The organism is Hydrogenophaga sp. Root209 (assembly GCF_001428625.1).
Classification (GTDB): Bacteria; Pseudomonadota; Gammaproteobacteria; order Burkholderiales; family Burkholderiaceae_C; genus Hydrogenophaga.
This window is the reverse complement of record NZ_LMIE01000006.1, coordinates 105,745-161,085: the sequence shown is the minus strand read 5'-3', so window position 1 is coordinate 161,085 and position 55,341 is coordinate 105,745. Positions and strand designations below refer to the sequence as shown.

Below are 55,341 nucleotides of genomic sequence, written 5' to 3'. Positions count from 1 at the left end.
GCCGGCCATGGCCAGGCGCAGTTCAAACGGCAACTGTGCACCCGGGCGGTTGAGCTGGCGGCGCGCCAGGCCACGCAGCAGGCGCGTCACGCCTTCGAGCACGACCAGCAGCAGCACCGTGGCCACCACGAAGGCCAGGCCAAAACGGGCATCGGGCACGCTGGCCACCACCAGCGTGCCCACCACCGCGGCCACGCCGCCGGTGAGCCACCACACGCGCCTGGGCGTTTTCAGCGTGTTGCCGTCGATGCCGCGAAACAGCGCGGCTGGCGAGACCGACAGCGCGCGGCCCAGCGCGGGCAGCGCGAAGGTGAGCGCGGTGAGCACGCCGAAGCACAGCCCCACCAGCGAGGGCAGCCACAGCCCCATGAGCAGCGGCGCCAGCGGCAGCTGCTGCGCCGCGGCCAGCGTGCCGCCCAGGGCGAGTGCGTTGCCGATCACAACGCCGCCCAGACTGGAGAGCAGCGCCAGTATCAGGATCTGCAGCAGCACCAGCGCGGCCAGGTGGCCATCGCGCAGGCCCACGGCGCGCAGCGTGGCCAGCGTGCCGAGCTTGCCTTGCAGGTAGGCCTGCACGCTGTTGAACACCCCCAGCCCGCCAATGAACAGGGCCGAGAAACCGATGAGCAACAAGCCCGAGCCGATCTGGCCCAGCACCTCGGCCATGCGGTCGCTGCGCTCGTCAAAGGTGGTGACTTCGGCCGCCAGATTCGGGAACGCCGCGATGAAGGCGTCGCGCCAATCGGCGGGCTGCGCGGTGCGCACGCGGTAGTGGTACTCCACGCGGCTGAGCGGCTGCACCAGTCCGGTGGCGGCGAGGGCACCGTCGGCCACCAGCACCGGGGCGCCGCCCCAGTCGGCGCGCAGGCTGCGGTCGGGCTGGCGCACCACCAGGGCGCGCACCTCCAGGCTGAGGTTGCCCACCTCCACGGTGTCGCCGGGTTGGAGGTCCAGACGCTGGGCCAGCGTGGCGTCCAGCGCCGCACCCCACACGCCGTTGTTGTGGGCCAGGGTGGCGGCCAGTGGCCCGGCCGGTGCGAGTTCCACCGTGCCGTACAGCGGGTAGTGCTCGTCGGCGCTTTGCAGTTCGATCAGTTGCGCCCGACCGTCGGGCGCTCGCAGCATGGTGCGCAGCTCCACCAGCCGAGAGACCGCGCCGCGCTCGTTCATCCAGGCCAGCACCTCGGGCGCCAGCGCCTCGGACTGCTCCACTTCGAGGTCGCCGCCGAACAGCAGGCGCGCGTCGCTCTTGAGCGCGTCGGCCACCTGGCGGTACAGCCCGCCGCCGGCCGTGACCAGGGCCACGCCCAGCACCAGGCAGGCGCAGAAGATCCACAGGTGCCGGCCACTGGCGCGCAGGTCTCGCCAGGCCAGGCTAAACAGGAACCGCATCGACTGCCTGTCCGGTGGTCTTGATGGCGCTCAGGTGGCCGTCGTGCAGCCGCAGCACGCGGTCGCAGCGGGCGGCAAAGTCGGGATCGTGCGTCACCAGCACCAGCGTGGTGCCGGCCTCCCGATTGAGTTCGAACAGCAGGTCGCGGATGGCCTCGCCGGTGTGGTCGTCCAGATTGCCGGTGGGCTCGTCGGCCAGCAGCAGGCGCGGGCGGTGCACCAGCGCCCGCGCAATCGCCACGCGCTGCTGTTCGCCTCCCGAGAGCTGGCTGGGGTAGTGGTCTTGCCGCGCGCCCAGGCCGACGCGTTGCAGCAGGGCAGCGGCGCGGCTGTGGGCGTCGCGTTGGCCGGCCATCTGCAGCGGCAGGGCCACGTTGTCCAGCGCGCTCAGGCTGGGCAACAGGTGAAACGACTGGAACACGATGCCGATGCGATCGCGCCGCAGGTCGGCCAGCGCGTCGGCGTCCATGGCCCCGAGTTCGGTGCCGTCGATGGTGATGCGCCCACCGGCCGGGCGCTCCAGCCCCGAGAGCAGCAGCAACAGGGAAGTCTTGCCCGAGCCCGAGGGCCCGGTGATGGCGATGCGCTGGCCCGCGGCCACCGAGAGGTTCACCGAGCGCAACACGTCGATGCGTGCCGAGCCCAGCTGGTAGTGCATGGACACCTCTGAAATTTTGATCATGCGGGGTGAGTTCTCGTTCAGGGGCAAAGGTTCAGTATGCCGAGCGGGGCCGGGAGCCGTGTTGGAACAGGACTTTTTGCGCGCCGCGGGCCAGGGGTGTTGCGCCTTCGTGACGCGAACGCGACCCCGGCCCCCCTACACTGGGCAGGGTAGGTGCAACAGAATGTTGTGCGTGATCCTGTGGTTTCCCGATGGACTGACAACACGTTCCTATGACACATGGCGCAAGCCCACCGATGGCCGGCGAACAGGGGAGAGGTGATCTGCGAAGCGGATGGCGAGGCCGTGCGTGGCGCTGTGCCGCTGCCGTGGTGGTGTTGGCGCTGGCCGCCTGTGGGGACCCGGTCATGCCGCCGCTCACCGTGGGCATGAATCCCTGGGTAGGTTACGACCCGCTGGTGCTCGCGCGCGACCGCGGCCTGGCCGACCCGCGCCGGCTGCGCGTGGTGGAGCTGCCGTCCGGATCGGAGACGCTGCGCCACTTGCGCAACGGTCTGCTCGATGCAGCCACGCTCACGCTCGACGAAGTCTTGCGGCTCGCCGACAGCGGCGTGGAGGTGCGCATCGTGGCCATGCTCGATGCGTCCAACGGTGGCGATGTCGTGATGGTCGCACCGCGCATCGGCTCGCTGGCGCAACTCAAGGGCGAGTTCATCGCGGTGGAAGACTCGGCCGTGGGGTCCTTGCTGCTGCACCGCATGTTGAAGAAGGCGGGTCTGAGCCGGGCCGACGTGAAGGTGGTCAACCTGGAGGTGACGGAGCACCTGGGGGCCTTGCGCAACGCCCGGGTCGGCGCGGCCGTGACCTACGAGCCCCTGGCCGGCGCCATGGGGCAAGCCGGCTACCGGCGCATCTTTGACAGCAGCGAGATGCCCGGCGAAATCCTGGACGTGCTGGTGGTGCGCAAGGACGTGCTGAAGCAACGCCCCGCCGACGTCGATGCACTGCTGGGGGCCTGGTACGCCGGCCTGCACGTGTTCCAGCTCGACACGCCCGGCGCTGCCGAGTCGCTGGCCCAAGGCACCGATCTCTCACCGTCGGACTACCTGGCGGTGCTGGGCGGTTTGCTTTTTTATTCCCGGGAGGCGTCCGAGCGCGAACTCTCGGGCAACCCGCCAGCGCTGGCGGCGCAGGCACAGAACGTGGTGGACACACTGACCGAGGTCGGACTGCTGCGCCAGCCACCGCGTTGGGACCAACTGATCGATGGTGCACCCATGCGCCGCTTTCAGGCCAGCAGGCAGGCCTCGCAGTGATGAGGCTGTCGTCCCGCCTGGCCCTGCCGGGTCGCTGGCTCATGCCCTTGATGCTGGTGTTGTTTGCGCTCACGGCGTCCACCATCAACTACGTCGTGCAGGCGCGCCAGGTGGGCGCGCAGGTGCTGGATCAGGAGACCCGGCGGCTGCGCGAGCGCCTGAGTGTGGAGCAGAGCCGCCTGAGCGTTCAGTCGGGCATGGACAACCAGGTCCTGGTGCGCCGGCTGGTGGGCGGCATGGGGCTCTACAGCGGTATGCAGCACACCTGGCTGCTGCAGCCCAACGGTCTGGTGCAGGCTTCGCTGGTGCGCTCCGACATCGGGCAACCGTTCGGCGAACTGCTGCGGCGGCGCGCCGACCTCGCCGGCGTGAGTGGCGTGGTGTTCAACGGGCCATCGGAGGTGGCCATCACCGTGGTTCACCTGGCGGCCACGCGGCAACTGGTGGGTGTGGTGCCGTTCACCACGGGTCGGCGCCTGATCGCGGTGGTCGATCTGGGCCTGCCCCAGGCCATGCGGTTTGCCGGCATGCAGCAGGAAGCCCTGCGCGAAGGCCTGTTGTTGCTGGGCCTGACCATCCTGCTGGCGCTGGTGGTGCATCTGGTGTGGTTTCGCCGGGCCCGGCGCCTGGCCCTGGCCCTCAAGCGCATGGGCGAAGGGGAGTTACAGGCCCGCGCCGGGCTGCAGGGGCACGACGAACTGGCCATGATCGGCAGCGAAGCCGACCGCATGGCCGAGCGCTTGCTGAGCGGGCAGACACGGCTGCGGCACCTGGTCGATCTGGTCGACCGTTCGCCCGTGGTGGTGGTCGAGTGGCGCGACGAGCCCGGTTGGCCCATGAGTTATGTCAGCCAGTCGGTGGCGCAGTGGGGCTACCAGCCCGGGGAGCTGTTGCACGGCGAATTGACCTACGCGCAGCTCATCCACCCGCAAGACATCGAACGCGTGACGATCGAGGCCGCCCGCTACTTCAAGGATGGGCCAGACGAACACCGCCAGGAATACCGGCTGCGCTGCGCCGACGGAGGCTGGGTCTGGGTTGACGACCGCACCACACTGACCCGTGACGAGCACGGCGTCATCACCGACATCAGCGGGATCCTGCTCGACATCACGGTGCAGAAAGAAGCCCAGCTCGCGCAGCAGGAGCAGGCCGAGTTCCTGCGCCTGTTCTACGAACTGCCCTTCATCGGCATGGCGATCTCCGCACCCGGCTCCACGCGTTGGCTGCAGGTCAACAGCCAGCTGTGCGTGATCCTGGGTTATTCGCGCGAAGAGCTCACGCGCATGACCTGGGCCGAAATGACACCCCAGCCCGATCTGGACCAGAACCTGGCCTTGCGCGACCAGATGCTGGCCAACCGCACCGACAACTACTCGATGCGCAAGCGCTTCGTGCGCAAGAACGGCAGCTTCGTGCACACCGAGATCGACGTGCGCGCGGTGCGCCACCCCGACGGCACGCTCAAGCACCTGTTCGCCACCATCAAGGACATCACCGAGCGGCTGCAGGCCGAAGCGGCCATCGGCAAGCAGAGGGACCTGCTGGAACTGGCCGAGTCCATGGCCGGGCTGGGCAGCTGGGTATACGACACCCAAAGTCAGAGCGTCTGGTGGTCGCGCCAGATGTACCGCGGCATCGGGCGCGACGAAGCACTGGGTCCACCGCCCGATCTGGTGGCCTATCTCGACTGCATCCACCCCGACGATCGCGCGCTGGCCGATCGTTTCATGCGCTCGGTCCCCGGCAGCGAGGAGATGATCACCGCCGAGTTTCGCCGCCATCCCGACCTGGGTGCGTTGCGCTGGTTCCGGGGCAGCGTGCAGAGCAAGCCCACCGCTACCGGGCACCACACCTACAGCGGCACCCTGCTCGACATCACGCAGCTCAAACTGGCCCAGGCCACGCTGGAGCAGAGCAATGCCGCGCTGGAGCAACGCGTGACTGAACGCACCGCCCAGCTGCGAGGCCTCAACGAGGAACTGGAGGCCTTCTCGTACACCGTCTCGCACGATCTCAAGGCCCCTTTGCGGGGGATCGACGGCTACAGCCAGTTGCTCGAAGAGGAGCACGGCGCTCAGCTCAACGAAGAGGGGCGCCAGTTCCTGGTTCGCATCCGCCGCGGCGTGCTGCAGATGGGCGACCTGATCTCCGGCCTGCTGGACTACTCGCGCATGGAGCGGCGCACCATGGAACATCAGCGGGTGGATGTGCCGGCCCTGGTGACGCAGGTGATCGAAGGCCATGCCGCCGACATCGAGAGCACCGATGTGCGGCTGAGCCTGAACCTGGAGCCCATGGTGCTGAAGCTTGATCGGGAAGGCATGGCGGTGGTGCTGCGCAACCTCGTGGGCAATGCCATCAAGTTCAGCCGCACCAGGGACCAGCCTGTGGTCGAGATTGGCGCCCGCACCGAGGGCGCGCATCGTATCCTCTGGGTGCGTGACAACGGGGTGGGCTTCGACATGAAATACCACGACCGCATCTTCGGCATCTTTCAGCGTTTGCAACGCGCCGAGGACTACCAGGGCACCGGCCTGGGCCTGGCGCTGGTGGCCAAAGCCGTGCAACGCATGGGCGGTCGCGTCTGGGCCGAGAGCCAGCCGGGACAGGGCGCCACTTTCTTTTTGGAGTTTCCGTCATGAGCAAGCCTGCCTCCCTGCCGCCCATCCTGCTGGTCGAGGACAACCCGATGGACCTCGACCTCACGCTGCGCGCCTTCAACAAGAAGAAGTTCTCCAACACGATCCAGATCGCGCGAGATGGGGAAGAGGCGCTGGCTTTCATGGCGCGCTGGGAAGCGGGCGAGCCCGTGCCGGCGGTCATACTGCTCGACATCAACCTGCCCAAGGTCAATGGTCTGGAGGTGCTGCAGAAACTCAAGGCTCACCCCGAGTTTCGGCGCATCCCGGTGGTGGTGCTCACCTCGTCGCGAGAGAACTCCGATCTCAAGACCGCCTACGATCTGGGCGTGAATTCCTATATCGAGAAGCCGGTGAGTTTCAGCAAGTTCATTGAAGTCGCCGAGCACATCGAACTCTACTGGTGCCTGCTCAACGAGCGGGTCTAACCCTGGAAACATCCATGATCAAGTACCTCATTCCCGTCGATGGCTCTGCCCAGTCCATGCACGCCGCCTACCATGCCATGCGCCTGGTCAGCTCGGGTCTGAAAGCCCGTTTCGTGGTGGCCAACGTGCAGGAAGCGCCCAACCTCTACGAACTCGTGGTGGCGCACGATCCCGACGTGCTGCACGAGGTGAGCGACGCCGCCGGGCACGATCTGGTCCGTCCTGCTGTGGCGCTGCTCACTTCTGCCAGCCAGCTGGTGGAGGAAGTGGTGGCCAGCGGTGACCCGGCCCACGCGCTGGCCGAGCTGGTGGAGAGCCACGAGTGCGACGCGGTGATCATGAGCGCCCACGGCAGCGGCGAGAGCGAGCGTGGCCTGGGTTCGGTGGCGCAACACATGGTGCAGAACTGCCTCGTGCCGGTCACCATCGTGCGGCCAGCGCCCACCGAAGCGTCAGAAGCGTCCTGAACGGGCGGCGGATTCAACCGGTCGACGCAATGCCGTACGTACCCCGAGAGCAGCGCTTCCTTGCCGGGAAAGTAGTCGTACAGCGTGCCGACCGCAATGCCGGTTTCCAGCGCCACGGCGCGCGTGGTCACGTCCTCCCAGCCCTGCGCGTTCCAAATCCGAACAACGGGGCCATCGCTTTTTGCATGCGCAGGCGGTGATCGCGGACCTGCATGCGGGCAAGGTCGATCCCCAAGAGGCGCATGTGGTGCAGCTGGGAGATCGATTGGCCGAGTGACGATCTGCGCTCGGCCAGCGGAAGGTCAGGCCTGCAGGGTGAAGCAAAAGGTCGAGCCTTCGCCGGGCACCGAGGTGGCCCAGACGCGGCCGCCGTGGCGTGAAACGATGCGCTTGACGATGCTCAGGCCAATGCCCGAACCGCTGAACTCGGTCTGGTTGTGCAGTCGGTTGAACGGGGCGAACAGCCGTTCGGCGAACTTCATGTCGAAGCCACAGCCTTCGTCCCTCACGAAGAAGACCGTGCCCTCCTCATTCACGAAGCTGTCCACCAGGATGCGGGTGGTGTCCTTCTTCGCGCTGTACTTCCAGGCGTTGCGCATCAGGTTGTCGATCACGCAGCGCAGCAGGGTGTCATCCGCGAGCGCCTTCATGCCTGGGGCCACCGTGATCACGGCCCGCCGGCCCGGCTCGGAGGCCATGAGCGCTTCGCCCGATTCGCTGGCGATCTGGCTGATGTCGACCTCGGTGAGGTTCATCGCCGAGCGCGACAGGCGCGACATTTCCAGCAAGGCATCGATCAGGTCGCTCATGCGCGACGCCGAAGACCCCATGGTCTGCAGCAGCTTGGTGCCCTGGTCGCCCAGCCCGATGGCGTAGTCTTCGATCATCACCGTGCTCAGCCCCGCGATGGCCCGGATGGGCGCGCGCAGGTCGTGGGCGGCCGAGTAGGTGAAGGTCTCCAGTTCGCGCAGGCTTTGCTGCAGTTCGCTGGTGCGTTCGCTCACCTGTTGTTCCAGGCGTTCGTTGAGCTCGCTCAGGTGGATTTCGGCCAGCTTGCGATCGGTGATGTTCTGCACGATGCCGCTCAAGCGGTGGCCCGGCAACGGGCTGGCGTCGATCTTGAGCCAGCGGTCGTCCTGCCCTGCGTGCAGCACCCGAAATTCCTGGCTGAATTTGTGCAGCGGCGTGTGGGACCCGTCCATGCGGACGGCGAAGGCCGGGCGATCGGCCTCGTCCACATTGGACAGGAACTCGGCGAATGTGAGGGCGCGGTCCTGCGGTTGGCCAAGAAGAAGGGCCGAGTTGGGCGACAGGCGCAGGTGGTCGGCGTCGCAGTCGAACTCCAAGGTGCCCATCTGGGCTGCATCCAGCGCCTGCTGAAGCAACTGCTGACTCTCGGCCAGGGCCTTCTCTGCCGAATGACGCTCCAGTGCCATCTGGATGGTGGCGTGCAGTTCGCGCTCCGAGAACGGCTTGATGAGGTAGCCATAGGGCCGTGTCTGGCGCGCGCGCTCCAGCGTGGAATCTTCCGAATAGGCGGTGAGGTAGATCACCGGCACCGGGTGCGTTTCGTTGATGCGCCCGGCCACATCGATGCCGTCCATGGAGCCCTCGATGTGGATGTCCATGAGGATCAGATCGGGGCGGGATTTCGACACCAGCGCCAGGGTCTCGTTGCCCGAGACGGCCACGGCGGGCACGTGGTAGCCCATGTGCGAGAGGCGCTGCTGCAGGTTGAAGGCGACGATGCCTTCGTCTTCGACGATCAGGATGTGTGCAGAGGGTTTCATGCTTTGTCGCCCATGCGGAATTTCAAGGTGAACCGGGTGGGGTTGTCGCGCTGGACATGCAGCTCTCCGTGCAGTTGACGGGTGAGCAGGTGCACCAGTTGCAGGCCGAGCGAATCGGACTTGTCCAGGTCCATGTCGGGCGGGATGCCTTGGCCGTCGTCGCTGATCGAGAGCTCCACCGCCTGCTCATCGTTCTGGCGGATCTCCACCAGCACGGTGCCGCTCTGGTCGTGGGGAAAACCGTGCTTGAGCGCATTGCTCACCAGCTCGTTGACGATCAGCCCGCACGGGATGGCTTCGTTGATCGGCAGCTTGACGTCGGTGGAGCGGATGTCGATGTGCACCTGCCTCGAACGGGCGCCATACGACTCGGTGAGCCGCGGCAGGAGTTCGCCCAGAAACCGCTGGAAGTCCACCTGCGCGAAGTTCTGCGACTGGTAGAGCGTCTGGTGAATGAGCGACATGGAGCGGATGCGGTTCTGGCTGTCGCGCAGCACCTCCACCAGGTCGCTGTCGACCATCTTGAGGGCCTGCAGGTCCAGCAGGCTGTGGATGACTTGCAGGTTGTTCTTCACCCGGTGGTGCACTTCCTTGAGCAGCAGGTCCTTTTGCTGCAGCGCGTCCTGGATGCGCTTCTCGCTGAGCTTGCGCTCGCTCAGGTCCAGGATCACCGAAAGGATCATCGGCCCCTCGCCGGTCTCCACGGGGTTGATGCCGATTTCCACCGGGAATTCGCTGCCATCCTTGCGCAATCCGCTGAGGTCGCGACCGGCGCCCATGGGTCGGGCGCTGGGCTCGGCCAGGAAGCCACCCCGGTAGCCTGGGTGTTTGTGGCGATAGCGCTCGGGAACCAGCACCTCGACCTTCTGCCCGATCAGCTCCTCGCTGGCGTAGCCGAAGGTGGTTTCCGCCAGCTCGTTGAGCCGGATGATGCGGCCCTCCCCGTTGACCACGATCATGGCCACGGGAATGCGGTTGAACGCCTGTCCCAGATACTCGTCCAGCGCAATGCGTTGGGCTGTCATCGGTGCCTCCCTCCTCCGATACGGGAACCTTGCTTGCGGAAGGTTCTACCTCGCCTTATTGGATACGGGGCAGTGTACGCCAGCGCACCTTGGAAATGGTGTCGCCCGTGGTGCGGCGATGCCGGGCGAAAGGGACGTCAGGCGGCCTGTTTGCGGTTGTCCAGCCGGAAGATCTTCACCGCCTCGCTCATCACCCGGGCCTGTGCCTGCAGTGAGCTGGCCGCTGCCGAGAGTTCCTCGACCATGGCCGAGTTCTGCTGGGTGACCGAGTCGAGCTGGCCCACCGCCTGGTTGATCTGCGCCAGGCCCATCGACTGTTCGTGCGTGGCGCTGGTGATCTCGGCGATCAGGCCATTGACCTGCTCCACCGAGCCGACCACGTTGGCCATGGTCTGTCCGGCGCTGTGCACCAGCTGGCTGCCGTGCATGACCTTGGCCGCCGATTCGTCGATCAGCACCTTGATCTCCTTGGCGGCGGTCAGCGTGCGCTGCGCCAGGTTGCGCACCTCGCCGGCGACCACCGCAAAGCCGCGACCTTGTTCACCCGCGCGTGCCGCTTCCACCGCCGCATTGAGGGCCAGGATGTTGGTCTGGAAGGCGATGCCGTCGATCACGCCGATGATCTCGCCGATGCGACGCGACGATTTGCTGATGTCGTCCATGGTGGTGACCACCTCGGCCATGGCGGTGTTGCCCTCCCGGGCCACCGTGGCCGAGCGCTGTGAGAGCACCGAGGCTTCGCGAGACGAGTTGGCGCTCTGCTGCACCGTGCTGGTGAGCTGTTCCATCGAGGCGGCTGTTTCTTCCAGGCTGCTCGCCTGCGATTCGGTGCGCGAAGACAGGTCGGAGTTGCCGGCAGCGATCTCGTTGGACGCCACCTGAACCCCTTCGACCTCGTGGCGCACATCGGACACCACGGCCTGAAGGTTCACATTGAGCTGGTTGAGCGCGCGCGCGAGCTGGCCGAACTCGCCGCTGCTCGCACCGTTGAAACGTGCCGAAAGATCGCCCGCGGCCATCTGGTTGGCGAAGCCGACCGACTGCATGAGTGGCCGAAGGATCTGGGCACGCAGGCTGAGGGCGGCCAGCGCTGCGATCACCAGCAGGCCCGCAGCGGCGGCCAACTGCGCGCCCGTGCCGTGGGCGGCGCTGTATTGGCCGACGACCACACCGATGCCGGCCAGCCCCACCGATGTGAAACCGATGCGCTTGCCCAGCGTGAGCTGTGCCATGCGTTGCAACCGGCCGACCAGGCCGGTGCGGACCACACGGCCGTGGTGCAAGGCCAGACTCGGGCTGCCTGCGGCGTGCTCGCTGCGCATGCGCGTGTACAGCACCTCGGCTTCCCGTATCTGCTCGCGCGTGGGCTTGGTTCGCACCGACATGTAGCCCACCGCCTGGCCGTTCACCATCACGGGCGTGGCATTGGCCACCACCCAGTAGTGGTCGCCGTTCTTGCGCCGGTTTTTCACCAGCGCCGACCACGGCGAGCCGCTGGCCATGGTGGCCCACATGTCTCTGAACGCCTCGGAGGGCATGTCGGGGTGGCGCACCAGGTTGTGCGGTTGCCCGATGAGTTCCTCGCGCTCGAAGCCACTGACCGCCACGAAGGCCGGGTTGCAGTAGGTGATGCGGCTTTGCAGATCGGTGGTGGAGACGAGGGTCACGCCCTCGGGGATGACGAATTCCTGGTGGGTGACGGGCAGGTTGGTGCGCATGGGATATCTCGAATGGATGGGCCTGTCGGAACGGAGCACCAAGGACAAGGGTGTTCGAGGCCGTACCTACAGTATCGGCACGCCGGCCGATAGGTGAAGGCCCGAGTACAGCGGCAATGACCTTGCATTACCGATTCATGCGTTCGGCGACCGGGCGGTCGTGTTTCGCCTGCTGCCGGCTGAAACGCCAGAGCATCCCCGCCAGTTCTCATTGCGCGTAACCGGGAGGCAGGAAATTCAACCGGCTGCGCATACGGGCGTACTCGATGACCTGTCGCTTGTCGTCGGGCAGCAAGTTCAACTGGGGGTGTTGCAGCAGCGCATCGAGCAGTTCCCGACAGCGTGGCCGGTCGTTGGTCCTGATGTAGATCAGCGCGGCTTCCTTCAGGCCGGCACTGCGCAGTTTCACCGCGCTCTGGTGGGTGGACTTGCAGATCAGGGCCATCAGGGGACCGCTGCAGGCGCGTTCGGCTGGCGTGGATGCGAGGGGCCCGGCCACCAGGGTCTTGAGATCCTTGGGCAGCGCGATCAGGCTCAGGAACGCCTCGGCCGCGCCCAGCACGAAGTCTTGCGTGAACCACCAGCGCTGGCGCTGGTTCCGGCGAGCGGCGGGTGGCACCTGGTCGTTGAAAGCTTCCAGCGGCCCCAGTGCGATCAGCGAGTGGTTGATGTTCAGGCTGGCATTGAACTGGTCCTGAACCGCTTGTGCGCACATCTGGATGCCGGGCACCTCCAGCGACTCCAGCGTGGTGTTGGTCGCCAGGCACTGGCTCAGGCATTGCAGGAAGTGCTGGTTGAACGCGTCGTTGTGCGCATCCATCACATGCAGGGTCAGGCGCTTCAGGGGGGTCTGGTCGTTCCGGAGCAGGTTCAGCAACAAGGCCGGGTCCTGCTGGGGCTGGTACGCAGGATCGCCCGGCGCCGCGGGCGCGGTGTGGCACATCAGGTACAGGAGGTTGATCCTCGGGTTGTGCACGAGCAGCTGGGTGATCACGGCGAAATTGAGCGGCTCTTCCCGTTTGACCAGCCGCAGGATTTCAAGCCCGCTCCAGCTGGGCAGGGCGCTCAGCATCTGGTCCATCGGCGCTGCGGCGCCCTGCACCACGGTCTCGATCCATTCGAGCGTGTGGATGGTCGTGGCGTGCAGGGGAAACTGCACCTGCGCGTCGGCAAAGCTGCAGTTCATGAAGGTCAACGAGGTGAGGGTGCAGGTCGGGTCGGACAGCACGGTTTGAAGCAAGGCGCAGCAGGCTGGCGACAGCATGGCCACTTGCACCGTGAGCGAGGTGATGCAGGGCACTTGGTCGATGTTCTGCAACAGGTACTCGAGCATGCCGTCGGGCAGGGCAACCGTGGCTTCCAGGATGTCGCTGTTGCGCAGTGTCACCGCGTTGCGCTGCGTCACCCAGATGAGTTCGAGCATCAGCGCAGGCTCGTTGGCCTGGATGAGTTGGCTCATCAGCCCTTCATAAAAAGGCTTGTGTGTGTTGTCGAGGAAGGCCACCACATCCGGATCGTTCAGCAACTCGTGGTGGTGCAGGATGAGCGAGCGGCGCTTGGGGTTGGCGACGATGGAGGCGTTGGAGCGTTTCATGCGAGTTTCCGGTGGTTCAAGCAGGGCTTCTCAGTGCGCGTAGCCGGGCGGCAGGAAGTCCAGCCGGTTGTAATGCTTGGCGTACTCCACCAACTCCTGCTTGTCCGCGGGCAGCAAATCCATCTTGTGCCGCACCAGTGCGCCGAGCAGCAGCCGGCAGCGGGTGGAGTCGTTGCTGTGGATGTAGGTCTTCGCGGCTTCCCTCAGGCCCGCGCTGCGCATGTTCACCGCGCTCTCGTGGGTGGACTGGCAGATCAGGCTCATCACGGCGCCGCCCAGCGCGCTCTCGGCCGGCGTGGGCGCAAGGTATTGAGCCATCTGTTTGCCGATCTCTGCGGGCACTTCGAACAGGCGCAAAAAAGCCTCTGCTGCGCCCAGCACGAATCCGGATGTGAACCAGTAGCGCTGTTGATCGTTTCTGCGCACAGGCGGCGGCATCTGATGGCCGAACGGACCCAGCGGCCACAGCGAAATCAGCCCGTGGTTGTTGTCCAGGCTGGTGCGAAACTGCATCACAGCCGCCGGCGTGCACATCCGGATGCCCGGCACCCGCAGCGACTCCAGCGTGACGTTGCTCATCAGGCACTGGCCCAGGCGCTGGATGAAGTGCTGGTTGAAGGCGGCGTTGCTCCCATCCCGCACGTCCACCTCCAGCTTCGTCAGGCGGACCTGGTTGTTCATCAGCGAATCCAGCAGCAGGGCCAGGTCCTGCTGGGGTTGATAGGCGGGATCGCCTGGAGGCAGGGGCGCAATTTCGCACTCCACCGACAGGTCGATGACATTCGGGTTGTGCACGAGCATCTGGGTGATCGTGGCGAAGTTGAGCTGGCTGTCCTGCACGAAAAGGCTCACGCTTTTGAGCTGGTGCCAGCCGGGCAGCGCAGACAGCATCTGGTCCATCGGCGACAGGGCACCGGGCATGGCGAGGTTCTGATACCAATGGAGCGACTGGACCGTGGCCGCCTGGAGAGGAAACTGGACGTGCGCATCAGCAAAGCTGCAATCCAGGAATCTGAGTGCGGTGAGCGTGCAGGCCGGGTCGGCCAGCACCGTTTGCATCAGCGTGCACGAGGTCGTTGAGAGCACCGCCCGCTGAACGATGAACAGATGGACACAAGGTATCTGGTCCATGTGCTGCAGCAGGTAATCCAGCAGGCCGTCGGGCAGAGGGACCGCCTGGTAACGCTCGTTGAACATGCACAGCGACAAGGTGTTGCTCTGTGTCGTCCAGACGAGTTCGATCAGCAGTTCCGGCTCGTTGGCATTGATGAGTTTTTTCACCAGTGTGCCGAACATGGGCGCGGCCGTGTTGTCAAGAAAGGCCACCACCTCCGGATCGTTCAGCAGAGCGTGGTTGTGCCTGATCAGCGAGCGGCGGTTGGGCGTGGCAACAATGACGGCGTTGGAGCGTTTCATGGGTTTCCCTGGATTTGGAGTTGTTGGACGTGGCTGGGCCAGTGGCGTGGTTCTGCCACTGACCGATCGCGCTCGCGCGCGGCCACCGCAGCCTTCGATGGGTGGGAGAGAGCTGCTGTTCAGTAGCCCTGCGGCAGGAAGTTCAGGCGGTTGAAGTTTTTGGCGTATGCAACGACCACCTGCTTGTCCTCGGGCAACAGATTGACGTGGTGCTGCAGCAGTGTGTTGAGCAGGTCCAGGCAGCTGACCTGGTTGTTGGTGCGCATGTGGTCCAGGATGGCTTCGCGAAGGCATTCGCTGCGCAGCTTCACCGCGCCCTGGTAGGTGGACTTGCAGACCAGGCTCATCGCCGCGCCGCCCACTGCGCGCTCGGCCGACGTGGGGGCGTAGTACTGGGCCAGCCGTTTCCCCAGCTCTGCGGGCACGGCGAGCGAGCGCAGGTAGCCCTCGACCGCACCCTGCACGAACTCTGGCGAGAACCAGTAGCGCTGACGCTGGTTTCTGCGCACGGGTGCCGGCATCTGATTGCCAAAAGGCCCCAGCGGCGTCAACGAGAGCAGTTCGTGGTTGAAGCTCAGATTGGAGGTCAACTGCAGCAGATCCTCCTGCATGTACATCCGGATGCCGGGCACACACAGCGATTCCAGCGTGGTGTTGTTCATCAGACAACGGCTCAGACTGTCGATGAAGTGCTGGTTGAAGGCGAGGTTGTTGCCATCGCGAACATCAAAGAACAGATGCGTCATACGCAGCTGGTTGTTTCCGAGCAGATCCAGCAGCAGGGCCGGGTCCTTCTGGGGCTTGTAGTCCATCTGGTCAGGCGCTGCGGGGGCAATGTGACCTGTTGCACGCTGAGCTTGTTGAGGCAGGGCACTTCATCGATGTGCTGCAGCAAGTAGTCCAGGAAGCCGTCGTGCAGAGGGGCCACGTGGTTCGCCGCATCGACCACGCACACTGAGACGTCTCTGGCCTGGGTCATCCAGATGAGCTCGATCAGCAGGGCGGGCTCATTGGCCTGGACGAGCTTGTACGACAGTGAGCTGAACCTCGGCGGGGCGGTGTTGTCGAGGAAGGCCACCACCTCCGCATCGTTGAGCAGGGGCAGGTGATGCTGGATGAGCGAGCGGCGGTTGGGCGCGGCCGCGATGACGGCATTGGAGCGTTTCATGAAAGTCCTTGTTGGAATGGAGTTGCTTGGAGTGGCCGGGCCGGTGGCGAGGTTCCGCGGCTGGGCGCTCGCGCCCGAGGTGGGCACCGCAGTTCGCGGCCGGTTTGCGGTGGCGGGCGCAGGCTCCTGGACCGGTCGCTGGTGCAGGCTCTGCGGCCCCAGTGCTCAGAGCGCGTAGCCGTGCGGCAGGAAGTCCTGGCGGTTGCGGCTGTTGGCGTACTCGACGACCACACGTTTGTCCTCGGGCAACAAATCCACTTTGTTGCGCACCAGCGCATGGAGCAGTTCCAGGCAGTGATCCCGGTCGTTGGTGCGGATGTAGATCAGCAGCGCTTCGCGCAGACCTGTACTGCGCAGCTTCACCGCGCCCTGGTGGGTGGATTTGCAGACCAGGGCCATCAGGGCGCCGCAGTAGATGCGCTCAAGCGGAGTGGACGCCAGGTGGTTGCCCACCTTCGGCCCGAGTTCCGACGGCAATTCGATCAAGCGCACAAAAGCTTCGGCCGCACCCAGCACGAAGTCCTGCGTGAACCAGTGGCGCTGGCGATCATTTCTGCGCAAGGGAGGCGGAACCTTGTCGTTGAAGGGCTCCAGCGGCGCCAGATAGAGCAGGGAGTGGTTGGCGTTCAGGCTGGTGTTGAACTGCGCCAGATCCGCGTGGGTGCTCATCCCGATGCCTGGTGCGTAGAGCGATTCCAGTGTGGTGTTGGTCATCAGGCACTGGCTCAGGTGCTGCAGAAAATGGCGGTTGAACGCCGGGTTGCGCGCATCGCGCACATAGATTTCCAGCTTCACCAGCGGGATCTGGTTGTTCTCGAGCAGGTTGAACAGCAAGGCCGGGTCTTGCTGGGGCTGGTAGGCGGCATCGCCAGGCGCGGTGGGCGCGGTGTCACACATCAGGTGCAGGTGCGTGACCTTCGGGTTGTGCGTGAGCATCTGGGTGATCGTGGCGAAATTGAGCAGACCTTCCCGCATGATCAGGCTCGTGCTTTCCAGGTGGTCCCAGCCGGCCAGTGCGGACAGCATCTGGTCCATCGGCGACACAGCGCCGGGCAGGCGAGTGTTCTCATGCCAATGCAGCGTGCGGATGGTCGGCGCCCGCAGGGGAAACTGCACATGCGGATCGACGAAATGGCAGTCCTCGAAGGTCAGGGCGGTGAGTGCACAAGCCGGGCTGGCCAGCGCGTTCTGCATCAGGGTGCAGCAGGCTGTCGAGAGCGCTGCCCCCTGCACCGTGAGCATGGTCAGGCCGCTCGCCCGATCGATGTGCTCGAGCAGGTACTCGAGCAGTCCCTCGGGCAGGGCCATCGTTTCAAACCGGTCGTTGAGCCATTGCAGGTGGAACATGCTGCACTGGCTCACCGCGATGTATTCGAGCAGCAAAGCTGGCTCGTTGGCCTGGATCAGCTTTTCTCCCAGCCCGCCAAAGATGCGCACCGGGCCGCCGTCCAGGAAGGCCACCACCTCCGGGTCGTTGAGCAAGGGATTGTGGTGCAGGGTGAGCGCACGGCGGTTGGTGGCGGCTGAGGTGTTGGAGCGTTTCATGGGGCAATCTGTGTGGATGAAGACCGCATGAGTGGCTTGGCAGGCAAAGTGGTGCCGCGGCTGGGCGATTGCGCCCAGGGTGGGCGCCTGGGTGTCGGCCCGATCGAGGGGTTTTGCACCCCCCGGCGATTGAAACTAGGGTGTCAACGGAGCTGGGGGCTCCCACCCTTTGAGCGAGCCATGCCGGTGCGCGTACACGCTGGTGAACTCCGCCCCGAGCAAAAACACCTGCGCCGAGTAGTACACCCACAACAGCAGCACCACGATGGACGCCGCCGCGCCAAACACCGAGGCCACGCCGCTGCGCCCGATGTACTGGCCGATGAGCTCCTTGCCCACGGTGAACAGCAGCGCGGTGATGGCTGCGCCCATCCACACGTCGCGCCAGGCAACGGGCACACGCGGCATCCACTTGTAGATCATGGCAAACACGGTGGTGACGAACAGGTAGCTCAGCCCGAAGTTGATCGCGTCGGCGATGAGCGCCAGCTCACCGAGCCACGGCGCCCACCATTTGCCCAGTGCTGCCATGGCCGCGCTCAGCACGAGGGAGACCATGAGCAGGAAGCCGATGCCCAGCACCATGGTGGTGGAGAGCAGGCGCACGCGCAGGAATCGCAACGCGCCACCGCCCTCGGGGTGGGGTGGCGCGCGCCAGATGCGGTCCATCGCGTCCTGCAGTTCGGCAAACACGGTGGTCGCGCCCGCCACCACCACTGCCACGCCCACCAGCGTGCCCCACACGCCCGCTCGTGGGCGGTTCAGACCTTGCAACAGCGAGTCCACCGCCACCGCGCTGTCGGTGCCCACCAGCTGGGTCAGCTGGGCCAGGATCTCGCCACGCGCCGCCGGTTCGCCAAACAGCAGGTCGGCCACCGAGATCACGATCAGCAGCAACGGAGCGATGGAGAACAGCGTGTAGAACGCGAGGGCTGCGCCCATGCTGGGCGCGTAGTCGTCCAGCCAGGCGTTCACGGTGTCGCGCAGCAGGTCCCAGGTGGTGTTCAGCATGGTGCGGGGCGGTGGGTGAAGTTCATCCGCAGCATTCTGGTGGCCGATCGAGCCAGGAGATGTTCGCTGGCGCACGGTCGCTCGGGTGGGTTCTGAAATATTCCGGAAAGAAGCCTCAAGTCCGCCTCCAGACCGCCGATAGAGAACCAAGAACACCGGGCATGTTTGCGCTCGGTGGCCACGCGAAGGGTCCGCCATGATCAACATTTCCACCACCAGCCCCGTGTCCTGGTCGACGCCGCCGTCCACCGCCGTGGCGCCGGTCGCGGCCACACCGGCGATCAAGCCCGTGCAGTCCGGGGGGCGTGAGGCGCAGGCCGATGTGGAGCCCCGACGCGAAGCCCGCCGGCCGATGGCCAGGGGGGATGACGAGCCCGGCTCGGCCACTCCCTTGCTGCCCCGGCCCGCCGCGACCGATGCTCCCGGCCAGGCCGCGGCCCAGGCCCAGCAGCAAGTCGTCGCGCAGCGCGCGGAGCAGGCGCTGAAAAAGGCCGAAGCCGACAAGGCGATCCACAGCAGGGCCATGGACCGGTTGCAGGAAGTGCTCTCCAACATGTGGGCGGCCAGTGCCGCGGTGGTCGAGCAGGCGCTGGGTGTCGAACCGAAGGGTGAGGCGCTGCCCGGCAACCAGAGCGACACCGCCCCCGACCTCTCGGCCGTGGCCGCCTCCACCCTGTCACGCCGCCCGTTGCCCCGGTCGCCGGGCGCTGAGCCCGACACAGAGGCTGCGCCCCAGGGCATGCCCTGGCCGGTGCTGCCGGCCGTCACCGAAGAGGCGGTTGCGCTGGACACGCCGCCCGAGGTGCCCGGTGGTGAGGTGATTGCCTACGACGAACACGGCAACAACAGCCTGGCGCCGCTGGAAGCCGGCACCATCATCAGCGAGCGGGTCTGACGGACAAGGAGGCTGTGGCGCCTCAAACGGTCAGGGCTGGCGAATACCGCCGCAGGGCCTGCTGCGTTCGGGTCATGTCGACCAGCAGCTGGTTGCCCAGCTCACGGCGCAACACGGGGTTGTCCTCCTGGGCCAGGCGTTCGATCTGGGCCGACGTGCGCACCAGTGCCCGAAAGCCGAGCAAGTTCGCCGACCCCTTGAGCTTGCGCGCGTGGTGGGCAATCTGCGCCGCATCACCGACTGCCAGGGACGCGACCAGCACATGCACGCCGCCTTCGGGCGGGTCAAACAAGGTGCCCAACAATTCGTCCATGGTGGCGGGTGGCATCATCGAGACGACCTCGCTGTACGAAGCCGCGTCGATCAGGCCGGTCGCGCTGGCCGTCGGTGCCTGGGGCGGGTGCGCGGCGTCGGCGGGTTCAAGTTCTTGCAGCGGGGTGTGGAACGCGCTCTTGTCCAGATCGACGGCTTCAGCTGGATCCCTGGCCACTGTGAGTTCGTGGAGAGTGCGTTGAAGATCGTCGATGTGACCCGCCTGGCGACGCAAGAGGAACACCAGCCACATCACGAGAACCGACACCGCGATCAGCAGCGCGACAGTGGGTTGGTGCACGGGAGATTCCTCGTCCGGTTCGGGTCGGTCGTCAGATGCGGTGCCGCACACCAGCCGGCGCGCTGGCCAGGCGGGCGAGCACGGCCGCTGCGATCTGCGACAGCGGCAGCACCTCGTGTGCTGCCCCGTACTGAATGGCCATGCGGGGCATGCCGAAGACGACGCAGCTGGCTTCGTCCTGCACGTAGTTGTAGCTGCCTGCGTCCTTCATCTCGCGCATGGCCTGCGCACCGTCGGCACCCATGCCGGTGAGCATGATGCCCAGCGCGTTGGGGCCGAGCACGCGCGCGGCCGACTTGAACAGCACCTCCACCGAAGGGCGGTGGCGGTTGACGGGTTCGGTGTCTTCCACCACGGCCACGTAGTTGGAGCCGCTGCGGTCGATGCGCAGGTGGTGGCCACCGGGGGCGATGTAGGCATGGCCGGGCAGGATGCGCTGCCCGTGCTGGGCCTCCTGCACGCGGATGCGGCACAGCGTGTTGAGCCGGTTGGCAAAACTGGTGGTGAAGCCCGGCGGCATGTGCTGGGTGATCACGATCGCTGGCGCATCGGCCGGCATGGGCATGAGCACCTCGCGGATGGCTTCGGTGCCACCGGTGGAGGCGCCAATGCAGATGATCTTTTCGGTCGACACGCGCGGCAGCGCGGCGCGCGGCGGCTCGGCAGCGCCGCTGCCGGCGGGGGCCGCGCCGGCGCCGGGCGCGGGCGGCAGGCGCTTGACGTGGGCGCTCGCCGCCACGCGGATCTTGTCCACGATGTCGCCGGCCAGCTCCTGCAGACCACTGCTCACGCCGATGCGCGGCTTGGCAACGAAGTCCACGGCGCCCATCTCCAGTGCGCGCAGCGTGGTCTCGGCGCCCTGTTCGGTCAGGGTGGAGACCATCACCACCGGCATCGGCCGCAGGCGCATCAGTCGCGAGAGGAATTCCAGCCCGTCCATGCGCGGCATCTCCACGTCCAGCGTGATCACGTCGGGGTTGAGTTCACGGATCATCTCGCGCGCCACCAGCGGATCGGCCGCGGCGCCCACGCAGGTCATGTCGGCCTGGCGGTTGATGATTTCGGTGAGCAGGCTGCGCACCAGGGCGGAATCGTCCACCACAACCACTCGGATTTTTGCCATGTCTTGTTCTCCCTTAGAACAGATCGACGGAGCCGCCGGCCGCGGCCTTGGCGACGACCGAGGCGCTGCTCTTGCGTTCCTGGGTTTCCAGTGTTTCGGGGTGCGAATGGGCCAGGCGCTTGACCATGGCCTTGCCGGTGGCCGGGAAGTAGCAGACCTTGCGCGGGTGGATGTCGAGCACATCCTTGGAGATCACCGCGATGCGCTCGGTGTGCAGGTAGTCCAGCACGAACTGCGTGTTGCGCTCGCCCACGTTCATGGTGGTGAAGGTGTGCATCACCTGGCCGCCACCAAACACCTTGGCCTGCATGGTCTCGCGTCGCGCGCCGAGCTTCATCATTTCGTTGATCAGCAGTTCCATCGCAAACGAGCCATAGCGCCCGCCCGCCTCATTGCCGCCGTCGGGCAGCATGAAGTGGTTCATGCCGCCGACACGCGCGCGTGGGTCGTAGATGCAGGCGGCGATGCAGGAACCCAGCACCGTCATCACCATCATGTCGTCGGCGGTGACGAAGTACTCGCCGGGCAGCACCTTCACCGAATCCTGTTGGAAGTGGTGGTCGTGATAGAAAAAACTCGCCTCGCCCGGCTTGCTCTTGCGCGCCTTGAGCTGGTTGAGTGTGGAGATGGGGGCGGCGATCATGTCAGCGCCGCCCGGCCGCCCGAAGGCGCTGAACCACCCCCTCAGGGGGCAGCGATACGTGAAACGATGAGCGTGGGGGAGTCATGGTTTTGCCTTCAAAGGCGTTCATAGACCGTCTTTCCGCGCAGCGTGAACAGATGGCGGGCGTCGCTGAAGTTCTCGGCGTGACCCACGAACAGCATGCCTCCCGGCTTCATCACGCGGTGGATGCGCTCGAGCACCTGGCGCTGCGTGGCGGCATCGAAATAGATCATCACGTTGCGGCAGAACACCACGTCGAAGGGTTCACGAAACGGCAGATCGTGGATCAGGTTCACGGCCTGGAACGTCATGTTCTTCTGCAGTTCGGGCTTCACGCGCATGAAGCCTTCGTTGCTGCCCTTCCCTCGCATGAAGAAGCGTTGCATGCGCTCCGGGCTCAGGCCCTTGGTGCCATCGGCTTTGTACACGCCGCGCTGCGCGGTGGCCAGCACCTTGGTGTCGATGTCGCTGTTGACGATCTCGAACGAGCCGCCGGCGCCCAGGTCCTCGGAGGCGGTCATGGCGATCGAGTAGGGCTCTTCGCCGGTGGAGGCCGCCGAACACCAGATGCGCCAGTTCTGCGAGCGCTTGGCGGCAAACATCTGCGCCAGGATCTCGAAGTGGTGTTGCTCGCGGAAGAACGCCGTGAGGTTGGTGGTCAGTGCGTTGATGAATTCCTGCCACTCCGCACCGTCGTGGTGTTCGAGCCAGTCGAGGTAGGTCTTGAAGCTGTCGTGACCGGTTTCGCGCAGGCGGCGCGAGACGCGGCTGTAGACCATGGCGTGCTTGCCGTCGTGCAGGCTGATGCCGGCCTTCTTGTAGATCAGCGCCTTGATGCGCGAGAAGTCGGCGTCGGACCAGACAAACTCACGGCCCTCGGCCAGCGGTCCGTCTTCGGACGCCGCCGCGCGTGGCGGAGGCACCGGACGTGCGGCGCGTTGAGGGGAAGGGGTCTGCTGCAGCATCGGGTGTCCTGACCGGTTGGGGACTGCGCGCGCCAGGCGCGCGGGGTGTTCTTCGAAGGGAGTCAGTGCCGCGAGCGGCGCACCAGGCTCGATGTGTCCAGGATCAGCGCGACCTTGCCGTCGCCCAGGATGGTGGCGCCCGAGACGTTGGGCACGCGCCGGTAGTTCGACTCCAGGTTCTTGATCACCACCTGTTGCTGGCCTAGCAGCTCGTCGACCATGAGAGCCACGCGCTGGCCGTCGGCTTCGACCACGACCATGATCGGGCTGGCACCGCTGTGCTCGAAGCGAGGCACCTGGAACACACGCTCCAGCTCGATCACCGGCATGTATTCGTCGCGCACCTTGACCACCTGCGCGCCTTGCGCCAGGGTGTTGATGTCGTTGGGCTTGATCTGGAACGACTCGATCACGCTGGACAGCGGCAGGATGTAGACCTCGTCGCTCACGCGCACCGACATGCCGTCCATGATGGCCAGGGTGAGCGGCAGGCGCACCGAGACGCGCATGCCGTAGCCTTCGGCCGAATCGATTTCCACCGTGCCGTTGAGCGCGGTGATGTTCTTCTTGACCACGTCCATGCCCACGCCACGGCCGGACACGTCGGTCACTTCGTCGGCGGTGGAGAAGCCGGGCGCAAAGATCAGGTTCCACACCTCGGTGTCGGTCATCGAGTCGGGTGCGTCGATGCCCTTCTCGCGCGCCTTGGTCAGCAGCTTCTCGCGCGAGAGGCCCTTGCCGTCGTCGCGCACCTCGATCAGGATCGAGCCGCCTTCGTGCGTGGCCGACAGCGTGATCGTGCCGTGCTCGGTCTTGCCCTTGGCGCGGCGGTCTTCCGGCATTTCAATGCCGTGGTCGCAGCTGTTGCGGATCAGGTGGGTCAGCGGGTCGGTGATCTTCTCCACCAGACCCTTGTCGAGTTCGGTCGATTCGCCCTGCGTGACCAGCTCGACCTTCTTGCCCAGCTTGCTGGCGAGGTCGCGCAGCATGCGCGGGAAGCGGTTGAACACCACCGACATCGGGATCATGCGGATCGACATCACCGCTTCCTGCAGGTCGCGGGTGTTGCGGTCGAGGTCGGCGAGACCCGCCAGCAACGGCTGGTTGGCGCCGTCGTCGAGCTCGCGGCTCTTTTGCGCCAGCATGGCCTGGGTGATGACGAGTTCGCCCACCAGGTTGATGAGCTGGTCCACCTTGCTGACCGAGACGCGCAGCGTGCTCGACTCCATCGCGGCCGGTGCGCTGGCGCGGGCTTCGACCTTCGGCGCGGCGGTGGCAGCGGGTCTGGCGCTGCTGTCGGGCGCGGTGATCGCCGCTTGTGCGGCGGCTGCCACGGCGTGGGCCGGCACACCCGGCGCGCCTTCGAAGAACCCGAAGTCCTGGCCGTCGGCCAGGACTGGTGCGGCGGACACCGAGGCGTCGTCGGCGGGGGCTGCGCAGTCAACGATGCGGATCTCTTCCTTGCTCACATGGAAGGTGAAGAGGTCCATCAGGTCGGCGTCGGACGAGGTGGTGGTGGCGCGGTAGACGCGCTTGTTGAACTGGTCGCAGGGCAGGGGCTCGATGGTGCCCAGGCCGGGGATGTCGCGGAAGAGTTCTGCCACACCGTCGGCCTGTGCCACGTTGTCCAGCGGGCCGATGTGGATTTCCAGTTCGCGGGTGGCCTTGACCACCGGCTTGTTGATCACGCGGGCCGGGGCGGGAGCGGGCGCTTCCACCACCACGGGTGCAGCCACCACCGGTGCCGGTGCGGCGTCGGTGCCCTCGGCATCCTCGCCGTTGGCCAGCGCATAGATGCGGGCCACGAGGCTGCTGGTGACGGGCGATTCGTTGCCTCGGCCCTGGTGGTGTCCGAGCTGCAGGCGCAGCGCATCGCTGGATTCGAGCAGCACGTCCACCATGGCGGCGGTCGGGTTGAGTTCGTGGCGGCGCAGCTTGTCCAGCAGCGACTCCATCTGGTGCGTGAGTTCGGCCACGTCGGCAAAGCCGAAGGTGGCGGCACCACCCTTGATGGAGTGGGCGCAGCGGAAGATCGCGTTGAGCTCTTCGTCGTCGGCTTTTTCCACATCCAGCGCGAGCAGCATCTGCTCCATCTGGTCAAGGTTTTCGCCTGCTTCTTCAAAGAAGATTTGATAGAACTGGCTCAGGTCAATGTCGTTGGCCAGACTCTGGCTTTCGTTCATCATTTCACCCATGTGGGGTCTCCTTGGCTGCTTGAGAGCGGCACGCGTTTATCGGATGACTTTTTGGATCACTTCGATCAACCGGCTGGGATCGAAGGGCTTGACCAACCAGCCCGTGGCGCCTGCACTGCGGCCGGCCTGCTTCATCTGGTCGCTGGACTCGGTGGTCAGGATCAGGATGGGCGTGGTCTTGAACTTGGGGTGTTCGCGCAGCTTGCGCGTGAGACTCAGTCCGTCCATGTTGGGCATGTTCTGGTCGGTGAGCACCAGATCGATGCTGTGGGTCTGGGCCTTCTCGAAGGCGTCCTGACCATCCACCGCTTCGACCACGTGGTAGCCCGCGCCGGTGAGGGTGAACGACACCATTTTTCTCATGGAAGCCGAGTCGTCTACGGCAAGAATGGATCGCATGGCTTACTCCGTGTTTCGGTCAAATATCGGCAGATACCGAAGGGTCTTGAATCGGGGATTCGGGAAAATCAGAACAGGTCGATGGAACCGGCATCCATCTCGCTTTGGGTCACCGGGCTGGGGCGCTCGGGCATGGGGTCCAGCCCCAGCGGTATCTCGCCCTCTTCGGGTTCCATGGCCTCTTCGGCCAGGCGCCAGGCGCAGCTTTGCAGCACCTTGCCGGTGTGCACGATCAACTGGGTGGCCATGTCGTGAAACTGCAGTTCGGTCACGGCCTGGTGCAGGCTGGTGCGGATGGGGCCCAGTTCGCCCTGGCGGTTTTCCGGCAGCGCGCCCAGGGCCTGGTTGGCCGTGCCGAAGCGCTCCATCAGATTGGAGGTGGCGTGGTCGAGCAGGCCTTCCAGGCGCTGCAGGTCGGTCACTGCCATGAGCAGCGAGTCCTGGAGATTGGCCACCAGGTTCACGGGCAGGGAGACGCACGGCGGGGGATGCTGCATCGTCAGGTGGTCCATGTGGTTGCTCGGTAGGGCGAACGGAATAGGGTGGGCAGTACAATTTTCAAGGTCTGTAGGAAGCTGTATCGGCAGATAACCGGCCAAATTCAGCACCATTTCCCGAGTTGTCCAGTCGCGGCCACCAGCCACCGGGCAACCCCGGCCGATCCCGACACCCCAACATTCCACCAGGCATGTCCAAGAACCTCGACAAACCACCGGTTCACATCCTGCATCTGGAAGATTCGCGCGTGGACCACGCGCTGGTGAAGTTCGCCCTGCAGCGCAGCAAGCTGCCCAGCGAGGTGGTGCTGGTCGACACGCTGGACGATTTCCGCCGCGAACTGTTGAGCGGGCGCTTCGACGTGGTGCTGGCCGACTACCACCTGCCCGGCTTCACCGGCATGGATGCCTGGGACGTGGTGCGCGAGATGCGGATCGAGATTCCTTTCGTCATCCTCTCCGGCGCCATCGGCGAGACGGCGGCGGTGGATGCGATGCACCGCGGTGTGAGCGACTATTTGCTCAAGGACAGCATGCACCGCCTCTCGCACGTGATCGAACGGGCCATCGAGGTGTCGGAGACGCGGCGCGAGCGCGCGCGCGCCGCCCAGGAACTGGCCGAATCGCGCCAGCGCCTGGCCGAACTGGCCGAGCACCTGCAGACCAGCATCGAACAGGAGCGCGCCAACATCGCGCGCGAGATCCACGACGACATCGGCGGCGCGCTGGCGGCCGTCAAGCTCGACCTGGCCTGGGTGGGCCGGCGCGAAACCGATGCCGACGTGCTCAAACACGTGGGCACGGCCATGGAAATGCTGCAGCACGCGCTGGGCGCGAGCCAGCGCATCATGATGAACCTGCGCCCACCCATCCTCGACCAGGGCCTGGTGGCCGCGGTGCAGTGGCTGGCCGGCGGCTTCGAGCGCCGCAGCGGCTTGCGGGTCACCATCCGCCGATCGTCCGACCAGATCGACGTGCCGCTGGACGTGCAACTCGTGGCCTACCGCACGGCGCAGGAAGCCCTCACCAACATCGCCAAGCACACCAAGGCCACCGCGGTCGAGATCGACCTGAGCGATGGCGAAGGTGTGCTGACGCTGGAAGTCTCCGACAACGGGCAGGGCATGAGCCCGGACGCCCTGCGCAAGACGAAGTCCTTCGGGCTGCTGGGCCTGCGCGAGCGCGCCGCCAAGGTGGACGGCTGGCTCGACGTGAGCACTTCGCCCAGGGGCACATCGGTCATCCTGTCGGTGCCCCTGACATCACCCCAAAACCCGGACAACGCGGTGAAAACCGCAGAGGAAGCCCATGATCAAGGTGATTTTGTGTGACGACCACGCGGTGGTGAGACGCGGCATCCGCGACACCATCTCGGAGGCCACCGACATCCAGGTGGTGGGCGAAGCCGGCAGCTACCCCGAGCTGCGCGAAGCCATGCGCAAGACCGAGTGCGATGTGCTCGTGCTCGACCTCAACATGCCCGGACGCGGCGGGCTGGAGGTGCTGGCGGCCTTGAAGGAAGAGGGCTCCACCGTGAAGACGCTGGTGGTCTCCATGTACCCGGAAGACCAGTACGCGATCCGCTGTCTGCGGGCGGGCGCGCGCGGCTACCTCAACAAGGCCGGCGAACCGGCCGAGTTGGTGGCCGCCATCCGCACCGTGATGCAGGGCCGCAAGTACGTGACCGCCGAGGTGGCGCAGATGCTGGTGGACAACCTGAACGCGCCCGAAAGCGAAGAGCTGCACGCCAGCCTGTCCGAGCGTGAATTGCAGACCCTGCAGAAGATCGCGTCGGGCAAGAAGCTCTCCGACATCGCCGAGGAACTCATGCTCAGCCCCAAGACCGTGAGCGTGTACCGCGCTCGCGTGCTGGAGAAGCTGCACCTGGCCAACAACGCCGAACTCACCGTCTACGCGATCCGCAACGGCATCGTTTGAACCCTCTTGGGCAGTCAGGGTTGGCAAGTGTCGAAAAATTTGACACTTGCCAAGCTTTTTTTGTGGCTTTGGATGGCCACAATTCACAACTGGTTGTTACATAGAAGAATTACGCTGCTGGCACGCAATGTGCGCTGTATCTCCCAAGTTGATCCAATCTGATTTCCAGAGCGGTTTCATATGGATTTATTGGGCACCTCAGATGAACACCTATTTGAAAATCGCTGCCGCCACAGCGTTGTCGATTGTCACGCTGTCGGTCGCAGCGCTGTCGGTCCCGTCCATCAAAGCTCATGCATTGAAGCTGATCGAGGAGGTCAGCGTCAAACTGGCCCATGTGGAACATGTCACGGTAAAAAGTGAAGGCGTTGTGGGCGCGCAGGTGGTGGGTGAAGTACTTCAAATTGGAAATGGCGATCTGAAGCCGGTGGAGCTCCCTTCCGCATCCGTCGAAAAGGGTGATGACGCATGGGCCGTGTTTGCCGGAGCGGTTGACGAAACAATGTCCAACAACCAGGCCTCCATGCGCGTTGGATCCGGCTCGACCCGAGGGAGTGGTGGCCTGTCCACTCCCAATGGTCTCGCTGTGGCTGGTCTGGCCCCCAATATCGCTCCGCGAACGGGCGGGGGAACCTCGGGCGGCCGGGGCGCCGGTCCAGCAAGCGCGGGTGCTCCGGGTTTGGAAGCGGGCGCTCCTGCTGACGACGTGCCCTCACTGTTGATCCCAGAGCAGATCCTTGACAACGGTGGCGAACCCGGCACCCCTACCGACATCGCCGCTCCTGGCAGCCCTGATACGGGTGTGCCCGGACACGATCCCAAGGATGAAATCTTCGACGACATCGCTCAACTTCCGCCTCAGCCCGGCATCGGCCCCGACACCCCGGACGCTGTCCTCCCGATTGCGCAGAACGTCAGTGCAATAGCACGAATTCCAGAGCCCGGCACGCTGGCCTTGTTGGGTGTTGCATTGCTCGGCGTGGGGACATTCCGTCGCCGGCGTGCCAATCCCTGAAGCGCTCGATTAATTGAAAAAGGCGGCTGCATGGCCGCCTTTTTTGTGTCTGAATGGTATTGGTCGCCTGCTATTAAAACCAATTTACAACTTGATTCACAAGGTTATTTTCTGATTGTTGGGGTGTAATGGCCGCGCGCCGGACCCACTGCGGAATAATGGCCCATGACCGCCCCCACCTCGATCTGGAGTCCCCTGCGCCAACCCGCCTTTCGCGGTCTCTGGATCTGCGGCGCGGTCTTCTTCATCGGCGCCGGCATGCAGACCATGGCGGCGGCCTGGCTCATGGTCGAGCTCACCGGTTCGTCGTTTCTGGCCGCTCTGGTGCAGACGGCGGTGTTCCTGCCCATGTTCCTGCTGGCCCTGCCCGCCGGTGTGCTGGCCGACACCACCGACCGCCGGCGCCTGATCTCGGGCGCGTTGATCGCGCAGGTGGCCGCCTGCACGCTGCTGGCCGCGCTGGTGCTGGCGGGCTGGGGTGGGCCAGGGTCGGTGCTGTTCCTGGTGTTCGTGTGCGGCTGCTGCACGGCGGTGCTCACACCGGCGTGGAACTCCTCGGTGGTCGACCCGGTGCCGCGCGAAGAGTGGCCGCAGGCCATCACCGCCATCGGCATCGCCTACAACGCGGCGCGCGCCATCGGCCCCACGCTGGCCGGCCTGCTGTTCGCGCGCCTGGGCGCGGGCTGGGTGTTCGTGGTCACGGTGTTCACCACGCTGGTCATGTGGGAGTCGATCCGACGCTGGCCGCCGCGCGCGCACCCGCCGTCGAGCCTGCCGCCGGAGCGCCTGTGGGGTGGAACGCTCAGTGGCCTGCGCTTTGCCTGGCACTCGCGCATCATCCTGGCGCAACTCGTGCGGGTGATGGCGTTCAGCGCGGCCGGCTCGGCGCTGTGGGCGCTGCTGCCGGTGATTGCGCAGCGCCAGCTCGGCACCGGTGCCGAAGGCTTTGGTCTGCTCATGGGGTGCCTGGGCACTGGCGCTGTGTGCTCGGGCCTGGTCATCGGCCGGCTGCGCGCTCGCTTCGCGCTGGACGCGATCGTTTCACTCAGTTGCGCGGTGTTTGCCGCGGTCATGCTGCTCGCCGCGTGGGTGCGTGTGCCTTCGGTGGTCTACGTCGCCATGGCCTTTGGCGGTGCGGCGTGGATGGCCACCATGTCGACTTTCAACACCGCCACCCAGGCCAGCGCGCCGCCCTGGGTGCGCTCGCGCGCCGTGGCGCTGCACATCGTCTCCGCGCTGGGGGCCTTTGCCATCGGCTCGGCCTTCTGGGGCGCGGTGTCCGACATCGCCGGGCTCACGGCCGCGCTGGTGGCCGCGGGCGTGGTGATGGCCGCAGGGCTGCTGCTGGTGCGCCCGTTTCCGCTGCGCATGGGTGCGCTGCACGAGGTGACGCAGGGCACGCCGTGGGACGAACTCTTCGTGGTGGACGAACCCAGCCCGTCGGCTGGTCCGGTGGCGGTCGAGGTGGGTTACCGCATCCGGCCGGGCGTTGATCAGGCCTTTCTCGACACCATCAGCCACATGAAGGATCCGCGCCGGCGCGACGGCGCGAGCTTCTGGCGCGTCTACCGCGACCTGGGCGAGCCTTCGCGGTACGTGGAGCGCTTCATCGTGGCCTCGTGGGCCGACTACCTGCACCAGCGCGCCCGCGCCACCGTGGCCGACCGCGCGCTGGAGACCGAGATCCGCGCCTTTCTCGCCGAGGGCGAGAGCGCGACCATGTCGCACTACATCGCGGAGCGTTGAGGGCCGCACCCGCCGGGCTTCAGGGCATCGTGTCCTCTCAGACGTCCTCGTGAAGGCACAGGTAGTTGCCCTCGGTGTCCTTGAACCAGGCGGCCTTCTCCGAGCCCAGGACGCACACGTGATCGATGGTCTTCAATCCGGGGAAGTCGTAGTCTTCGAAGGCGACGCCCGCGCGCTTGAGTTCCGCGATGCTGGCGGCGATGTCGGCGACCTTGAAACTGATCGCCGTGTGGTCGGCCTTGGTCCCCTCGGGCTTGGGGAACAGCGCCAGCGTGCTGCCGCCCACCTCGTAGACAAACTTGCCGTCGGGCTTGAAGCCGCCGGGTTGCAGGCCCAGCGAGCCCTCGTAGAAAGCGCGGGCGCGTGCCATGTCGATGACAGGCAGCATGGTCGTGACGGATGCGTGGGTCAGCATGTTCAGTCCTTTCGCCCAGCGCAGCCACAGCGGATGCCCGAAGTGGACGACCGGTTCAGCCGCCGGGTCTGCGAGCATAGGCCGAACGGTGGCGCCTGGCCAGTGCCGGCAGGGGTAAGAATGCGGGCATCGCTCAGCGCCTTGTTCACTCCTTGTTCAACGTCCCTTCTTGAAGGATCGCAGATGGACCGCCGAATTTTCCTGACCCCGTTCCTCCTGGCACTGGCCCTCACCCTGTCCGCCTGCGGCAAGGACGATCCGCAAGCCCAACTGGAGGCCGCCGTGCAGCAACTGCAGGACAACCTGGAAGCCAAGGAAACCGGCGCGGTGATCGACCAGCTGGATGCGGGCTTTCAGGCCCAGACCGGGTTCGACCGCGACTGGGCGCGCAAGACCATGACGCTCATGTTCCTGCGCTATGCCAGCGTCAAGGTGATCGCCCTCTCACGCAAGAGCAGCATCGACCCCACCGCGCCGCAATCCGGCCTCACGCAGGCGCAGGTGGTGGTCACGGGCGCGCAGGGGCTGATCCCGGAGCGGGCTGCACCCTACGAGGTGCGGCTGGAATGGCGCCGCATCTCGGGCGAATGGAAGCTTTCGCGCCTGACGTGGGAGTGAGTGCGGCATGACACCCGAGCTGTGGTTGCTGGTGGTGGGTGCGGCTGTGGCCGGCTTCGTGCAGGGCCTCTCGGGCTTTGCTTTCAGCATGGTGGCCATGTCGTTCTGGGTCTGGGGCATCGACCCGCGCGTGGCGGCGGTGCTGGCGGTGTTCGGCTCGCTCACCGGGCAGCTGGTGGCCGTGTTCACCACCCGACGCGGCTTTCGCTGGCCGGCGCTGTGGCCCTTTCTGGCCGGGGGCGCGGTGGGCGTGCCCATCGGCATCGCGGTGCTGCCGCACCTCAACGCCGATCTCTTCAAGCTGATCCTGGGCAGCGTGCTGGTGGTCTGGTGCCCGGCCATGCTGGTGTCGTCGCGCCTGCCGCGCATCTCGCGTGGTGGTCGTCTGGCCGACGGCGTGGCTGGCGCGGCGGGTGGCTTCATGGGTGGCATCGGCGGCTTCACCGGCGTGGTGCCCACGCTGTGGTGCACGCTGCGCGGCATGGAGAAGGACCGGCAGCGCGCCATCGTGCAGAACTTCAACCTCGCCGCCTTGTCGTTCACCATGCTGGGCTACGTGGCCACGGGCGCGGTCACGCGCGCGATGTGGCCGCTGTTGCCGGTGGTGGCGGTGGCGCTGCTGGTGCCGGTGCTGCTGGGCGCACGGCTGTATGTGGGCCTGAGCGAGGTCGCCTTCCGCAAGCTGGTGCTGTCGCTGCTGGCCCTCTCGGGCGTGGCCATGCTGGTGGCGGCGGTGCCGCGCTTGCTGGCCTGAGAGCTTGAGAGCAAATCGTTCATGCCCGCTCATCCCTCCCGATTCACTCTCAAGCTCTGAGCGTCACACCCCGGCCGCGGATTTCCAGAAGGCGTCCGCGGCGCGGCCAAGCAGTTCGCGGTTGCGGTAGAGGCGGATCTCCAGGGGCACGTTCCAGTCGCTGCCGGCGGCGGCCACCAGCCGGCCCTGGTCGAGGTCTTCCTGCACCAGGGTCTGGGGCAGCCAGGCCAGGCCGCGTGCATCGAGCACCATGGTCCTGAGCACGGAGGCCAGGTGGGCGGTGAAGACCACCTGCACGGGAAAGACCTCCAGTCGGCGGTCCAGCACGGCGCGTGTGATCCGGCCCAGACCCGACTCTTCGGTGTACTTCAGCACGGGCACCGCCGCGCTCCTGGAGCCGGCGAGTGGATGCTGCGGTTTTCCATGCCCATCTGGCGCCGACACGGCGATCAGCCGGTCTTCGCCGATGCGGGCGCTGCGATACGGCTCCGCGTCCAGCGCGCCCGGTGCATGGGCGTGTGCATGGGTCAGCACGAACTGCGCCTGGCCCTGCAACATCAGCGCCTCGCAGCGCTGCAGCACGTCGGACATCAGCTGCACCGGCCCCAGCGTTGTCTGCGACTCGAGGCCGCGCAACCAGCGCGGCAGGAAGGTGAACGACAGCGCGTGCGTGGACGCGATGCGCAGCGTCACCGAACTGGCCTCGGCGACCTGCCGGGCTTCACCCGGAACACGCTCGACCCGGTTGATCAACTCGTGCGCCACGCCGGCAAACCATTCACCGACCTCCGTCAGCCGCGCGGGCTGTGAGCTGCGATCGAACAGATCGGTGCCGACCCATTCTTCCAGCGCGCGGATGCGCCTGCTGAACGCGGGTTGCGAGCTGTGCCGGTCTTCCGCGGCGCGCGAGAAATTGCCGGTGGCCGCCAGCGCCACGAAGTCTTCGAGCCAGGTGAAATTCATGAGCGGTTCGTCCAGTGCATGGAAGCAGCGAAAAAGAACATTGGCCAGGCCAGCCAACGATGCCGACCATACGGGCTCTCAAAGCAAACCACCAGGAGCCCTCCTTGAAGATCGTTGAAATCCGTGAGAAGACCATCCCCATCAGTTCCCCCATCCGCAATGCCTACATCGACTTTAGCAAGATGACGCTGAGCCTCGTGGCCGTGGTCACCGACGTGATCCGCGACGGCAAGCCGGTGGTGGGCTACGGTTTCAACTCGAACGGCCGCTATGGCCAGGGCAAGCTGATGCGCGAGCGCTTCGTCCCGCGCGTGATGGAAGCCGACCCGGCGTCCCTGATCGACGAAAGCGGCAACAACCTCGATCCGCACAAGATCTGGAACACCATGTTCACCAACGAGAAGCCCGGTGGGCATGGCGAACGATCAGTGGCCATGGGCACCATCGACATGGCCGTGTGGGACGCCGTCGCGAAGATCGAGGGCAAGCCCCTGTTCCAGCTGCTCTCCGACCGCTACGGCGACGGCAAACCCAACCGCAAGATCTTTGTCTACGCGGCGGGCGGCTACTACTACCCCGGGCAGGACCACAACAAGCTCAAGGACGAGATGCGCAGCTACATCGACCGGGGCTACACGGTGGTGAAGAAGAAGATCGGCGGTGCCTCGCTCGACGAAGACCTGCGCCGCATCGATTCCATCATGGAGGTGCTTCAGGACGGCCAGAAACTCTGCGTCGACGCGAACGGCCGCTTCGACCTCGACACCTCGATCGCCTACGCCAAAGCGCTGTCGCAGTACGACCTGTTCTGGTACGAAGAAGCGGGCGACCCGCTCGACTACGAACTGCAGGCCACGCTGCGCAACTACTACAAGAACCCGATGGCCACGGGTGAGAACCTGTTCTCGATGCAGGACGCGCGCAACCTCATCCGCTACGGCGGCATGCGCCCGGACCGCGACTGGCTGCAGTTCGACTGCGCGCTCAGCTACGGCCTGGTCGAGTACCTCAAGACGCTGGACATGCTCAAGGAACACGGCTGGTCGGCCAGCCGCTGCATCCCGCACGGTGGCCACCAGATGTCGTTGAACATCGCGGCCGGCCTGGGCCTGGGCGGCAACGAGTCTTACCCGGATCTGTTCCAGCCCTTCGGCGGTTTCCCCGATGGCGTCAAGGTCGAAAACAGCTTCGTGACGCTGCCCGAACTGCCCGGTATTGGTTTCGAAGGCAAGGCGGACCTGTTCCGCGAAATGACCGCGCTCTCTGCCTGAGCGCACCACTGAACCACACCCACTGGAGGAGACACACATGAACATTCTTTGGCGCTCGGTCGCCGGCCTGGCCGTTCTCGGCTCATCCCACTTCGCATTCGCCGAGTTTCCGGACAAACCCATCACCCTCGTCGTTCCCTTCGTGGCCGGTGGACCGAGCGACAAGATCGCGCGGGACGTGGCGGAAGCGCTGCGCAAACCGCTCGGGCAGACCGTGGTGGTCGAGAACGCGGGCGGTGCGGGCGGGACGATCGGTTCCGCCAAGGTGGCGCGGGCCACGCCGGACGGCTACACCCTGCTGGTGCACCACATCGGCATGGCCACCGCGCTCGCGCTGTACCGCAAGCTCACCTACAAGGTGCCTGAAGACTTCGAAACGCTGGGCGTGGTCAATGAAGCGCCCTCGGTTCTGATCGGCAAGCCCGGTCTCGCGGCGAACAACTTCGCCGAATTGCGGCAGTGGATCGCCTCCAGCGGCGACAAGGTGAACCTGGCCAACGCGGGCGTCGGTTCCGCGTCCCACCTGTGTGGCTTGATGCTGCAGAGCGCGTTGAAGGCCAACATGACACCCGTGCCCTACAAGGGGACCGCACCCGCGATGACCGACATGCTCGGCGGGCAGGTGGACCTGATGTGCGAACAGGCGACCAACGCCGTGCCCCAGATCGAGGGCAAGAAGGTCAAGGTCTATGGCGTCACCAGTCTGCAGCGCCTGCAGCTGCCGGTGCTCAAGGACACGCCCACGCTGGCGGAGGCCGGTCTGCCTGGCTTCAACGTGCAGGTCTGGCACGGGCTCTACGCACCGAAGGGCACGCCACCGGCCGTGCTCGCCAGGCTCAACGCGGCGTTGAAGCTCGCGCTCACGGACCCCGATCTCATCAAGAAGCAGGAGGCCCTGGGGCTGACGGTGACCACCGGCGAGCGGCTGGAACCGGCCGGGCACCGGAAGTTTCTGGAGGCGGAAAAGGAGCGATGGTCCCAGGTGATCAAGGCCGCGGGCCAGTACGCGGACTGAGGTATGACGAATGCTGCATGGCGGCGAGGGGATCGCCCGTCAGTTGGGTTGCGTGGCACCGCCCACCGGCATCCACCTCACCACCAGCGCCAGCACGGCAGCCCCGCTCGCCAACGCACTCACCGCCATCCAGCCCCAGTGCGCAAACAGCGCGCTCGCCAGTGCTGCGCCCAACGCCATGCCGCTGAACATCGAGACGAACAGCACCGCGTTCAGGCGGCTGCGCGCGCCGGGGTCGATCCCGTAGATCAGGGTCTGGTGCGCGATCAGCGCGGACTGGAAGCCCAGGTCGAAGCCGAGCACGGTGGCGGCCAGCCACACCAGTTGCAGATCGTGCGGCAGCCAGGGGGTCAGTGCCATGGCCGCGAACGACACCGCCGCGATGCCACTGCCCAACAAGGTGATGGCGTGCGCACCATGGCGATCGGCCAGGCGGCCCATCAGCGGCGCGGCCAGCGCGCCGGCCGCACCCGCCAGACCGAAGGCGCCGGCGGCCGACGCGCCGAGATGGAACGGGGCGCCGTGCAGCCAGATGGCCAGCGTGGACCACACGGCGCTGAAGCCCACCGCGAGCAAGGCCTGCGCGGACACGGCGCGGCGCAGCGCGGTGTGTTGCCGCCACAGCGTCAGCAGCGAGCCCAGCAGCGCGCCGTAGCCGAGCTGGGTGGTGGGCTTGAAGTGCGGCAGGAACCGCCACAGGGCCGCGCCCAGCACGGTGGTGGCCAGCGCGGCGCCGAGGAAGGTGGCGCGCCAACCCAGGTGTTCGGCGGTGAAGCCGGCGACCACGCGCGAGAGCAGGATGCCCAGCAGCAGCCCGGTCATCACCGTGCCCACGACCTTGCCGCGCTCGGCCTCGGGTGCAAGCGTGGCGGCGGCCGGCACGATGTCCTGCGCGAGCGAGGCGGCCACGCCCATGGCCAGGCTGGCGGCGAGCAGCATCGCCACCGAGGGTGACATCGCCGCTGCCAGCAGGCTGGCGACGAGCAGCACCACCTTGATGAGGATGAGTGTGCGGCGGTCGTGGCGGTCCCCGAGCGGGGAGGTCAGCAGGATGCCGAGCGCGTAGCCCAGCAACGTCAGCGTGGGCACGAGGCCCAACGTCTGGGCGCTGGCACCGGTGTCCTCGCCGAGCACGCCCAGCATCGGCTGGCTGTAGTAGATCGAAGCCACGCCCAGGCCGGCGCCGGTGGCGAGCAGGAGGGTAAGGCCTGGAGACAACCCGGCGTCGGCGGCATGCGCCTTGTTGTCGGTATTCGCTGTGCGGATGAGTGACATGGTGGAAACCCTTGCTTTTGGAGTGGTTACGACTCTGACATGCCCTTTGGCCAAGCGGTAGACGGCGGATCGGCACTTCAGATATACGATGCACGCATGAAAAACGTCCAGCCACCACCCGCAACGTCTGCCGCCGGAGACCGGTTGGACCTGATGCAGACCTTCGTGCGCATCGTGGAGGCGGGCAGTCTGTCGGGCGCCGCGGCCCAGCTCAACACCACGCAACCCACCGTCAGCCGGCGGCTGCAGGCGCTGGAGCGCACGTTGGGCGTGCGCCTGTTGCAACGTTCCACCCGCGCCATGCGCCTGACGGAGGATGGCGAGCGTTGCTTCGAGCGCGCCAAGGTCCTGCTGGAGAACTGGGAGGCCTTCGAGGCCGAGTTGCGTGGTGTCGGCGATGAGCCCAAGGGCAGCCTGCGCGTGCTCGCGCCCCACGCCTTCGGGCAGGAGCAGTTCGTGCGGCCGCTGGCCGAGTTCCTGCACGCCCACCCGCTGATGAGCGTGGAGTGGCTGCTGCGCGACGACGTACACGACATGATTGGCGAGGGCATCGACTGCGCGCTGCAGGTCGGCGAGGTGCGCGATCCTGCGGTGGTGGCGATCAAGTTGGTGGACGTGCCGCGCATCGTGGTGGCCTCCCCGGCCGTGCTGCAGGGTGCGCCGGTGCCGCAGCATGCGCAGGCGCTCTCGGACCTGCCCTGGCTGGCGCTGCGCACCTACTACCGCAACGAGGTCTCGCTGACGCACGCTGCCACCGGTGAGATCCGGCAGTTCGCGATCCGTCCGAGGCTGAGTTCGGACAACCTGTACGTCTGTCGCAATGCGGCTCTCGCGGGCCTGGGCGCGGTGATTGTCTCGGCCTGGATGGTGGCGGACGACATCGCTGCGGGGCGGCTCTTGCGGCTGGCACCTGAATGGCAGGCGCCGTCGCTGCCGCTGTACCTCACCTATCCGTACGCACGCTTCTATCCGGCCCGGCTGCGCCGTTTCGTGGCGGCCATGCGGGAAGCCGCCCCTCTGGTCTTGCAGGGCGCGGCGGTGGCCATCATCCCCCTTGCGACATCCCCCGGCGCGGCCTGCGGTCGAGCTTGAAAACGGTGACGGTCTGCACCCGTTGCACGGCCTGCGTCTGAACGCAGCCGCCTCAGCGATGTGGCCAGATATCCTGCAGACATGGAGGTCTGCATCGCGTTGGACAACGCGAATCAGTATCCTTGCTGCTCCAGATCCGCCGGACCACGAATGCTGTGCTCGATCACTGACCGTTCCAGGCACGCAGCTGCGGCTGCTGCGCTGTCAGGCTGCCTCCTGGTCGCGCACGGAGCGATGGCCGGCGACGCTGCATCCGGCGCACGGCTCGCCGCGGCGCGCTGCGTCTCCTGCCACTCATCCACGGAAACGATCCACTCCACGCTTCCGTTGCTTGAAGGGCAGCCGAAGGCCGCTTTCATTGCGCAGTGGCGCGCCTTCCGCGAGCACAAGCGAACCGCCCCGGTGATGGTGAGCCTGGCGCAGGAGTTGAGCGAACAGGATGTCGACGACCTCGCCGAACACTATGCGGCGCTGCTGCCACCGCGCACAACGGAATCGTCCGGCAGCGATGCCGGCCGCGCGTTGGTCGATCGCCTGCGATGCGCCGACTGCCACGGGCCGGCGTTGCAGGGGACGAACGCCGGCGCAGCACGGCTCGGCGGGCAAAGGGCGCGTTACACGGCATGGTCGTTGCAGCTGATGCGAGGCGGCCGCCGGTCGCACGGAACGGCCGCGAAGCCGGATCCGCTCCTTGCCGATCTCAGCAATGCCGAGATCGAGTCGCTGGCCGCGCACCTGGCGTCGCTGCGCTGACCCGTCTGCGGATGTGCCGGTCGTTCAACCCCCGGTGAAGATCTCGGTGGCCAGCTTCATCAGCGCGAGCACCGGTGCGTCCAGCATGGGCAGCGTGAACGCAATGCCCACCAGACCGGCCGAGAGCGTGAGCGGGAAGCCGATGGCGAATGCGTTCATCTGCGGCGCGATGCGCGAGACAAAGCCCAGCACGATGTTGACGAACAGCAGCATGGCAATCATGGGCAGCGCGATCCACAGGCCGTAGCGGAACACCACGGCGCCGAGCTCGTGCAGTTGCATGCGGTTGATCGAGTCGAGCGCGCCGCCGCCCACGGGGAAGGTGTTGAAACTGGCGATCACCGCCTGCAGCAGCATGAGGTGGCCGCCCATCACCACGAACAGCAGCATGGTGGTGTTGCCGAAGAAGCGGCCCACGGTGCTCGACTGCGCGTTGGTCGAGGGATCGAAGAAGCCCGCGAAGTTCAGGCCCATCTGAAGACCGATGATCTCGCCGGCCAGCTCCACCGAGGCGAACACGATGCGCACCGCCAGGCCGATGGCGATGCCCACCACCACCTGCTGCATCACGACCGAGAACGCCTGCGGATCGTTGATCGCGATCATGGGCTGGTCGGTGAGGCCGGCCTGAGCGCACACCGCGACCAGGAAGGCCAGCGCCACGCGCGTGCGCAGCGGTACCGAGCGCGAGGAAAAGATCGGCGCGCTGGAGAAGACCGCGAGGATGCGCAGAAAGGGCCAGAACACCGGCGAGACCAGCGCCATCACCTGCGCTTCGGTGAACGTGGGCATGGTCAGTGTGTCCGGCGCGCGATCAGATCGCGTAGTTCGGAATGGAGAGGATCGTGCTGCGGATGAACTCGACCATGGTCGTCATCATCCAGGGACCGGCGATGGCGAACACCGCGATGGCCGCGATCAGCTTGGGCACGAAGGCCAGCGTGGCCTCGTGGATCTGCGTGATGGCCTGGAACAGACTCACCACCAGACCCACCGCGAGCACCGTGGCCAGCACCGGCGCGGCCACCATGAGCAGCATGAAGAGCGCGTTCTGCGCCATCGTGAGAGCGGCTTGTGGATCCATGTTCTTACCTACTGTGCAAACGATGCGGCGAGGGAACCGATGAGCAGGTTCCAGCCGTCGGCGAGAACGAACAACATCAGCTTGAACGGCAGCGCCACCAGCACCGGCGACAGCATCATCATGCCCAGCGACATCAGCACGCTGGCCACCACCATGTCGATCACCAGGAAGGGGATGAAGATCATGAAACCGATCTGGAACGCGGTCTTGAGCTCGCTGGTGACGAAGGCCGGCACCAGCACGCGAAACGGTGCGTTCTCTGCCGTCACGTCGTTCGGCAGCTTGGCCAGCTTGGCGAAGAGTTCAAAGTCGGACTGGCGCGTCTGCTTGAGCATGAAGGCGCGCATGGGACCCTGGCCGCGCTCCAGCGCCTGGTCGAATGTGATGGCGTTGCGCGAGTAGGGCTCGTAGGCGTCGGCGTACACCTTGTCCAGCGTGGGGCCCATCACGAACAGGGTGAGGAACAGCGAGAGGCCGACGATCACCTGGTTGGGCGGGGCCGACTGCGTGCCGAGTGCCTGGCGCAACAGCGAGAGCACGATCACGATGCGGGTGAAACCCGTCATGAGCAGCAGCACGGCCGGCAGGAACGAGAGCGCGGTGAAGAACAGCAGCGTCTGGATCGGCACCGAATAACTGGTGCTGCCAGTGCCCTGGCCGATCATCAGCGGCAGCGACGGACCGGTGGTGGCGGTTGCCGCAGCCGGCACGGCGGGAATGGGCAGGGCCTGGGCCCATGCGCCGGCTGCGCACAGAGTGAAAGCCAGCAGCAGCAGGCGTGCGAACACGCCCAACCCAGTGGTGCCGCGGAACCGGTTTTGCCGGGCCGCAGGCACCGCCCCCTGCAGGGGGTCGCGCGAAGCGCGGAGGGGGGGGGCCGGTTCACGCATTCGGGGCCTTCATGAGTTGTGAGAGGCGTGCTGCAAAGCCGGTGGCGGGTGCAGCGGGATCCACCGGCACGGCGGGCAGATCGGCCGGCAGCGGCATCTGGTGCAGCGCGGTCACGCTGCCCGAGGCAACGCCCAGCACCAGGCAGATGCGGTCGGCGCCGTCACCCACCTGCACCGTGACCACGCGTTGCTGCGGGCCCAGCGACAGGCTGGAGAGCACGCGCAGTGCCGGGCCGCTGTGGCCGGCAATACCCGGCAGACGGCGGCGCGCCCACTTCAGGGCGAAGGCCATGCCCACCATCAGGGCAAGCAACAGCAGCGCGGGCATCGCGTTTTGCAACATGGGAAGGGGTCTTCGAGTGAAAGGTTTCAGGCCAGGGATGCCGAGGAACCGGCTTTGCCGGGCCTCAGGCATCGCCCCCTTGCCAGGGGGGTGACGCCGAAGGCGGCGCGGGGGGTGACGTGACCTGCGGTCACGTCCTGCTAACTCTGCGCATGCGTTCCGAAGGTGTCACGATGTCCGTCAGGCGGATGCCGAACTTGTCGTTCACCACCACCACCTCGCCCTGGGCGATCAGGTAGCCGTTGACCAGCACGTCCATGGGTTCCCCGGCGAGCGCATCGAGCTCGACGATGGAGCCCTGCGCGAGCTGCAGGATGTACTTGATCGGCACGCGGGTGCGGCCGAGTTCCACCGAGAGCTGCACCGGGATGTCCAGCACCATCTGGATGTCGTGCATCGGGTTGCCGCCGGCCGCGCCCGAGGGGATGGGCGTGGCGTTGGACTCGAACACGTGCGGGCCGTCATTGGCGCCACCGCTGGTGCTTGACTGCTCTTCCAGGGCTTGCGCCCAGTCGTCGGCAATGGATTCTTGCGAAGGGGTGTCAGTGGACATGGTTTTCTCCGAGCCAGTTCGTATCGATTCCGCGCAGATTGCGCTCCACGCGAAGTGCGTATTTGCCCTTGTGGGTGCCGTATTGGCCCTCGAAAATCGGCACCCCATCCACATGGGCCTGGATGGTGGGGTTGCGGTCGAGTTCGATGAAGTCGCCGATCTGCATGGCGAGCAGTTGCTCCACCGTGGCGTCCGTCTGTGCCAGCTCGGCGACCATGGTCACCTCGGCGGCCTGGATCTCGTGGCTCAGCAGCTTGACCCAGCGGCGGTCGACCTCGATGGCGTCGCCCTGCACGCTGGAATACAGCACATCGCGGATCGGCTCCAGCGTGGCGTAGGGCATGCAGATGTGCAGTGAGCCGGTGATGTCGCCGATCTCCAGCGTGAAGCTGGTGGAGACCACGATTTCGCTGGGCGTGGCGATGGTGGCGAACTGGGGCTGCATCTCCGAGCGCTGGTAGGCCAGCTCGATCGGGTACACGCCGCGCCAGGCCTTCTTGTATTCCTCGGCCACCACGTCCACGAGGCGGTTGATCACGCGCTGTTCGGTGGGCGAGAAGTCGCGGCCTTCGATGCGGGTGTGGAACTTGCCGTTGCCGCCAAAAAGGCTGTCGATCACGCCGAACAGCAAGGTGGGCTCGCACACCACCAGGCCGTTGCCGCGCAGCGGGCGGATGGCCATGATGTTGAAGTTGGTCGGCACCACGAGTTCGCGCAGGAAGGCGCTGTACTTCTGCACCTGCACGGCACCCACCGAGATCTCGGGGCTGCGGCGAATGAAGTTGAAGAGGCCCAGACGCAGGTTGCGCGAGAAACGTTCGTTGACGATCTCCATGGTGGGCATGCGCCCACGCACGATGCGCTCCTGACTCTGCAGGTTGTAGTCGCGCACACCGCCGGTGGGCACGTCTTCCTTGGCGAGCTTCTGGCTCTCGCCCGTGACGCCTTCAAGCAGGGCGTCAATCTCTTCCTGGGACAGAAATGCGTCAGCCATGGTGGTTCGTGCCGGTTACTGAACGATGAGGCTGGAGAACAGCACCGCCTGCACGGGGTTCGGTGGCGCAGCGGCCTTCCTCTTTTTCTTTTTCACCGCGCCTTCGACCTCGTCGGCGTCGTGCCCGGCCACCACGTAGCCCATTTCCTTGGAGATCGCCGCGATGATGTCGTTGGCCAGCTTGGCCTTGCCCTGCACCTGCAGCATCTCGTCGGCGGTGCGCTGCGAGATCAGCAACAGGATGTCGCTGCGGATGCTGGGCATGTAGGTCTTCACGTCGGCTTCGGTCTTGGCGTCCTGCAGTTGCAGCGTCAGGCCCAGCTGGATAAAGCGTGTGCCACCGGGGTCGGCCAGGTTGACCACCATGTTCTCCAATGGCAGGAACACCGGTGCGTGTTTGGGGTCCTTGGCCTGGTGGGTGGCCTCGGGTTCATCGTCCGCGTACTCGTCGTCCGCGGCGGCGGCGTTCTTCTTCATGATGAAGAGGGCGGCACCGGCACCGATCAGCGCCAGCAACACCACGCCCACGATGATGAACAGCAGCTTCTTGCTTTTCTTCGGCTTCGCGGCGGGAGCAGCGGTGGCGGTGGCAGAGGTGGCAGCGGCAGCAGACATGGGCATCCTTCAAGGTGCCCTCGCTGGGAGGAGGGCGTCACACAGGGAAAACGTGTGGGGTTTGAAGAATTATTGGGCGGGGGCCCGGGTGCCGGTCGCCGGATAAGCGCCTGAAAAGGCGCTTATTAAGCGTTTCGCCGCCGGGCCGCCCCAAGGCGAAACAGCCCCCTTGGGGGGCAGCGACCCGCGCAGCGGCGGAGCGTGGGGGCMWSGWTTCGCCGCCGGGCCGCCCCAAGGCGAAACAGCCCCCTCGGGGGGCAGCGACCCGCGCAGCGGCGGAGCGTGGGGGCGCCAGTGAAGGCGTTCAGGCGAACACGTCCAACGGCTGGCTGCCGTCGGCTCTGGGGCTGGCATGTGCCGCACGGGACGGTGCGGCTGCTGGCGTCTGGCTGGTCTGAGCCACCCCCCGCACCCCGTTCTGCCGCGTCGATGCCTCATCACCCCGTGCACCCTGCTGGCCGTGCGCGCCTACCGACACGCCGCCGAGCTGGATGCCGCTCTTGCCCAGCAGGTCGCCCAGCGACTCGCCCGCGTTCTCGCGCAGCGAGGCGCGTGCCTCAGCGCTGTCGGTCTTGAACTCCACCTGCACCTCCTGGCCCTTCATCGAGAGCTGGATGTCGATGGCTTGTTCACCCGCTTCGCCGCCCACGCGCAGGCTGGCGTGGCGCAGGTGCTGGGTGCCCCAGTGGGTCACGGTGGGCTCTTCGCCGGCGTTGGCCTCGGCAAACGGGTTGTCGGCTTGTCCATCGGTCTGGTCGAAAGCGCTGGCGTCCGAACCGGCGCTGTCCGAACCCGTGGCGCCTTCGCCCGACGCCGCACCTGGCAGGGCCGTGGCCGCATCCGGGGAGCGGCTGCCGGCACCGCCCGATGTCGGCAGGCTGAAACCTTCGGTGTTGGCGTCGCGCAGGTCGGTGGTGGCCAGCGGCACGCCCGGCGCCACGCCGAAGCGCTCGTTCAGCGCCACGGTGCTGCGCACCTGCGATGCCGGGTGTGCGGCTTGCTGAATCGCCTGGGTTTCGGTGCTGGCCAGTGAGGCATGGCGCCACTGCGTTCCCGCCACGCTGCTGTGGGTTGCGTCGGCCGCGCGCGCCGTGGGTGCAAACGGGGCGCCCGGGCGCACGGCGTTGGCCGGCAGGGCCACCGATCCCTTGGGGGCGATGTCCACGGGGGTGGGCTCCACCGGCGTCATGTCCGTGATGTCGACCTTGCCCTCGGTGGACAGTGCGTCCGCGCCACCGCTGGCGGCGCCGGGCCGGCCGATGTTGCCTTCCGCACCCTGGGCCCCGGCCTTGGTGCCCAAGGCCACGTCAGCCGCGACGGGCAGACCCCAGCTCATGAGCGCGGTCAACGGGTTCTCGGGGCCGTCCCGTGCATCCTTGTCGCGGGTGGTGTTGTCGTCCGGCGCTGCGCTGGAAGCGGTGGCGGCATCGGGCAGCAACTGGGTGTTGGTCAGCAGGCTGAGCAGGCTGGAAAAGATGTCGCCGCTCTCGGGCTTGCGGTCCTGCGCGCGCGCGCCGGCCTGGGCCGGTCTGGCGTTGGCCTCCACCGGCTTGGGGGCGGTGTTGTTCACGGTGGTGCTCATGTGTGAAGGCCTTCCTGTTGGGCCCGGGCCAGGCTCTGGCGCAGGTGGATGGTCAGGGCCATCTCGTCGGTGTTTTTCTGGTCCTGGCGCTGCACGCGGTGCTGCACCGCCATCTGCTTGCGTTCGGTGAATTTGCGCAATCCGGCCACGTCGCGTTCGCACACGTGCACATGCCCCTGGGCGCGTTCGATGAGCTCCATGCGCTCGCGCAGCACGCCGCGCTGAAAGTCCAGCGCGTGGTCGATCTTGGCCATGAACTGGCGGTGGTGCATCAGCAGCGCCATGTCGACACCGACGCTGCTGCGAGCACTCCAGCGTTGCTCGGCCTCCTGGGCGTAGGCCTGCAGCTGGTCCATCTGGTCCTGTGCCTGGAGCAGCTCGCGCTGCATCTGGCCCAGCGCACCCAGCGCCTCGTCGCGGCGCTTCTCGGCGATTTCAACGACCTTGTTGAGCGTCTGGATCGTGGTCATGCCTGCTTGCCTTCATAGGGGTTGTGATGGGGTCGGGACTGGCGTTGCGTGTTGCCGGCCCGGTCTTCCTGCAGGGCGGTTTGCAGCTGCTGCAGGCTTTCAGGCAGGGTGGCGGCTTCGTTCATGTCCTGCATCAGGAAGCGCTGCAGCGCCGGGTAAAGCACGATGGCGCGGTCGGTCTCCGGATCGCTGCCGGGCACGTAGGCGCCGAGCTGGATCAGGTCGCGGCTCTTGATGTAGCGCGAGTACACGCCGCGGAACTTGCGGGCGAGCTCCAGGTGCACGGCCCCTGCCACGTTGTGCATCACGCGCGAGGCCGAGGCCTCCACGTCGATGGCCGGGAAGTGGCCCGACTCGGCCAGCGAGCGGGACAACACGATGTGCCCGTCCAGGATGGCGCGCGCCGCATCGGCAATCGGGTCCTGCTGGTCGTCGCCCTCGGAGAGCACGGTGTAGAAGGCGGTGATAGAACCCACGCCGTTCAGGCCGTTGCCGCTGCGCTCCACCAGCTGTGGCAGCTTGGCAAAGCACGACGGCGGGTAGCCTTTGGTGGCGGGGGGCTCGCCAATGGCCAACGCGATCTCGCGCTGTGCCATGGCGTAGCGGGTGAGCGAGTCCATGAGCAGCAGCACATCGAGCCCGTCGTCGCGAAAGCGCTCGGCAATCGCCGTGGCATAGGCCGCGCCCTGCATGCGCACCAGCGGCGGTGCATCGGCCGGAGCCGCCACCACCACCGAGCGCTTGCGGCCCTCCACACCCAGGATGTCTTCAATGAATTCCTTCACCTCGCGGCCGCGTTCGCCGATCAGGCCGACCACGATCACGTCGGCCTTGGTGTAGCGCGCCATCATGCCCAGCAGCACGCTCTTGCCCACGCCGGAGCCGGCGAACAGGCCAATGCGCTGGCCGCGGCCCACGGTGAGCAGGGCGTTGATCGCGCGCACGCCGGTGTCCAGCGGCTGGCGCACCGGGTCGCGGTCCATGGCGTTGAGCGGTGCGCGGTCCATCGGCTCGATGTCCACGTCGGTGATCGGACCCTGGTGGTCCATCGGGTTGCCGTGCGAGTCGACCACGCGGCCCAGCAGGCCCTTGCCCAGCGGCAGGCGCAGCGTGCCACGGTCGTCGGGGGACGGTGGTTTGTTGGCATGGCCAACGCGTGGCACGGTGCGGTAGGGTGCCAGCGGTGTCACGCTCGCGCCGCTGGAGAGGCCGTGCGTGTCGCCCGCGGGCATGAGAAAGGCGCGGTCGTTGGAGAAACCCACCACCTCGGCCAGCACCGGTTCACGGTTGCCGTTGCCGATCAGGCATTGCGAGCCCACCGGCACCTTCAGGCCCACGGCCTCCAGCACCAGACCGGCCAGGCGGGTGAGCGTGCCGCGCACCTCCAGCGGTGTTTCCACGCTGGCGTTCACCCGCACATCGTCCATGAAATTGCCCCAGCGGCTCTCGGTACCAAAGGTGCTGTCGTTCATGCCAAGTTCCTCGCGGACGGTGGTCCAACCCAGAGTTGCCGCCGGGCCGGCTTTGCCGGACGGCAGGCGACGCCCCCTTGAGGGGGTCGCGCGCAGCGCGGCGGGGGTGTCTCTTTATGCATCTGGGTTCCAGGCCACGTTCATGCCGAGGTTGCCCACGGCGCGCGACCAGCGTTTTTCGATCGTGGCGTCCACCGCCGAGGTGGCCGACTCGATCAGGCAGCCACCGGGGCTGATCTGCGCGTCGGCCACGAACTCGGGCAGCGGGCTGTTGAGCGTTTCCTGCAGCACGCCCTTCATGAGCGCGAGGTCGCCCGGGTTCATGCGCACCGTGGCGGGCAGGCCGTCGTCGACCAGTTGCGTCAGGGCCTCTTCGATCACCGGCTTCAAGTGCTGCGGGTCGCTGGTGATGGCCTGGCGCACCACCTGGCGGGCCAGGTCGCAAGCCAGTTCAAGAATGTGGCGCGAGATCTTCTCCTCGCTTTTCTTCAGGTGGTCTTTGGTGTTGTGCAGCAGCTGCGCCATGCGCACCGCGGTCTCTTCGGCGGTCTTGCGCACCGTGGCTTCGAGCGCATCGCGCACTTCGTGGCCGCCGGCTTCATGACCGCGTTCAAAGCCCTCGGCATACGCCTGCTGACGGGCCTCCTGCAAGACTTCACTCGTCACGCCTTCGCTCTTCTCGGGGCCGGGCGTTTGCGGATGCTCATCGCTGCCGTCCACGGCCGAGAAATGCCAGGCGGCCACGCCTTCGATCTCTTCGCGTGGAATGAAGCGGGAATGGGGATTGGGTTTGGAAGCCATGGTCAGTTACCCATCCAGGTCATACGAATGCTTCGTCTTCACCACCACCACCGATCATGATCTGGCCCTCGTCGGAGAGGCGGCGCACGATCTTCAGGATTTCCTTCTGCTGCATCTCCACTTCCGACAGGCGCATCGGGCCGCGCGATTCGAGGTCTTCGCGCAGCGCTTCGGCGGCGCGGGTGGACATGTTGGCCAGCACCAGTTCGCGCAGTTCGTTGGTGGCGCCCTTGAGCGAGACCACCAGCGCATCGGTGGCCACTTCCTTCAGCACCATCTGCACGGACTTGCCGTCGAGCTTGAGCAGGTCTTCGAACACGAACATCTTGTCCATGATCTTCTGCGCGAGTTCGGCGTCGAACTCGCGGATCGAATCGATCACCGAGGTCTCGATCTGGGTGCCCATCATGTTGATGATCTCGGCGGCGGTCTTCACGCCACCCATCGAGGTTTTGCGGATCTTGTCGCCACCGGCGAGCACCTTGAACAGCACCTCGTTGAGGTCTTTCAGGGCCGTGGGCTGAATGCCTTCGAGCGTGGCGATGCGCAGCATCACTTCATTGCGGGTGCGTTCGGTGAAGTTCTTGAGCACGCCGGCGGTCTGGTCCGATTCGAGATGGACCAGGATGGCGGCCACGATCTGGGGGTGTTCGTTGCGCAGCAGTTCGGCAATCGACGCCGGGTCCATCCATTTCAGGCTCTCGATGCCCGAGACGTCGCCACCCTGCAGGATGCGGTCGATCAGCAGCGCGGCCTTGTCGTCGCCCAGCGCGCGCTTGAGCACGGCGCGCACGTAGTTGTCGGTGTCGGACACCAGCAGGCTCTGCGAGGCGGCGGCACCGGTGAACTTCTGCATCACCTGGTCCACGCGCTCGTGCGAGACCGAGCGCGTCTTGGCGATGGTCTCGCCGAGTTTCTGCACTTCTTTCGGGCTGAGGTGCTTGAACACCTCGGCCGCCTCTTCCTCGCCGATCGACATGAGAAAGATGGCGGCGTCCTGGATTCCCTGGTCTTCCATGTGCGTGTCTCTGTGAGGTATCGGGGTTGATGCTGGCCGTCGCGCTCAGGCGGGGGATTCACCGTTGACCCAGCCCTTGACGATGTTCGCCACGGCCATGGGGTTTTCCAACGCCAGACGCTTCGCGTCGGCGATGCGCTGGGTTTCGGCGGTCGGTTCGTTGCTGGGCATGGGCAGGCCAGGGCGCTCGGGGGCTTCGTTGAGCATGGCGTTGAGCGGCTGCAGCTCGGTCTGCTGGCGGCGCACGGGTGTCTTGATCAGCTTGAGGCCGGGCCGCACCATGCCCATGAGCACCAGCAGACCCAGGCCCACCATGCCGATCGGCCAGGCCAGGCCGCGCAGGAATTCCTGGTTGTCGGGCTGCTGCCACCAGGCGGGCTCGCTCACTTCGCTGGTCTTCTCCACATTGAAGGGCGCGTTGACCACGTTCACCGAATCTCCACGGTCCTTGCTGAAGCCGATGGTCTCGCGCACCAGGGCGGTCATCTGCTCCAGCTGCGCGGGCGGAATGGCCACGGTGGTTTCCTTGCCCGCCTTGTCGATCGTGGTGCGGTGGTTGATCACGACCGCAGCGCTCAGGCGCCTGATCTGGCCGCTGGATTCGCGCACCACCTTGACCGTCTTGTCCACCTCGTAGTTCACCACCGACTCGCGGCGCATCGTGCCCGGTTTGTCGGTGCCCTGGCCGGTCACGCCCACCGGAGCGGCGGCGCCATTGACGGGCGCGGTGCCCGTGACGGGGGGCTGGTTGCTCACCGCACCGGGCACGCCCGAGGGGGTGGCGCTGGCGGCGGCGCCGTCTTCCACCGTCTGCTGGCTGCGCACCGCGCTGGTGTCCGGGCTCTGGTTGGGCTTGTGCTGTTCGCTGGTGGACTCGACCATTGAGAAGTCCACGTCGGCGCTGACCTGCGCCTTCACGTTGTTGCGGCCCACCAGAGGCTCCAGCATGTCCATGATGCGGCGGGTGTAGAGCTGTTCGATCTGCTGGGTGTACTGCAGCTTCTGCGTGTCGGCACCCTGGGCTTGCGCGTCGGCCGGGGCCGAGAGCAGGCTGCCGGCGTCGTCCACCACGCTCACCGCCTTGGGGTTCATCTCGGGCACGCTGGAGGCCACCAGGTGCACGATGCCGGCCACCTGGGCGCGGTCGAGCGTGCGGCCCGGGTGCAGCGTGAGCAGCACCGAAGCGCTGGGCTTTTGCTGTTCGCGGAAGAAGCCGTTCTGGTTGGGCAGGGCCAGGTGGATGCGTGCGCTCTGCACGGACGAGAGCGACTGGATGGAACGGGTGAGCTCGCCTTCGAGTCCGCGCTGGAAGGTCAGGCGCTCCTGGAACTGGGTCATGCCGAAGCGGTTGGCTTCCATCTGCTCGAAGCCGGTGACCGAACCCTTGGGCAAACCTTGCGAGGCCAGGCGCAGGCGTGTGTCGTGCACCTTGTCGGCCGGCACCAGGATGGCCTGACCACCTTCAGCGTACTTGTACGGCACGTTCATCTGCGAGAGCTGCGCCACCACGGCACCGCCGTCCTTGTCGCCCAGGTTGGCGTAGAGCACACGGTACTCGGGCTGGCGACCCATGAAGAAGAAGGCCAGGGCAATCGCCAGCAGGGCGAGGGCGCCCAGGCCGAGCTTGATTTTCTGGGCTTGGTCCATGCGCGAGAGGCCTTCGCCGAAAGCGCTGCGGCTCGCGGGCTGGAGTTCTATCGGTGCCAGGGTGGTGCTCATGGGTGCAGGGCTCGGGTAGAAGGTCGGTTTCGGGACGATGTACATCCCGTTGCAACCGATTATTCGGCCCCACCCCCTGCGCCATATCCATGAAAAGGCCGTGCTTTGTGCCCTTATTCCCGCCGCGCGCAGGAGGCTCGCCGCCTAGCATCAAGGCATCCCATTTTGTGGAAGGAATCTGCCATGGACATGCGCATCTCCCCTATGACCAGCCAGGCGCTCACCGGCATTGGCCAGACCAACCTGAAGCGCCCCGGCGGCGTGAGCGGTGTTGAAGGAGGCTTTGCCGCCAACTTCAAGGACGCCCTCAAGAGCGTGAGCGCCTCGCAGGAAGAAGCCTCGCGCCTGCAGACCCAGGTGCAACTGGGCAACCCCAAGGTGAGCCTGGAGGAAACCATGCTGGCGATGCAGAAGTCGCAAGTCGGGTTTCAGGCCACGCTGCACGTGCGCAACCGCATGGTTCAGGCCTACACAGACATCATGAACATGGGGGTCTAGAACCCCCCCTGCGCCGCTCACGCGGCTTCCCCCCGGTGGGGGGACGATGCCTGCGGCCTGGCAAAGCCAGTTCCGCGGCATCTCTGGGTTCGGGCATTTCGCGCCGGACCCATTTTTTTGCCCGCTGTTTTTCCCCGCGTGTTCAATGCATGGGCTGTGGCTGATTTCTGTCGATCAATTGCGCCAAATCGTTCAGCCACGGCTCGGCCAGGCAGCGGATCTCGGCGTCGGTGCGCAGGATGCGCTGCATGATCTTTGTCTTTTCCTTGCGATCCGCAGGCGCCAGCTCGTCGGTTTTCGACTTGTAGCGCAGCTGGGCGATCAGCACCGCGCAGGCACCTTCAAGTCGCACCACCTGGTCCCAGTTTTCCGTCTTGGCAGCCTCGAGCATCTGGCTGCTCGTGCGTTCGATCGCTTTGTAGTAGTCCAACAAACTGTGCTCCATGTCAGGCCCCTGGGCCCGTGGCGGGCGTTGCGGCGGCGGTGCCTCGGATCTGCTTCCACGAATCGGCCAGCGGCTCGATCAAGGCCACCACCTCGGCCACCGCAGCGCGGTCGTTGCGCAGGTTGGCCAGGGTCAGGCGCTGCACGGCAAAGCCGTAGAGGCCATTGAGGTTCCTGGCCAGGTCACCGCCCTGCGCCAGGTTCAGCCCTGCCTTGAGACCTTCTTCGAGGATGCGCACGGCCTTGCTGATGGCCTGACCTTTGGCTTCGACCTCGCCGCGCTCCATCGCGCCACGCGCAGCGTTGAGCGACTGGATGAGACCGTCAAACAGCATGCCCACCAGCTGGTGCGGGTCGGCAGCGCTCACGCCGGTGTCGGCGGAAACGCGTTTGTAGGCGGAGGCGGCTCGTGAATTCACAGAGGTAAACATGGCATCGGTTCCTTGTGGCTGATACCTTTCTGTATCGGCACGCACCGAAGGGACTGTAGGCGCCAAAGCGCGGATATGCGGTGGAAATGGTGTCGAGCTGTTCATGGTTGGGCCTTGCTCATCAATGCATCACGCCAGGTGTGAAAAACCCGACCGGGCAGGGGCTGCGCAGGGTCGGGTTGGCCGGGCACCGTGGGGCGTCATCCCGAGTTCTTGTTCCACAGGGTGACCTGCTGGTTCACAAAGGCACTCAGGCCGTTGAGCCGTCCCACCGCTGCGTCCATGGCGTTGTACTGCGCCAGCAAACGCACTTCGGCGCGGGCCGCTCGGTCTGCCACCTTGTCCTGTTCCTTGGTGTTGCGCGTCACCGAATTCTTCAGTGCGTCCGCGCGGCCCGTCACCAGGCCGTTCGCCGCCAGCAGGCCATCGGCAAAGGCGTCCATCTTCAGGCCGAACCCTTGGGACGCGGGGTTGCTGCTCTTGGTGGTGAACAGGGCTTTCAGTCCAGTGGGATCCGAGAGCGCGGTATCGAGTTTGCTGGCGTCGACGCTCATCGTGCCGCCGTTCTTGATCTCGATGCCGATGTCGAGCAGGCGGGTGAACGTTCCGCCGGGTGTGATGGAGCGCATCATGCCGCGCAGGGCGTTCTGCAACCCCACGGCGGTGCTGTCGCCCTGCAGCGAACCGGCCACCTTGGTGTCGGGGTCGTATTTGGTGGCGGTGGCCAGCATGCTGTTGATGGCGTTGTAGGCGTCGACGAAGCCCTGGATGTTCTTGCGCATGCCTTCCTTGTCGTTGATGACCGTGAGCTCCACCGGTGTGGTGGTGACCTGCGACAGGTTCAGCGTGATGCCCGGCAGCGCGTCCTTGACCGTGTTGCTGGCCGAGGAGATGGGCACGTTGTTCACCGTGGCCTGGGCGTTGGCACCGGCCTGGCTGAGCGCCATGCCATGAAAGCTCCCGGCGACCTTGTCGTACGCCAGGCGCGAAAGGCCTGCGGCATCGGTGTTCACGCCATCGTCGTCGGTGGCCTGAATGCGAAAGCCCAGGTCCGCACCGGTGTCCTTCGAGCGCACCAGCAGGCGTTCGCCCGAGGCATCGCGCAGCACCGTGGCGCTGATGCCTGCATTGGCCGCGTTCATCTTGCTGGCGATGGTGGACAGCGTGTCGTCGGCGGTCACGCTCAGGTCGATGGCGGTGCCACTGCCAGCCACAAAATCGCCCGTGGCCCAGCTGCCGAGCTGGATGTTGAGCGTGCCGCTGCCCACCGTCGACCCGATGGGGATGGCGGTGGATGCGTTGGACTGTGCCTTGGCCAGCGACTGCACTTCGACACTCATGGACGTGGGCGAGGTGCCCGCAGCCACCGTGATGCCCACCTTGTCGGGCGCTGTGGAGCCACCCTTGACCAGATCCCAGGCCTTGGGGTCGGAGAGCTTGGCGGCGGCGTCGCCCAGGCCCGCGACCATCGACTTGATGGTGCCGTAGATGGAAAGCTTGCTCTGGAAGCTGGCGGCCTGTTGTTGCAGCGGCACCAGCGGAGCGCGCTCCAGGGCCACCAGTTGCGAGACGATGCCCTTGATGTCGATGCCGCTGGCAAGACCTGGTGATGAGATGGCCATGGTGACTCCTTGTCGGGTTGGACACAGCGCACGCGGGTGGCATGCGCTGTGTTCACCCCGCAAGGCCCAAGGCGGCGGGGTGGTTGTTCACCACCGCCACCGCCCAGGGCTGCCCCGCCCGAAGGCGTGGCGCTTGCGAGAGCCGCGCCGATCAGCGCAGCAGGGACAGCACGCCCTGGGGAACCTGGTTGGCCTGGGCCACCATGGCCGTGCCGGCCTGCTGCAGGATCTGGGCACGCGAGAGGTTGGCCGTTTCCTTGGCAAAGTCGGCGTCCATGATGCGGCCGCGCGAGGCAGAGAGGTTTTCCACGCCGATCTGGATGTTGGACACGGCGTTTTCGAAGCGGCTCTGCACGGCACCCAGGGTGGCGCGTGCGCCGTTGACCTGGTCAAGTGCGTCGTCGAGCTTCTTGATCGCGATGTAGGCACCCTTCTCGGTCGTCACGTCGATGGAGTTGATGCCGGTCAGGTCGGTGGCGGCGGCAACCACGGTCGGTGCGGCAAAGCCGGTGTCGGCGGCGGTGAAGCCGACCGAGAACGTGGGAATGATGGGTGCGCCTGCCGCGTCCAGGCGCGAAGACAGGATTTCCATGTCGAAGGTGCCGTCTCCGTTGTCCACGAGGTAGGCAGACACGCCGGTGTCGCTGGACTTGCGGTTGATGGCTTCCACCACCTGGCCGATGCGCTCGGTGCCCGAATCGGCCGCAGGGAGGGCGCCGAGTTCGTAGGTGGTGCCGGCCACCGTGATGTCGAGGACGCCGTCGGCGATCGCGGTGCCGGAACCGGTGAAGCCAGCCGCAGCGGGGTCGATGGCTGCGACAGTGACTTCGCCGTAGGCGATGGTGCTCAGGTTCTCTGACGTGGTGTCGGCCAGCGAACCGATGGTGATGTTGTCACCGGCGTTGGCGCCCACCTGGAAGGTGGCGGCGGTGAAAGAGCCGTCGAGCACCTTCTTGCCGTTGAACGAAGTCTGCTTGGAGACGCGGTCGACTTCGTCGGCCAGCTGTTTCACTTCGGCCTGCAGGGCGTCGCGATCGTCGTCGCTGTTGGTGGCGTTGGCCGACTGCACGGCCAGTTCGCGCATGCGCTGCAGCATGTCGCCGACTTTGCCCAGTGCGCCTTCAGCGGTCTGCGCCAGCGAGATGCCGTCGTTGGCGTTGCGGGCGGCCACGYTCAGGCCCTTGACCTGGGCGTTCATGCGCTCGGCAATGGCCAGGCCGGCGGCGTCGTCCTTGGCGCTGTTGACACGCAGGCCCGAAGACAGGCGCTGCATGGAAGTGGCCAGCGAACCCTGKGARGACAGCAGGTTGCGCTGGGCGTTCATCGACATCACGTTCGTGTTGATGGTGGTCATGACTAACTCCTAAAGAATGGATGAAAAGCAATCCGGCATTGCTGCCAATCTCGACACCAACCCGAAGGCTGGCTGCCATGACCGGTGCTGGGCAGAACGCGCCGGTGGCCTCTGGGCCCCCGATCACCTCGCCGCATCTGCGTGCCGGACGTTGGCGGTGATCCCGGTGCCCATGCCATATTCTTCAGCGCCACCCCACTGTCCATCGCTTGAAAAAGCCGGTGAACAACAGCGCAGTTCCTTCTTTAAGAGCTCCTTTTCCACAGTTTGAACACAGCGCACGCCAGTGGCATGCGCTGTGTTCAACCCGCAAGGCCCGAGGCGGCGGGGCGGTTGTTCACCACCGCCTGGTTGGCCTGGGCCACCATGGCGGTGCCGGCTTGCTGCAGGATCTGCGAGCGCGACAGGTTGGCGGTTTCCTTGGCGAAGTCGGCGTCCATGATGCGGCCGCGTGAGGCAGAGAGGTTCTCCACGCCGATCTGGATGTTGGCCACGGCGTTCTCGAAGCGGCTCTGCACGGCACCGAGCTTGGCGCGTGCGCCGTTGACCGAGTCCAGTGCTTCGTCGAGCTTCTTCATCGCGATGTAGGCACCCTTTTCGGTCGTCACGTCGATGTTGGAGATGCCGGTGGAGTCAGCGGCCGAAGCAGCAGCGATGGCAGCACCGTCGGCCACGACAAGGCCAGTACCGGTGGCAGTGAAGCCGGCACCAAAAACAACAGCCTCTGGATCGCCGTTGGCGTCGAGGGAAGATGACAGCAGTTCGACGTCGTAGGTGCCGTCTTCGTTGTCCACCAGGAAAGCGGACACGCCGGTGTCGCTGGTCTTGCGGTTGATGGCTTCCACCACCTGGCCCAGACGCTCGGTCGCCGAACTGGCGGCAGCGAGTTCACCGAGGTCCACGGCCGTTGCGCCGCCCACTGCGATGGTCAGGTTGGCGGTGACGGCGGTGGCGAAGGCCGTGATGTCTGCGTCCGGGTCAACGGCGGCCACGGTGTTCTCGCCGTAGGCCACGGTGCTGAGGTTGTCGGCGGTGGTGTCGGCCAGCGAGCCGATGGTGATGTTGTCACCGGCGTTGGCGCCCACCTGGAAGCTCGCTGCGGTGAAGGAAC

The 55,341-nt window shown here is 66.0% G+C and carries 55 protein-coding genes and 1 pseudogene (1 of these 56 only partly in view); 16 read left to right on the top strand and 40 right to left on the bottom strand.

What is annotated here, in order from left to right; genetic code table 11:
* A protein-coding gene (locus ASE11_RS07305) for an ABC transporter permease (RefSeq protein ID WP_056268713.1) crosses the window boundary here: on the bottom strand, positions 1-1,392 show its 5' portion. The gene continues 1,116 nt to the left of window position 1, outside the view; 1,392 of the gene's 2,508 nt are visible here — the first part of the coding sequence; it begins with the start codon at positions 1,390-1,392; the stop codon falls past the left edge of the window.
* Positions 1,376-2,074, bottom strand: a complete 699-nt coding sequence (locus ASE11_RS07300) for an ABC transporter ATP-binding protein (RefSeq protein ID WP_056268712.1) — start codon at positions 2,072-2,074, stop codon at positions 1,376-1,378. The genes ASE11_RS07305 and ASE11_RS07300 overlap by 17 nt, the downstream gene beginning before the upstream one ends.
* A gap of 347 nt (positions 2,075-2,421) precedes the next feature.
* Between ASE11_RS07300 and ASE11_RS07295 the strand changes: the two genes are divergently transcribed.
* The 4 genes from ASE11_RS07295 to ASE11_RS25735 are packed head-to-tail and all read left to right on the top strand — an operon-like array spanning position 2,422 to position 6,867.
* Positions 2,422-3,330, top strand: coding sequence for an ABC transporter substrate-binding protein (locus tag ASE11_RS07295; RefSeq protein WP_162258031.1), 909 nt, complete (start codon positions 2,422-2,424; stop codon positions 3,328-3,330).
* Positions 3,330-5,975, top strand: coding sequence for a sensor histidine kinase (locus ASE11_RS07290; RefSeq protein WP_056268707.1), 2,646 nt, complete (start codon positions 3,330-3,332; stop codon positions 5,973-5,975). Before ASE11_RS07295 ends, ASE11_RS07290 begins: the two co-directional genes overlap by 1 nt.
* Positions 5,972-6,400: a response regulator gene (locus tag ASE11_RS07285; RefSeq protein ID WP_056268705.1), complete on the top strand. Its 429-nt coding sequence runs from the start codon at positions 5,972-5,974 to the stop codon at positions 6,398-6,400. The genes ASE11_RS07290 and ASE11_RS07285 overlap by 4 nt, the downstream gene beginning before the upstream one ends.
* Before the next feature lie 14 nt (positions 6,401-6,414).
* Positions 6,415-6,867 (top strand): universal stress protein, encoded by a 453-nt coding sequence (locus ASE11_RS25735; RefSeq protein WP_056268702.1) that lies wholly within the window; start codon positions 6,415-6,417, stop codon positions 6,865-6,867.
* Between the two features lie 59 nt (positions 6,868-6,926).
* On the opposite strand, the pseudogene ASE11_RS26870 reads toward ASE11_RS25735, so the two are convergent.
* The 10 genes and pseudogenes from ASE11_RS26870 to ASE11_RS07230 all read right to left on the bottom strand — a co-directional run.
* Positions 6,927-7,025: pseudogene (locus tag ASE11_RS26870) on the bottom strand (helix-turn-helix domain-containing protein); the annotation flags it as partial.
* Between the two features lie 144 nt (positions 7,026-7,169).
* Positions 7,170-8,657: an ATP-binding protein gene (locus ASE11_RS07275; protein ID WP_056268700.1), complete on the bottom strand. Its 1,488-nt coding sequence runs from the start codon at positions 8,655-8,657 to the stop codon at positions 7,170-7,172.
* Complete coding sequence (locus ASE11_RS07270) at positions 8,654-9,682, bottom strand: sensor histidine kinase (protein WP_056268698.1); 1,029 nt, start codon at positions 9,680-9,682, stop codon at positions 8,654-8,656. The genes ASE11_RS07275 and ASE11_RS07270 overlap by 4 nt, the downstream gene beginning before the upstream one ends.
* 137 nt (positions 9,683-9,819) lie before the next feature.
* Positions 9,820-11,400, bottom strand: coding sequence for a PAS domain-containing methyl-accepting chemotaxis protein (locus tag ASE11_RS07265; RefSeq protein ID WP_056268695.1), 1,581 nt, complete (start codon positions 11,398-11,400; stop codon positions 9,820-9,822).
* Positions 11,401-11,608: 208 nt separating this feature from the next.
* Complete coding sequence (locus ASE11_RS07260; protein WP_056268693.1) at positions 11,609-12,994, bottom strand: hypothetical protein; 1,386 nt, start codon at positions 12,992-12,994, stop codon at positions 11,609-11,611.
* Positions 12,995-13,024: 30 nt separating this feature from the next.
* Positions 13,025-14,410, bottom strand: coding sequence for a hypothetical protein (locus tag ASE11_RS07255; protein WP_056268691.1), 1,386 nt, complete (start codon positions 14,408-14,410; stop codon positions 13,025-13,027).
* Between the two features lie 119 nt (positions 14,411-14,529).
* Positions 14,530-15,222, bottom strand: a complete 693-nt coding sequence (locus tag ASE11_RS07250; RefSeq protein ID WP_156406259.1) for a hypothetical protein — start codon at positions 15,220-15,222, stop codon at positions 14,530-14,532.
* A complete protein-coding gene (locus tag ASE11_RS07245; protein ID WP_056268686.1) occupies positions 15,153-15,578 on the bottom strand; it encodes a hypothetical protein in 426 nt (141 codons plus the stop codon). The genes ASE11_RS07250 and ASE11_RS07245 overlap by 70 nt, the downstream gene beginning before the upstream one ends.
* A 165-nt stretch (positions 15,579-15,743) precedes the next feature.
* Positions 15,744-17,123 (bottom strand): hypothetical protein, encoded by a 1,380-nt coding sequence (locus ASE11_RS07235; protein WP_056268682.1) that lies wholly within the window; start codon positions 17,121-17,123, stop codon positions 15,744-15,746.
* Between the two features lie 135 nt (positions 17,124-17,258).
* Entirely contained in the window at positions 17,259-18,134 is an 876-nt protein-coding gene (locus ASE11_RS07230; protein WP_056268680.1) for a YihY/virulence factor BrkB family protein, read from the bottom strand.
* Positions 18,135-18,330: 196 nt separating this feature from the next.
* Between ASE11_RS07230 and ASE11_RS07225 the strand changes: the two genes are divergently transcribed.
* Positions 18,331-19,029 (top strand): hypothetical protein, encoded by a 699-nt coding sequence (locus ASE11_RS07225; RefSeq protein WP_056268677.1) that lies wholly within the window; start codon positions 18,331-18,333, stop codon positions 19,027-19,029.
* Between the two features lie 22 nt (positions 19,030-19,051).
* Here the strand turns inward: ASE11_RS07225 and ASE11_RS07220 are convergent, their stop codons facing one another.
* The 7 genes from ASE11_RS07220 to ASE11_RS07190 form a co-directional block, all read right to left on the bottom strand.
* On the bottom strand, positions 19,052-19,642 hold the full coding sequence (locus tag ASE11_RS07220; RefSeq protein ID WP_056268676.1) for an Hpt domain-containing protein: 591 nt from the start codon (positions 19,640-19,642) through the stop codon (positions 19,052-19,054).
* Positions 19,643-19,673: 31 nt separating this feature from the next.
* Complete coding sequence (locus ASE11_RS07215; protein ID WP_056268674.1) at positions 19,674-20,765, bottom strand: protein-glutamate methylesterase/protein-glutamine glutaminase; 1,092 nt, start codon at positions 20,763-20,765, stop codon at positions 19,674-19,676.
* A 13-nt stretch (positions 20,766-20,778) separates the two neighbouring features.
* Positions 20,779-21,408, bottom strand: a complete 630-nt coding sequence (gene cheD / locus ASE11_RS07210; RefSeq protein WP_056268672.1) for a chemoreceptor glutamine deamidase CheD — start codon at positions 21,406-21,408, stop codon at positions 20,779-20,781.
* A gap of 95 nt (positions 21,409-21,503) precedes the next feature.
* A complete protein-coding gene (locus ASE11_RS07205) occupies positions 21,504-22,394 on the bottom strand; it encodes a CheR family methyltransferase (protein WP_056268671.1) in 891 nt (296 codons plus the stop codon).
* Positions 22,395-22,456: 62 nt separating this feature from the next.
* Positions 22,457-24,589, bottom strand: a complete 2,133-nt coding sequence (locus ASE11_RS07200) for a chemotaxis protein CheA (protein ID WP_156406258.1) — start codon at positions 24,587-24,589, stop codon at positions 22,457-22,459.
* Between the two features lie 36 nt (positions 24,590-24,625).
* The gene (locus ASE11_RS07195) at positions 24,626-24,988 is read right to left on the bottom strand and encodes a response regulator (protein ID WP_056268669.1); all 363 of its coding nucleotides are present in this window, start codon (positions 24,986-24,988) and stop codon (positions 24,626-24,628) included.
* A gap of 68 nt (positions 24,989-25,056) precedes the next feature.
* The gene (locus ASE11_RS07190; RefSeq protein WP_056268667.1) at positions 25,057-25,500 is read right to left on the bottom strand and encodes a hypothetical protein; all 444 of its coding nucleotides are present in this window, start codon (positions 25,498-25,500) and stop codon (positions 25,057-25,059) included.
* 176 nt (positions 25,501-25,676) lie between these two features.
* Here ASE11_RS07190 and ASE11_RS07185 point away from each other — a divergent pair, with 176 nt between their 5' ends.
* The 4 genes from ASE11_RS07185 to ASE11_RS07170 all read left to right on the top strand — a co-directional run bounded on the left by ASE11_RS07185 (position 25,677) and on the right by ASE11_RS07170 (position 30,184).
* A complete protein-coding gene (locus ASE11_RS07185) occupies positions 25,677-26,816 on the top strand; it encodes an ATP-binding protein (protein WP_056268665.1) in 1,140 nt (379 codons plus the stop codon).
* Positions 26,794-27,423 carry a response regulator transcription factor gene (locus ASE11_RS07180; RefSeq protein ID WP_056268663.1) on the top strand — a complete coding sequence of 210 codons (630 nt, stop codon included), beginning with the start codon at positions 26,794-26,796 and terminating at the stop codon, positions 27,421-27,423. Before ASE11_RS07185 ends, ASE11_RS07180 begins: the two co-directional genes overlap by 23 nt.
* Before the next feature lie 202 nt (positions 27,424-27,625).
* Positions 27,626-28,438 (top strand): PEP-CTERM sorting domain-containing protein, encoded by an 813-nt coding sequence (locus ASE11_RS07175; RefSeq protein ID WP_162258030.1) that lies wholly within the window; start codon positions 27,626-27,628, stop codon positions 28,436-28,438.
* Positions 28,439-28,603: 165 nt separating this feature from the next.
* Positions 28,604-30,184 carry an MFS transporter gene (locus ASE11_RS07170; RefSeq protein WP_056268659.1) on the top strand — a complete coding sequence of 527 codons (1,581 nt, stop codon included), beginning with the start codon at positions 28,604-28,606 and terminating at the stop codon, positions 30,182-30,184.
* 37 nt (positions 30,185-30,221) lie between these two features.
* Here the strand turns inward: ASE11_RS07170 and ASE11_RS07165 are convergent, their stop codons facing one another.
* Positions 30,222-30,599 (bottom strand): VOC family protein, encoded by a 378-nt coding sequence (locus ASE11_RS07165; RefSeq protein WP_056268798.1) that lies wholly within the window; start codon positions 30,597-30,599, stop codon positions 30,222-30,224.
* Positions 30,600-30,782: 183 nt separating this feature from the next.
* Here ASE11_RS07165 and ASE11_RS07160 point away from each other — a divergent pair, with 183 nt between their 5' ends.
* Both ASE11_RS07160 and ASE11_RS07155 read left to right on the top strand, forming a co-directional pair.
* Positions 30,783-31,217 carry a hypothetical protein gene (locus tag ASE11_RS07160; RefSeq protein ID WP_056268657.1) on the top strand — a complete coding sequence of 145 codons (435 nt, stop codon included), beginning with the start codon at positions 30,783-30,785 and terminating at the stop codon, positions 31,215-31,217.
* A gap of 7 nt (positions 31,218-31,224) precedes the next feature.
* Entirely contained in the window at positions 31,225-31,971 is a 747-nt protein-coding gene (locus ASE11_RS07155; RefSeq protein ID WP_056268655.1) for a sulfite exporter TauE/SafE family protein, read from the top strand.
* 63 nt (positions 31,972-32,034) lie between these two features.
* On the opposite strand, the gene ASE11_RS07150 is transcribed toward ASE11_RS07155, so the two are convergent.
* Complete coding sequence (locus ASE11_RS07150; protein WP_056268796.1) at positions 32,035-32,934, bottom strand: LysR substrate-binding domain-containing protein; 900 nt, start codon at positions 32,932-32,934, stop codon at positions 32,035-32,037.
* Between the two features lie 104 nt (positions 32,935-33,038).
* Between ASE11_RS07150 and ASE11_RS07145 the strand changes: the two genes are divergently transcribed.
* Positions 33,039-34,205 (top strand): mandelate racemase/muconate lactonizing enzyme family protein, encoded by a 1,167-nt coding sequence (locus ASE11_RS07145; RefSeq protein WP_056268653.1) that lies wholly within the window; start codon positions 33,039-33,041, stop codon positions 34,203-34,205.
* 37 nt (positions 34,206-34,242) lie between these two features.
* Positions 34,243-35,220, top strand: a complete 978-nt coding sequence (locus ASE11_RS07140; protein WP_056268651.1) for a tripartite tricarboxylate transporter substrate-binding protein — start codon at positions 34,243-34,245, stop codon at positions 35,218-35,220.
* Positions 35,221-35,259: 39 nt separating this feature from the next.
* Here the strand turns inward: ASE11_RS07140 and ASE11_RS07135 are convergent, their stop codons facing one another.
* A complete protein-coding gene (locus tag ASE11_RS07135) occupies positions 35,260-36,495 on the bottom strand; it encodes an MFS transporter (protein ID WP_056268649.1) in 1,236 nt (411 codons plus the stop codon).
* A 96-nt stretch (positions 36,496-36,591) separates the two neighbouring features.
* Here ASE11_RS07135 and ASE11_RS07130 point away from each other — a divergent pair, with 96 nt between their 5' ends.
* Positions 36,592-37,587 (top strand): LysR family transcriptional regulator, encoded by a 996-nt coding sequence (locus tag ASE11_RS07130; protein ID WP_056268647.1) that lies wholly within the window; start codon positions 36,592-36,594, stop codon positions 37,585-37,587.
* Positions 37,588-37,737: 150 nt separating this feature from the next.
* Positions 37,738-38,340, top strand: coding sequence for a c-type cytochrome (locus ASE11_RS25240; RefSeq protein WP_162258029.1), 603 nt, complete (start codon positions 37,738-37,740; stop codon positions 38,338-38,340).
* A 24-nt stretch (positions 38,341-38,364) separates the two neighbouring features.
* Here the strand turns inward: ASE11_RS25240 and fliR are convergent, their stop codons facing one another.
* The 13 genes from fliR to fliF form a co-directional block, all read right to left on the bottom strand.
* Positions 38,365-39,132, bottom strand: coding sequence for a flagellar biosynthetic protein FliR (gene fliR, locus ASE11_RS07115; RefSeq protein WP_056268640.1), 768 nt, complete (start codon positions 39,130-39,132; stop codon positions 38,365-38,367).
* 22 nt (positions 39,133-39,154) lie between these two features.
* On the bottom strand, positions 39,155-39,424 hold the full coding sequence (fliQ, locus tag ASE11_RS07110) for a flagellar biosynthesis protein FliQ (protein WP_056268638.1): 270 nt from the start codon (positions 39,422-39,424) through the stop codon (positions 39,155-39,157).
* Between the two features lie 8 nt (positions 39,425-39,432).
* Positions 39,433-40,212: a flagellar type III secretion system pore protein FliP gene (fliP, locus tag ASE11_RS07105; RefSeq protein ID WP_414842432.1), complete on the bottom strand. Its 780-nt coding sequence runs from the start codon at positions 40,210-40,212 to the stop codon at positions 39,433-39,435.
* Between the two features lie 94 nt (positions 40,213-40,306).
* Complete coding sequence (locus ASE11_RS07100) at positions 40,307-40,657, bottom strand: FliO/MopB family protein (protein ID WP_056268635.1); 351 nt, start codon at positions 40,655-40,657, stop codon at positions 40,307-40,309.
* Between the two features lie 130 nt (positions 40,658-40,787).
* The gene (gene fliN / locus ASE11_RS07095) at positions 40,788-41,210 is read right to left on the bottom strand and encodes a flagellar motor switch protein FliN (protein WP_056268632.1); all 423 of its coding nucleotides are present in this window, start codon (positions 41,208-41,210) and stop codon (positions 40,788-40,790) included.
* Positions 41,200-42,204 carry a flagellar motor switch protein FliM gene (fliM, locus tag ASE11_RS07090; protein WP_056268629.1) on the bottom strand — a complete coding sequence of 335 codons (1,005 nt, stop codon included), beginning with the start codon at positions 42,202-42,204 and terminating at the stop codon, positions 41,200-41,202. The genes fliN and fliM overlap by 11 nt, the downstream gene beginning before the upstream one ends.
* A gap of 15 nt (positions 42,205-42,219) precedes the next feature.
* The gene (locus tag ASE11_RS07085) at positions 42,220-42,819 is read right to left on the bottom strand and encodes a flagellar basal body-associated FliL family protein (protein ID WP_056268626.1); all 600 of its coding nucleotides are present in this window, start codon (positions 42,817-42,819) and stop codon (positions 42,220-42,222) included.
* 304 nt (positions 42,820-43,123) lie between these two features.
* Complete coding sequence (locus tag ASE11_RS07080) at positions 43,124-44,401, bottom strand: flagellar hook-length control protein FliK (protein ID WP_056268623.1); 1,278 nt, start codon at positions 44,399-44,401, stop codon at positions 43,124-43,126.
* Positions 44,398-44,871: a flagellar export protein FliJ gene (gene fliJ / locus ASE11_RS07075; RefSeq protein ID WP_056268620.1), complete on the bottom strand. Its 474-nt coding sequence runs from the start codon at positions 44,869-44,871 to the stop codon at positions 44,398-44,400. Before fliJ ends, ASE11_RS07080 begins: the two co-directional genes overlap by 4 nt.
* Complete coding sequence (gene fliI / locus ASE11_RS07070; protein ID WP_056268792.1) at positions 44,868-46,298, bottom strand: flagellar protein export ATPase FliI; 1,431 nt, start codon at positions 46,296-46,298, stop codon at positions 44,868-44,870. The genes fliJ and fliI overlap by 4 nt, the downstream gene beginning before the upstream one ends.
* A 159-nt stretch (positions 46,299-46,457) precedes the next feature.
* Positions 46,458-47,144 carry a FliH/SctL family protein gene (locus tag ASE11_RS07065; RefSeq protein WP_056268617.1) on the bottom strand — a complete coding sequence of 229 codons (687 nt, stop codon included), beginning with the start codon at positions 47,142-47,144 and terminating at the stop codon, positions 46,458-46,460.
* A 19-nt stretch (positions 47,145-47,163) separates the two neighbouring features.
* Positions 47,164-48,162, bottom strand: coding sequence for a flagellar motor switch protein FliG (fliG, locus tag ASE11_RS07060; RefSeq protein ID WP_056268614.1), 999 nt, complete (start codon positions 48,160-48,162; stop codon positions 47,164-47,166).
* Between the two features lie 45 nt (positions 48,163-48,207).
* Complete coding sequence (fliF, locus tag ASE11_RS07055; RefSeq protein WP_056268790.1) at positions 48,208-49,881, bottom strand: flagellar basal-body MS-ring/collar protein FliF; 1,674 nt, start codon at positions 49,879-49,881, stop codon at positions 48,208-48,210.
* A gap of 183 nt (positions 49,882-50,064) precedes the next feature.
* Between fliF and fliE the strand changes: the two genes are divergently transcribed.
* Complete coding sequence (fliE, locus tag ASE11_RS07050) at positions 50,065-50,379, top strand: flagellar hook-basal body complex protein FliE (protein WP_056268611.1); 315 nt, start codon at positions 50,065-50,067, stop codon at positions 50,377-50,379.
* 142 nt (positions 50,380-50,521) lie between these two features.
* On the opposite strand, the gene ASE11_RS07045 is transcribed toward fliE, so the two are convergent.
* The 5 genes from ASE11_RS07045 to ASE11_RS07025 all read right to left on the bottom strand — a co-directional run.
* Positions 50,522-50,824 (bottom strand): flagellar protein FliT, encoded by a 303-nt coding sequence (locus ASE11_RS07045; RefSeq protein WP_056268608.1) that lies wholly within the window; start codon positions 50,822-50,824, stop codon positions 50,522-50,524.
* A gap of 1 nt (position 50,825) precedes the next feature.
* Positions 50,826-51,254, bottom strand: a complete 429-nt coding sequence (gene fliS / locus ASE11_RS07040; RefSeq protein ID WP_056268605.1) for a flagellar export chaperone FliS — start codon at positions 51,252-51,254, stop codon at positions 50,826-50,828.
* Between the two features lie 200 nt (positions 51,255-51,454).
* Positions 51,455-52,876 carry a flagellar filament capping protein FliD gene (fliD, locus tag ASE11_RS07035; RefSeq protein ID WP_056268603.1) on the bottom strand — a complete coding sequence of 474 codons (1,422 nt, stop codon included), beginning with the start codon at positions 52,874-52,876 and terminating at the stop codon, positions 51,455-51,457.
* 151 nt (positions 52,877-53,027) lie between these two features.
* Entirely contained in the window at positions 53,028-54,230 is a 1,203-nt protein-coding gene (locus tag ASE11_RS07030) for a flagellin (RefSeq protein WP_056268601.1), read from the bottom strand.
* A 302-nt stretch (positions 54,231-54,532) separates the two neighbouring features.
* A partial coding sequence (locus ASE11_RS07025; RefSeq protein WP_268766274.1) for a flagellin occupies positions 54,533-55,341 on the bottom strand: 809 nt, incomplete at its 5' end.

Bases quoted from the DNA above. Each gene is read 5' to 3' on its own strand.
- ASE11_RS07295 (WP_162258031.1), top strand. From the start codon at position 2,422: ATGCCGCCGCTCACCGTGGGCATGAATCCCTGGGTAGGTTACGACCCG.
- ASE11_RS07200 (WP_156406258.1), bottom strand. From the start codon at position 24,589: ATGGGTGAAATGATGAACGAAAGCCAGAGTCTGGCCAACGACATTGAC.
- ASE11_RS07065 (WP_056268617.1), bottom strand. From the start codon at position 47,144: ATGGCTTCCAAACCCAATCCCCATTCCCGCTTCATTCCACGCGAAGAG.
- ASE11_RS07160 (WP_056268657.1), top strand. From the start codon at position 30,783: ATGGACCGCCGAATTTTCCTGACCCCGTTCCTCCTGGCACTGGCCCTC.
- fliM (WP_056268629.1), bottom strand. From the start codon at position 42,204: ATGGCTGACGCATTTCTGTCCCAGGAAGAGATTGACGCCCTGCTTGAA.
- cheD (WP_056268672.1), bottom strand. From the start codon at position 21,408: ATGATCGCCGCCCCCATCTCCACACTCAACCAGCTCAAGGCGCGCAAG.
- fliF (WP_056268790.1), bottom strand. From the start codon at position 49,881: ATGAGCACCACCCTGGCACCGATAGAACTCCAGCCCGCGAGCCGCAGC.
- fliI (WP_056268792.1), bottom strand. From the start codon at position 46,298: ATGGACGATGTGCGGGTGAACGCCAGCGTGGAAACACCGCTGGAGGTG.
- ASE11_RS07135 (WP_056268649.1), bottom strand. From the start codon at position 36,495: ATGTCACTCATCCGCACAGCGAATACCGACAACAAGGCGCATGCCGCC.
- fliG (WP_056268614.1), bottom strand. From the start codon at position 48,162: ATGGAAGACCAGGGAATCCAGGACGCCGCCATCTTTCTCATGTCGATC.
- ASE11_RS07250 (WP_156406259.1), bottom strand. From the start codon at position 15,222: ATGGACTACAAGCCCCAGAAGGACCCGGCCCTGCTGCTGGATCTGCTC.
- ASE11_RS07230 (WP_056268680.1), bottom strand. From the start codon at position 18,134: ATGCTGAACACCACCTGGGACCTGCTGCGCGACACCGTGAACGCCTGG.
- ASE11_RS07140 (WP_056268651.1), top strand. From the start codon at position 34,243: ATGAACATTCTTTGGCGCTCGGTCGCCGGCCTGGCCGTTCTCGGCTCA.
- ASE11_RS07255 (WP_056268691.1), bottom strand. From the start codon at position 14,410: ATGAAACGCTCCAACGCCGTCATTGTTGCCACGCCCAACCGCCGCTCG.
- fliR (WP_056268640.1), bottom strand. From the start codon at position 39,132: ATGCCCACGTTCACCGAAGCGCAGGTGATGGCGCTGGTCTCGCCGGTG.
- ASE11_RS07180 (WP_056268663.1), top strand. From the start codon at position 26,794: ATGATCAAGGTGATTTTGTGTGACGACCACGCGGTGGTGAGACGCGGC.
- ASE11_RS07045 (WP_056268608.1), bottom strand. From the start codon at position 50,824: ATGGAGCACAGTTTGTTGGACTACTACAAAGCGATCGAACGCACGAGC.
- ASE11_RS07225 (WP_056268677.1), top strand. From the start codon at position 18,331: ATGATCAACATTTCCACCACCAGCCCCGTGTCCTGGTCGACGCCGCCG.
- ASE11_RS07155 (WP_056268655.1), top strand. From the start codon at position 31,225: ATGACACCCGAGCTGTGGTTGCTGGTGGTGGGTGCGGCTGTGGCCGGC.
- ASE11_RS25240 (WP_162258029.1), top strand. From the start codon at position 37,738: ATGCTGTGCTCGATCACTGACCGTTCCAGGCACGCAGCTGCGGCTGCT.
- ASE11_RS07215 (WP_056268674.1), bottom strand. From the start codon at position 20,765: ATGGCAAAAATCCGAGTGGTTGTGGTGGACGATTCCGCCCTGGTGCGC.
- ASE11_RS07185 (WP_056268665.1), top strand. From the start codon at position 25,677: ATGTCCAAGAACCTCGACAAACCACCGGTTCACATCCTGCATCTGGAA.
- fliJ (WP_056268620.1), bottom strand. From the start codon at position 44,871: ATGACCACGATCCAGACGCTCAACAAGGTCGTTGAAATCGCCGAGAAG.
- ASE11_RS07195 (WP_056268669.1), bottom strand. From the start codon at position 24,988: ATGCGATCCATTCTTGCCGTAGACGACTCGGCTTCCATGAGAAAAATG.
- fliN (WP_056268632.1), bottom strand. From the start codon at position 41,210: ATGTCCACTGACACCCCTTCGCAAGAATCCATTGCCGACGACTGGGCG.
- ASE11_RS07300 (WP_056268712.1), bottom strand. From the start codon at position 2,074: ATGATCAAAATTTCAGAGGTGTCCATGCACTACCAGCTGGGCTCGGCA.
- ASE11_RS07165 (WP_056268798.1), bottom strand. From the start codon at position 30,599: ATGCTGACCCACGCATCCGTCACGACCATGCTGCCTGTCATCGACATG.
- ASE11_RS07275 (WP_056268700.1), bottom strand. From the start codon at position 8,657: ATGAAACCCTCTGCACACATCCTGATCGTCGAAGACGAAGGCATCGTC.
- fliS (WP_056268605.1), bottom strand. From the start codon at position 51,254: ATGTTTACCTCTGTGAATTCACGAGCCGCCTCCGCCTACAAACGCGTT.
- ASE11_RS25735 (WP_056268702.1), top strand. From the start codon at position 6,415: ATGATCAAGTACCTCATTCCCGTCGATGGCTCTGCCCAGTCCATGCAC.
- fliD (WP_056268603.1), bottom strand. From the start codon at position 52,876: ATGGCCATCTCATCACCAGGTCTTGCCAGCGGCATCGACATCAAGGGC.
- ASE11_RS07205 (WP_056268671.1), bottom strand. From the start codon at position 22,394: ATGCTGCAGCAGACCCCTTCCCCTCAACGCGCCGCACGTCCGGTGCCT.
- ASE11_RS07150 (WP_056268796.1), bottom strand. From the start codon at position 32,934: ATGAATTTCACCTGGCTCGAAGACTTCGTGGCGCTGGCGGCCACCGGC.
- ASE11_RS07270 (WP_056268698.1), bottom strand. From the start codon at position 9,682: ATGACAGCCCAACGCATTGCGCTGGACGAGTATCTGGGACAGGCGTTC.
- ASE11_RS07190 (WP_056268667.1), bottom strand. From the start codon at position 25,500: ATGGACCACCTGACGATGCAGCATCCCCCGCCGTGCGTCTCCCTGCCC.
- fliQ (WP_056268638.1), bottom strand. From the start codon at position 39,424: ATGGATCCACAAGCCGCTCTCACGATGGCGCAGAACGCGCTCTTCATG.
- ASE11_RS07260 (WP_056268693.1), bottom strand. From the start codon at position 12,994: ATGAAACGCTCCAACGCCTCCATCGTCGCCAACCCCAAGCGCCGCTCG.
- ASE11_RS07235 (WP_056268682.1), bottom strand. From the start codon at position 17,123: ATGAAACGCTCCAACACCTCAGCCGCCACCAACCGCCGTGCGCTCACC.
- ASE11_RS07175 (WP_162258030.1), top strand. From the start codon at position 27,626: ATGAACACCTATTTGAAAATCGCTGCCGCCACAGCGTTGTCGATTGTC.
- ASE11_RS07080 (WP_056268623.1), bottom strand. From the start codon at position 44,401: ATGAGCACCACCGTGAACAACACCGCCCCCAAGCCGGTGGAGGCCAAC.
- ASE11_RS07265 (WP_056268695.1), bottom strand. From the start codon at position 11,400: ATGCGCACCAACCTGCCCGTCACCCACCAGGAATTCGTCATCCCCGAG.
- ASE11_RS07100 (WP_056268635.1), bottom strand. From the start codon at position 40,657: ATGTTGCAAAACGCGATGCCCGCGCTGCTGTTGCTTGCCCTGATGGTG.
- fliE (WP_056268611.1), top strand. From the start codon at position 50,065: ATGGACATGCGCATCTCCCCTATGACCAGCCAGGCGCTCACCGGCATT.
- ASE11_RS07170 (WP_056268659.1), top strand. From the start codon at position 28,604: ATGACCGCCCCCACCTCGATCTGGAGTCCCCTGCGCCAACCCGCCTTT.
- ASE11_RS07085 (WP_056268626.1), bottom strand. From the start codon at position 42,819: ATGTCTGCTGCCGCTGCCACCTCTGCCACCGCCACCGCTGCTCCCGCC.
- ASE11_RS07245 (WP_056268686.1), bottom strand. From the start codon at position 15,578: ATGAAACGCTCCAATGCCGTCATCGCGGCCGCGCCCAACCGCCGCTCG.
- ASE11_RS07290 (WP_056268707.1), top strand. From the start codon at position 3,330: ATGAGGCTGTCGTCCCGCCTGGCCCTGCCGGGTCGCTGGCTCATGCCC.
- ASE11_RS07130 (WP_056268647.1), top strand. From the start codon at position 36,592: ATGAAAAACGTCCAGCCACCACCCGCAACGTCTGCCGCCGGAGACCGG.
- ASE11_RS07285 (WP_056268705.1), top strand. From the start codon at position 5,972: ATGAGCAAGCCTGCCTCCCTGCCGCCCATCCTGCTGGTCGAGGACAAC.